48 protein-coding genes and 1 pseudogene (2 of these 49 running past the window's edge) are annotated in these 57,671 nt (G+C 67.6%); 29 read left to right on the forward strand and 20 right to left on the reverse strand.

The genetic code is table 11. The annotated features are described in order from the left end of the window. Positions 1-214 carry the final stretch of a dihydroxy-acid dehydratase gene (gene ilvD, locus WS61_RS12380; protein ID WP_059500736.1) on the forward strand. It extends 1,646 nt beyond the left edge of the window, so the window shows 214 of its 1,860 coding nt (coding positions 1,647-1,860); its start codon lies beyond the left edge, outside the window; its stop codon occupies positions 212-214. 121 nt (positions 215-335) lie between these two features. Here ilvD and WS61_RS12385 read toward each other — a convergent pair whose 3' ends face one another. Together WS61_RS12385 and WS61_RS12390 are read right to left on the reverse strand one after the other, a co-directional pair. After that, positions 336-1,301 carry an SH3 domain-containing protein gene (locus WS61_RS12385; RefSeq protein ID WP_059500737.1) on the reverse strand — a complete coding sequence of 322 codons (966 nt, stop codon included), beginning with the start codon at positions 1,299-1,301 and terminating at the stop codon, positions 336-338. A 33-nt stretch (positions 1,302-1,334) separates the two neighbouring features. Continuing rightward, entirely contained in the window at positions 1,335-1,763 is a 429-nt protein-coding gene (locus tag WS61_RS12390) for a hypothetical protein (protein ID WP_059500738.1), read from the reverse strand. 297 nt (positions 1,764-2,060) lie between these two features. On the opposite strand from WS61_RS12390, the gene WS61_RS12395 reads away from it, so the two are divergent. Together WS61_RS12395 and WS61_RS12400 are read left to right on the forward strand one after the other, a co-directional pair. Beyond that, a complete protein-coding gene (locus WS61_RS12395) occupies positions 2,061-3,596 on the forward strand; it encodes a sigma-70 family RNA polymerase sigma factor (RefSeq protein WP_059500739.1) in 1,536 nt (511 codons plus the stop codon). A 182-nt stretch (positions 3,597-3,778) separates the two neighbouring features. Next, complete coding sequence (locus WS61_RS12400; RefSeq protein ID WP_059500740.1) at positions 3,779-4,660, forward strand: helix-hairpin-helix domain-containing protein; 882 nt, start codon at positions 3,779-3,781, stop codon at positions 4,658-4,660. A gap of 140 nt (positions 4,661-4,800) precedes the next feature. Here the strand turns inward: WS61_RS12400 and WS61_RS12405 are convergent, their stop codons facing one another. The 3 genes from WS61_RS12405 to WS61_RS12415 form a co-directional block, all read right to left on the reverse strand. After that, a complete protein-coding gene (locus WS61_RS12405; RefSeq protein WP_059500741.1) occupies positions 4,801-5,226 on the reverse strand; it encodes a helix-turn-helix domain-containing protein in 426 nt (141 codons plus the stop codon). 68 nt (positions 5,227-5,294) lie between these two features. After that, positions 5,295-6,347 (reverse strand): tetratricopeptide repeat protein, encoded by a 1,053-nt coding sequence (locus tag WS61_RS35945; protein ID WP_306459554.1) that lies wholly within the window; start codon positions 6,345-6,347, stop codon positions 5,295-5,297. A gap of 73 nt (positions 6,348-6,420) precedes the next feature. Next, complete coding sequence (locus tag WS61_RS12415) at positions 6,421-6,861, reverse strand: MarR family winged helix-turn-helix transcriptional regulator (protein ID WP_027782799.1); 441 nt, start codon at positions 6,859-6,861, stop codon at positions 6,421-6,423. Positions 6,862-6,996: 135 nt separating this feature from the next. Here WS61_RS12415 and WS61_RS12420 point away from each other — a divergent pair, with 135 nt between their 5' ends. Beyond that, positions 6,997-8,526: a DHA2 family efflux MFS transporter permease subunit gene (locus tag WS61_RS12420; RefSeq protein ID WP_059500743.1), complete on the forward strand. Its 1,530-nt coding sequence runs from the start codon at positions 6,997-6,999 to the stop codon at positions 8,524-8,526. A 30-nt stretch (positions 8,527-8,556) separates the two neighbouring features. On the opposite strand, the gene WS61_RS12425 is transcribed toward WS61_RS12420, so the two are convergent. Further along, the gene (locus WS61_RS12425; RefSeq protein WP_059500744.1) at positions 8,557-10,071 is read right to left on the reverse strand and encodes an acetyl-CoA hydrolase/transferase family protein; all 1,515 of its coding nucleotides are present in this window, start codon (positions 10,069-10,071) and stop codon (positions 8,557-8,559) included. A 654-nt stretch (positions 10,072-10,725) separates the two neighbouring features. On the opposite strand from WS61_RS12425, the gene WS61_RS12430 reads away from it, so the two are divergent. From WS61_RS12430 to WS61_RS12470, 9 genes are all read left to right on the forward strand, one after another. Next, complete coding sequence (locus tag WS61_RS12430) at positions 10,726-11,421, forward strand: CDP-alcohol phosphatidyltransferase family protein (RefSeq protein ID WP_034205040.1); 696 nt, start codon at positions 10,726-10,728, stop codon at positions 11,419-11,421. Next, on the forward strand, positions 11,418-12,227 hold the full coding sequence (locus WS61_RS12435; protein ID WP_059500745.1) for a 2OG-Fe(II) oxygenase: 810 nt from the start codon (positions 11,418-11,420) through the stop codon (positions 12,225-12,227). Before WS61_RS12430 ends, WS61_RS12435 begins: the two co-directional genes overlap by 4 nt. Beyond that, a complete protein-coding gene (locus tag WS61_RS12440; RefSeq protein ID WP_059500746.1) occupies positions 12,224-13,225 on the forward strand; it encodes a TIGR00374 family protein in 1,002 nt (333 codons plus the stop codon). Before WS61_RS12435 ends, WS61_RS12440 begins: the two co-directional genes overlap by 4 nt. Positions 13,226-13,260: 35 nt before the next feature. Further along, a complete protein-coding gene (locus WS61_RS12445; protein WP_034205043.1) occupies positions 13,261-14,028 on the forward strand; it encodes an NTP transferase domain-containing protein in 768 nt (255 codons plus the stop codon). Further along, positions 14,025-15,713, forward strand: coding sequence for a phosphoenolpyruvate mutase (gene aepX / locus WS61_RS12450; RefSeq protein WP_034205044.1), 1,689 nt, complete (start codon positions 14,025-14,027; stop codon positions 15,711-15,713). Before WS61_RS12445 ends, aepX begins: the two co-directional genes overlap by 4 nt. After that, the gene (aepY, locus tag WS61_RS12455) at positions 15,710-16,891 is read left to right on the forward strand and encodes a phosphonopyruvate decarboxylase (RefSeq protein ID WP_059500747.1); all 1,182 of its coding nucleotides are present in this window, start codon (positions 15,710-15,712) and stop codon (positions 16,889-16,891) included. Before aepX ends, aepY begins: the two co-directional genes overlap by 4 nt. Then, positions 16,891-17,955 (forward strand): 2-aminoethylphosphonate aminotransferase, encoded by a 1,065-nt coding sequence (locus tag WS61_RS12460; protein WP_059500748.1) that lies wholly within the window; start codon positions 16,891-16,893, stop codon positions 17,953-17,955. The genes aepY and WS61_RS12460 overlap by 1 nt, the downstream gene beginning before the upstream one ends. A 180-nt stretch (positions 17,956-18,135) precedes the next feature. Further along, entirely contained in the window at positions 18,136-18,549 is a 414-nt protein-coding gene (locus tag WS61_RS34850; RefSeq protein ID WP_136471266.1) for a hypothetical protein, read from the forward strand. A 122-nt stretch (positions 18,550-18,671) separates the two neighbouring features. Then, positions 18,672-19,490 carry a hypothetical protein gene (locus WS61_RS12470; RefSeq protein ID WP_059500750.1) on the forward strand — a complete coding sequence of 273 codons (819 nt, stop codon included), beginning with the start codon at positions 18,672-18,674 and terminating at the stop codon, positions 19,488-19,490. A gap of 29 nt (positions 19,491-19,519) precedes the next feature. Here the strand turns inward: WS61_RS12470 and WS61_RS12475 are convergent. Continuing rightward, a pseudogene (locus tag WS61_RS12475) lies at positions 19,520-20,670 on the reverse strand (acyltransferase family protein). Positions 20,671-21,002: 332 nt separating this feature from the next. Between WS61_RS12475 and pip the strand changes: the two are divergent. Next, complete coding sequence (gene pip, locus WS61_RS12480; RefSeq protein ID WP_059500752.1) at positions 21,003-21,935, forward strand: prolyl aminopeptidase; 933 nt, start codon at positions 21,003-21,005, stop codon at positions 21,933-21,935. A gap of 10 nt (positions 21,936-21,945) precedes the next feature. Here pip and WS61_RS12485 read toward each other — a convergent pair whose 3' ends face one another. From WS61_RS12485 to WS61_RS12520, 8 genes are all read right to left on the reverse strand, one after another. After that, the gene (locus WS61_RS12485) at positions 21,946-22,842 is read right to left on the reverse strand and encodes a hypothetical protein (RefSeq protein WP_257127252.1); all 897 of its coding nucleotides are present in this window, start codon (positions 22,840-22,842) and stop codon (positions 21,946-21,948) included. A 74-nt stretch (positions 22,843-22,916) separates the two neighbouring features. Beyond that, a complete protein-coding gene (locus tag WS61_RS12490) occupies positions 22,917-23,189 on the reverse strand; it encodes a hypothetical protein (RefSeq protein WP_059500877.1) in 273 nt (90 codons plus the stop codon). 177 nt (positions 23,190-23,366) lie between these two features. After that, complete coding sequence (locus tag WS61_RS12495; protein ID WP_059500753.1) at positions 23,367-24,455, reverse strand: transglutaminase family protein; 1,089 nt, start codon at positions 24,453-24,455, stop codon at positions 23,367-23,369. Beyond that, on the reverse strand, positions 24,449-27,055 hold the full coding sequence (locus tag WS61_RS12500; RefSeq protein WP_059500754.1) for a circularly permuted type 2 ATP-grasp protein: 2,607 nt from the start codon (positions 27,053-27,055) through the stop codon (positions 24,449-24,451). The genes WS61_RS12495 and WS61_RS12500 overlap by 7 nt, the downstream gene beginning before the upstream one ends. 202 nt (positions 27,056-27,257) lie before the next feature. Then, complete coding sequence (locus WS61_RS12505) at positions 27,258-30,701, reverse strand: DUF2126 domain-containing protein (RefSeq protein WP_059500755.1); 3,444 nt, start codon at positions 30,699-30,701, stop codon at positions 27,258-27,260. A gap of 94 nt (positions 30,702-30,795) precedes the next feature. After that, positions 30,796-31,785, reverse strand: coding sequence for a transglutaminase family protein (locus WS61_RS12510; protein WP_059500756.1), 990 nt, complete (start codon positions 31,783-31,785; stop codon positions 30,796-30,798). A gap of 8 nt (positions 31,786-31,793) precedes the next feature. Further along, positions 31,794-32,735: an alpha-E domain-containing protein gene (locus tag WS61_RS12515; protein ID WP_059500757.1), complete on the reverse strand. Its 942-nt coding sequence runs from the start codon at positions 32,733-32,735 to the stop codon at positions 31,794-31,796. A gap of 64 nt (positions 32,736-32,799) precedes the next feature. Continuing rightward, complete coding sequence (locus WS61_RS12520) at positions 32,800-34,215, reverse strand: circularly permuted type 2 ATP-grasp protein (protein ID WP_059500758.1); 1,416 nt, start codon at positions 34,213-34,215, stop codon at positions 32,800-32,802. A gap of 580 nt (positions 34,216-34,795) precedes the next feature. Between WS61_RS12520 and WS61_RS12525 the strand changes: the two genes are divergently transcribed. The 10 genes from WS61_RS12525 (at position 34,796) to WS61_RS12570 (ending at position 48,589) form a co-directional block, all read left to right on the forward strand. Then, the gene (locus tag WS61_RS12525; protein WP_059500759.1) at positions 34,796-35,791 is read left to right on the forward strand and encodes a LysR substrate-binding domain-containing protein; all 996 of its coding nucleotides are present in this window, start codon (positions 34,796-34,798) and stop codon (positions 35,789-35,791) included. A gap of 633 nt (positions 35,792-36,424) precedes the next feature. After that, entirely contained in the window at positions 36,425-36,853 is a 429-nt protein-coding gene (locus WS61_RS12530) for a hypothetical protein (RefSeq protein WP_059500760.1), read from the forward strand. Positions 36,854-36,915: 62 nt separating this feature from the next. After that, positions 36,916-37,674, forward strand: coding sequence for a hypothetical protein (locus tag WS61_RS12535; RefSeq protein ID WP_059500761.1), 759 nt, complete (start codon positions 36,916-36,918; stop codon positions 37,672-37,674). Positions 37,675-37,778: 104 nt separating this feature from the next. After that, the gene (gene pgaA, locus WS61_RS12540; protein ID WP_059500762.1) at positions 37,779-40,421 is read left to right on the forward strand and encodes a poly-beta-1,6 N-acetyl-D-glucosamine export porin PgaA; all 2,643 of its coding nucleotides are present in this window, start codon (positions 37,779-37,781) and stop codon (positions 40,419-40,421) included. A gap of 15 nt (positions 40,422-40,436) precedes the next feature. Beyond that, positions 40,437-42,533, forward strand: coding sequence for a poly-beta-1,6-N-acetyl-D-glucosamine N-deacetylase PgaB (gene pgaB / locus WS61_RS12545; protein WP_059500763.1), 2,097 nt, complete (start codon positions 40,437-40,439; stop codon positions 42,531-42,533). Then, positions 42,530-43,801, forward strand: coding sequence for a poly-beta-1,6-N-acetyl-D-glucosamine synthase (pgaC, locus tag WS61_RS12550; RefSeq protein ID WP_059500764.1), 1,272 nt, complete (start codon positions 42,530-42,532; stop codon positions 43,799-43,801). Before pgaB ends, pgaC begins: the two co-directional genes overlap by 4 nt. Further along, the gene (locus WS61_RS12555) at positions 43,779-44,267 is read left to right on the forward strand and encodes a hypothetical protein (RefSeq protein WP_059500765.1); all 489 of its coding nucleotides are present in this window, start codon (positions 43,779-43,781) and stop codon (positions 44,265-44,267) included. The genes pgaC and WS61_RS12555 overlap by 23 nt, the downstream gene beginning before the upstream one ends. Before the next feature lie 119 nt (positions 44,268-44,386). After that, positions 44,387-46,210 (forward strand): glutamine--fructose-6-phosphate transaminase (isomerizing), encoded by a 1,824-nt coding sequence (glmS, locus tag WS61_RS12560; RefSeq protein WP_059500766.1) that lies wholly within the window; start codon positions 44,387-44,389, stop codon positions 46,208-46,210. Further along, the gene (locus WS61_RS12565; RefSeq protein ID WP_059500767.1) at positions 46,207-47,472 is read left to right on the forward strand and encodes a hypothetical protein; all 1,266 of its coding nucleotides are present in this window, start codon (positions 46,207-46,209) and stop codon (positions 47,470-47,472) included. The genes glmS and WS61_RS12565 overlap by 4 nt, the downstream gene beginning before the upstream one ends. A 280-nt stretch (positions 47,473-47,752) precedes the next feature. Beyond that, on the forward strand, positions 47,753-48,589 hold the full coding sequence (locus WS61_RS12570) for a cytochrome c (RefSeq protein WP_059500768.1): 837 nt from the start codon (positions 47,753-47,755) through the stop codon (positions 48,587-48,589). 29 nt (positions 48,590-48,618) lie between these two features. Here the strand turns inward: WS61_RS12570 and WS61_RS12575 are convergent, their stop codons facing one another. Genes WS61_RS12575 through WS61_RS12585 form a run of 3 tightly spaced genes read right to left on the reverse strand, consistent with a single transcriptional unit; the run spans position 48,619 to position 51,578 of the window. Then, positions 48,619-49,869, reverse strand: coding sequence for a Zn-dependent hydrolase (locus WS61_RS12575; protein WP_059500769.1), 1,251 nt, complete (start codon positions 49,867-49,869; stop codon positions 48,619-48,621). Next, on the reverse strand, positions 49,862-50,386 hold the full coding sequence (locus WS61_RS12580; protein ID WP_059500770.1) for an L-2-amino-thiazoline-4-carboxylic acid hydrolase: 525 nt from the start codon (positions 50,384-50,386) through the stop codon (positions 49,862-49,864). The genes WS61_RS12575 and WS61_RS12580 overlap by 8 nt, the downstream gene beginning before the upstream one ends. Before the next feature lie 25 nt (positions 50,387-50,411). Then, on the reverse strand, positions 50,412-51,578 hold the full coding sequence (locus WS61_RS12585) for a branched-chain amino acid ABC transporter substrate-binding protein (RefSeq protein ID WP_059500771.1): 1,167 nt from the start codon (positions 51,576-51,578) through the stop codon (positions 50,412-50,414). 178 nt (positions 51,579-51,756) lie between these two features. Between WS61_RS12585 and WS61_RS12590 the strand changes: the two genes are divergently transcribed. From WS61_RS12590 to ahpF, 5 genes are all read left to right on the forward strand, one after another. Further along, positions 51,757-52,653 carry a LysR substrate-binding domain-containing protein gene (locus WS61_RS12590; RefSeq protein ID WP_059500772.1) on the forward strand — a complete coding sequence of 299 codons (897 nt, stop codon included), beginning with the start codon at positions 51,757-51,759 and terminating at the stop codon, positions 52,651-52,653. An 85-nt stretch (positions 52,654-52,738) separates the two neighbouring features. After that, on the forward strand, positions 52,739-52,957 hold the full coding sequence (locus WS61_RS12595) for a ribbon-helix-helix protein, CopG family (protein ID WP_059500878.1): 219 nt from the start codon (positions 52,739-52,741) through the stop codon (positions 52,955-52,957). Beyond that, positions 52,951-53,316: a type II toxin-antitoxin system VapC family toxin gene (locus tag WS61_RS12600; RefSeq protein ID WP_059500773.1), complete on the forward strand. Its 366-nt coding sequence runs from the start codon at positions 52,951-52,953 to the stop codon at positions 53,314-53,316. Before WS61_RS12595 ends, WS61_RS12600 begins: the two co-directional genes overlap by 7 nt. A gap of 233 nt (positions 53,317-53,549) precedes the next feature. Continuing rightward, positions 53,550-54,113, forward strand: a complete 564-nt coding sequence (gene ahpC / locus WS61_RS12605; RefSeq protein ID WP_034179823.1) for an alkyl hydroperoxide reductase subunit C — start codon at positions 53,550-53,552, stop codon at positions 54,111-54,113. A 119-nt stretch (positions 54,114-54,232) separates the two neighbouring features. Beyond that, the gene (gene ahpF, locus WS61_RS12610; RefSeq protein ID WP_059500774.1) at positions 54,233-55,834 is read left to right on the forward strand and encodes an alkyl hydroperoxide reductase subunit F; all 1,602 of its coding nucleotides are present in this window, start codon (positions 54,233-54,235) and stop codon (positions 55,832-55,834) included. Between the two features lie 94 nt (positions 55,835-55,928). On the opposite strand, the gene WS61_RS12615 is transcribed toward ahpF, so the two are convergent. Both WS61_RS12615 and lpxO read right to left on the reverse strand, forming a co-directional pair. After that, positions 55,929-56,726: a hypothetical protein gene (locus WS61_RS12615; RefSeq protein WP_059500775.1), complete on the reverse strand. Its 798-nt coding sequence runs from the start codon at positions 56,724-56,726 to the stop codon at positions 55,929-55,931. Between the two features lie 168 nt (positions 56,727-56,894). After that, positions 56,895-57,671, reverse strand: partial view of a lipid A hydroxylase LpxO gene (lpxO, locus tag WS61_RS12620; protein WP_059500776.1) — the 3' portion only. 123 nt of this gene lie beyond the right edge of the window; the window shows 777 of its 900 coding nt (coding positions 124-900); its start codon lies off the right edge, out of view; the stop codon is at positions 56,895-56,897.

Below are 57,671 nucleotides of genomic sequence, written 5' to 3' on the forward strand. Positions count from 1 at the left end.
CGACCGGATCCGCATCGACATTCCGAATCGCACGATCGACGTGCTGGTGTCGGACGAGGAACTGGCGCGCCGCCGCGAAGAACAGAACGCGAAGGGCTGGAAGCCCGCGCAGCCGCGTCCGCGCAAGGTGTCCGCGGCGCTGAAGGCGTACGCGAAGCTGGTCATGTCGGCCGACAAGGGCGCCGTGCGCGATCTGTCGCTGCTCGACGACTGATGCCGCAGGCTACGGGCGACCGGTAGCGCCTTACCTCGCTCCGCTTGCCCGATCCAAAAGCCGCTCTCCGGAGCGGTTTTTTTTTCGTCCGGCGCCCGGAGCACCCGCGGCGCCGGCCCCGTCAGTGACGGAGTTCGTCGGGGCCGCCGCCCCCGCCGCCGTGGTTGCCGCCACCGTTTCCGCCGCCTTGCGGCCGTGCATAACCGCCGCCCCCGCCACCCTGGCGTACCGGCGGCGGCATCGCACGGCCCTCTCCGCCGGGCGCAGGCGGCGGGCGCAGCACCGCCGGCGGTGGGCCGGCCGGACGCGTATTACCCGCCCCACCGGGCATCGGCGTCGGCGCCGGCGGGCTGGCCGGGCGCGTATTACCCGCCCCGCCCGGCATCGGCGTCGGCGGGCTGGCAGGACGCGCATTACCCACCCCACCCGGCATCGGCGTCGGCGGGCTGGCCGGACGCGCGTTACCCATCCCGCCCGGCATCGGCGTCGGCGGCGTTTGCGGCGTCAGTGCCGGTGCCGCCGGCGCCGGCACGCGGTTCGCGCCGTTCCAGCCGCCGCGCGTCGCCGACGGCCGCGTGTCGTGCACGGGCGGCGGGCCGCCCGGCGCGACCTGCATCGGCACGCCCGGTTGCGGACGCCCTTGCGCCGGCGGCACGCCGCCGGGGCCGAGCCTCGGCTCCGGACGATGCGCCCAGCGATCGCGGTCGGGATACCACGGGCGGTGCCGGTAATAGCGATCCCAGTACGCGCCGATCGCGAACCCGGTCACCGGCACGCCGATGATCGCGCCATATTCGAGCAACGGCACGTAGCTCCCCTGGTACGGATAGTCGAGCAACTGCGCATCGATCCAGCCGCGCACGCCCGGCAATGCGACGTCGCACCACGTGTAATCGCTCAGGCAGCCGAATACGTCCAGCGCGGTGCCGGGCGGAATCTCCGCGACCACCGGATAATCGGGCGCAGGCCCGGCATACAGCTCGGCCGGCGAATTCGTGTAAGCGCTGCTCTGCGCATCGGCAACGCCCGGTGCGACCGCGAGGCCGGCCAGGACGACGCACAGACTTCGGACAATCGTGTTCCTCATGATGCTCTCCCGCGTCGCGCCGATGCGCGCCGGTCAGTGCCGATGGCCGCCGCCCCAGTGACCGCCACCCCAATGACCGCCGCCCCACGGACGATGCCAGTACCCGCCGCGCCCGCCCCAGTATCCGCCGCCCCAGCGGCCCCAGAAGCCGATCGTCACGGGCGGCCCGTACCAGCCCGAGTAGTACGCCGGGTAGTAATACGGATACGGATACGGCGGCGGCACGTAGGCCGGGGCGACATACACGGGAACCGCCGTGTCGGTGTCGACCTGCGCCTGCGGCACGGTCGACGGGGCCGGCGCCGATGCGGCCGTTGCGACCGGAATGTCGCGCTGCGTCACCGCGGCAGGCACCGGCGCGTAATAAGGTGCGTAACCGTACGGGCTCGTGTAGTAGCAGCCGCCAAGCGCCAGTGCGGCCAGCGCGACGGCGGCGGGCCTCGCGGCGAAAATGGGGTTCATCTCGTACTCCGGCAGAATTCGCGCGTCGCCGCCGGGCGCGCGCCTGACTCTAGCTTACGTCCCCTGCAGATTTCCGCGCGTATGATCGGTTACTTTTTGTTTCCTCTCCCGGACGGCGAAGCAGGCACGCCGCGTGCTGACCCGTCCGCGGCGCCAACGTTGAAGTTGGGCCAAATGCCCTCAACTTGAACGATGTCGGGCTGACCGGCGCGGACGGGCGTCCGCGATCCACCGGCACCCGCAAACCGGCGAGCTTCGGCCCGCCCAGACAGGAACGCGGCTCGCGCCGCCATCGACATGACTACGCCACGCCCCACTTCCCGGGCGGACACACCGCTCGACCCGATCATCCAGTTGCTGGCGCTTGCCGGCGAGCAAGGTTATCTGACGCACGCCGACCTCGTGGACGCGCTGCCGCCCGAAAGCGACAGCCCCGACGCGCTCGACGTCGTGCGCGCCGCGCTTGCCGACATCGGCATCGCGGTACTCGACGAGCCGGCCGTGCCTGCGCCGTTCGCCGGCGCGGCGCCGGTCGAGGTCGATCGCGACGCGCTCGACGAAGGCCGGGCCATGCTCGGCGACCTCGCGCGCGGCACGAGCGCGTCGACCGATCCGCTCGCGCTCTACATGCGGCGCATGCACGCGGTGCCGCTGCTCACGCGCGAAGGCGAAATCGTGCTCGCCCGCGAGATCGAAACGGGCCGCCATCAGGTGCTGCACGCGATCGCCGGCTATCCGCCCGCGGTCGACGCGCTGCTCGAGCGTCATCGCGCGACGGGCAGCGCCGGCTCGACCGGCTCGCCCGATGACGACGACGCCGGCGCTCCCGCGCCCGCCCGCTACGATGCGCTGCACGCAGCGGTGTCGGCGCTGCGCGGCGCATTGCATGCGCATGGCAGCCGTTCGGCCGAATACCGCGACGCGCGCAACCACGTGGCCGCCCTGCTCGGTTCGCTCCCGTGGGTCGCGCCGGCCGCCGACGACGCGGGCCGTACGATACGCGCACTCGCGGCCGCCGCCCACGATCCGTCGGCGGTCGACGCGGCGTGCTTCGACGCGGTCGCCCGGCGCGCGCTCGCAGCCGCACTGAGCGACGGCCAGCAGAAGGTGCGCGACGCGACGCGTGCGATGCTCGAGGCGAATCTGCGGCTCGTGCTGTCGATCGCGCGCAAGTACCTGAACCGCGGCGTCGACCTGTCCGACCTCGTGCAGGACGGCTGTCTCGGCCTGATGCGCGCGATCGAGAAATTCGAATACCGGCGCGGCTTCAAGTTCTCGACCTATGCGACCTGGTGGATTCGCCAGGCGATCGCGCGTGCGGTCGCGGATCGCGCGCGCACGATCCGCGTGCCGGTGCACGTCGGCGATCAGTACCAGCGCGTGCAGCGGCATGCGCTGCGCTTTCGCCAGCGCACGGGCCGGCGGGCCACGCCGGCCGAGCTCGCGGTCGAAACCGGCCTCGACGAAGACAAACTGCGCGCGGTGCTTGCGCTGCCCGCCGAGCCGGTCTCGCTCGACACGCCGCTGCCCGACGCGGACACCGGCCTCGTGGAATTGATCGAGGATCAGGCCTCGGCCAGCCCGTTCGAGCAACTGGCCGACACGCGCATGCGCGAATGCGTGCGGTCGCTGCTGCGGTCGGTCACGCCGACCGAGGCCGACGTGCTGCGCCGGCGGTTCGGCCTCGGCGGCGCCGAGCCCGACACCTACGACGCGATCGCGCAGGATGCGGGGATGTCGCGCGAGCGCGTGCGGCAGATCGAGAAACGGGCGCTCGCCGCGCTGCGTACGGCCGCCGAGGCCGAGAACGCGCAGTCGTTTCTCGACGCTTGACCGCCCCGAGCGCAACGCACGGTCATGCCGCGTTCCGGCACGACCGTGCGCTGCGCGCCTGTGCTACGTTTGTCATTGGCGCGCATCAAACTTTCTTCATCGCGCGTCGCGACGATGGTTGACAGCCGACCGGCGCGCCACTCGTCGCGCCCATTCCGTTTGTGCTTTCCGGGTCCCTCGCCATGCAGTCGACCGTCAGCCAGACGTACGAGGAAAACCGGCCCATCGCGGCGTGCCTGCGCGAGGCCGCGCAGTGGCTTGTCGACCAGGGCGCGAACCCGTACCGGGTCGCCGCGTACCGTGCGGCGGCCGATACGGTCGACGCGCTCGACCGCGACATCCGCGGCGTGTTCGAAACCGGCGGCGTCGAGGCGCTCGGCGCGCTGCCCGACATCGGCGCGGGCGTCGCGCAGGCGATCGCCGAGCTGCTGGTGACGGGGCGCTGGCGCCAGCTCGATCGCCTGCGCGGCGATGCCGAGCGCGCATCGGCCTTCGAAGCGGTGCCGGGCATCGGCCACGCGCTCGCGCTGCGCATTCATGACGCACTGCACATCGACACGCTGGAGGAGCTCGAACGCGCGGCCCGCAACGGCCAGCTCGAAACGATCGCGGGCGTCGGCCCGCGCCGCGCGGCCGGCATCCGCGCCGCACTCGACGACGTGCTGAGCCGCCGCCGGCGCTGGCAAGGCCGCATGCAAAACACCGATCCCGGCACGGAACCGCCCGTCGAACTGCTGCTTTACATCGATCGCCAGTACCGCAACAAGGCGGCCGCCGGCGTGCTGCCGAGGCTCACGCACCGGCGCCTGAACGCGGACGGTTACGTGCCGCCGCCCGTCATGCACATGACCAAGGGCGGCTGGCATTTCACGGTGCTGAGCCAGCATGCCGCGATGCGCACGCCGGAAGCCGGGCGCTCGACCGACTGGGTCTCGCTCTACTTCTACGACGCCGTGCAGTGCGAGCACCAGCGCACCGTCTTCACCGAAACGTACGGCGCGCTCGTCGGCAAGCGGATCGTACGCGGGCGCGAGATGGAATGCCGCGTGTATTACGCGGGGTGAGTCATGTGTCGACGGTGTTGCCGACGTCGAAGGCGGCATCAACGGCATCCCCTTTGGACGATCCGGCACGTCGAACTCGCCACGTCACCACCCTCCCGTCGAATCGCTGCCGCTACGCCCCCGTCGCGCAGGCTCGCCGCCTACGCGCTTTCCGCCTTCGCGCGGCGTGCCGGATGACGATGCGCGGCAATGCGCAGCAGCTTCCGGAACGACGGGCACTCGAGATGGTTCGCCGCCGGGCACACGGCCGCATGCCGCAGCGCATCGCGCACCGCGCCGAGACGGCGGATCGTGCGGTCGAGCTCGTCGGCCTTGCCATCGAGCTTCGCGCGATCGATCGCGGGCCGACCGTCGGTGCCAACCATCGCGAGAATGTCGTCGAGCGAGAAACCGGCCTCCCGGCCGAGCGCGATCAACGCCAGGCGCTCCAGCACCGACGCGTCGTATTGCCGCCGCAGCCCGTGCCGGCCGATCGGCACGATCAGCCCCTTTTCCTCGTAGTAGCGCAGCGTCGACGCGGGCAATCCCGTGCGCTGCGCCACGTCGGCGATGTCCAGTCGGCTCATGCTTGACCTCAAGTGAACTTGAAGTTGCAAGATAGTCGCTCGACTTCACGAAGACAAGCCCAGTGGAATCAGCCGCCGTCGCTGCGTTGCGCCGTTTCCTCGTAGCGATCGAGCGCGTCGAGCAGTTTGCCCGGCCGGCTCATCTCGGCCCGCAGCCTGGCGGCTTTCTCGATATCGGCCGGCGCGGTGAGCTTCGCGCCCTGATCGAGGTACTGCTGCGCGCGCGTCTCGCCTGCGGCGGCAGCCAGGCTCAACAACGCATTCGCGGCGATCGGATCGGATGCGACACCGCTGCCCGCGTAGTACTGCACGCCCAGCCGGAACAGCGATGTCGCGGCACCCTGGGCCGCAGCGAGCCGATACCATCTCGCCGCTTCGGCGTCGTCCTTGCGCACGCCCTGCCCGTTTTCGTACATCAGGCCGAGATTGTTCTGTGCGTTCGCGTCGCCCTGTTCCGCGGCGAGTCGGTACCACTTGAATGCCTCGGTGTCGCTCCGCGTCACGCCGCGCCCGCTGTCGTACAGGTAACCGAGGGCGTTCTGTGCTTGCGGCTCGCCCTGATCGGCCGCGCGCCGATACCATTTGGCGGCTTCCGCGACATCCTGCGGCACGCCGGTCCCGGCGTCGTACATCAGCCCCAGATACAGTTGCCCTCTCGGCAGGCCCTGTTCGGCCGCGCGCCGGTAGAGCCGCACCGCTTCCGCGCTGTCCTGCGGCGCGCCTTCGCCGTCCTCGTATGCGCGGCCGAGATTGCACAACGCATCCCCATTGCCCTGCGCGGCCGCGCGCCGATACCAGCTCACCGCCTCCGCGCGGCTTTGCTCGACGCCGATGCCGGTTTCGTACAGCGTGCCGAGATTGTTCTGCGAGGCCGCGTCGCCCTGATCGGCGGCCCGCCGGTACCATTTCGCGGCTTCGGCGGGATTCCGTTCGACGCCGTCGCCGTGCTCGTACATCAGCGCGACGCTGAATTCGCCGTCCAGATCGCCGCGCTTCGCCTTCGCCATCGCCGCGTCGAACGTCCCGGGCGCATCGTTGTGCCCGAGCCAGGCGGTGCCGCCCCCGACGATCAATACCAGCGCGAGCGCGATGAGAATCGCAATACGGGCTTTCCGGCCCATTCGTCGTGCCTCGGTCATCTCTCAGTGTTCTCTTTTTGTGGTTGCAACCGGTACGCCCGACCGCGCACCGACGTCACTCGCCGCCGCAGTCGATCAGGTTGCGGCGCACGCGCCCGAGCAGGCGCACCAGCGTATCGCGCTCGTCGGGCGTGAAGCCGCGCAGCCCGTCGTCGGCGACGGTATCGCCCACCTCCAGCATCTGCGGAAAGATCTCGCGCGACTTGTCGGTCAGCCGGATCACGAACGCGCGGCGGTCGTCGTCGTTCGCGACGCGCTCGATCCACCCATAGCTTTCCATCCGGTCGAGCAGCCGCGTGAGCGAGATCGGCGTGATCTCGAGCCATTCGGCGAGCCGCGCCTGGTTCATCTCGCCCTTCCACGTCAGGTACGCGAGCACGCGGCTTTGCGCCCGCGTCAGCCCGATGCGCTTAGCGCGCCGGTCGAACAGGCGCCCGTTCAGGCGGGCCACGTCGGCGATCAGGTAACCGATCCGGTTCTCGTAGGTCTTGTCCATGCGGCGATTATAGGGTCAAGCCGGAACCGACCCGACGCTGGCGACTCGGCAATAAGCGGCTATATAATGAGCATGCTTATAATTTGCGCCATATCGGATCGCCGCGCACGGCGACCGCCCCACGGAGACACCCGCTTGAACCCCGCCGCCGACGCCCCCGCCTCGTCCGCCCTGAACCGGCCGATGCTGACCCTGTCGATCATGCTCGCCACGCTGATCCAGACCCTCGACAGCACGATCGCGAACGTCGCGCTGCCCCACATGCAGGGCACGCTGTCCGCGTCGCAGGACGAAATCACGTGGGTGCTGACCTCCTACATCGTCGCCGCGGCAATCGCGACACCGCTCACCGGCTGGCTGTCCGACCGGCTGAGCGTGAAGCGGCTGCTGATCGTGTCGATCGCCGGCTTCACGGTTGCGTCGGCGCTGTGCGGGCTGTCGGAGACGCTCGTGCAGATCGTCGGCGCGCGGCTGCTGCAGGGTGTGTTCGGCGCCGCGCTGGTACCGCTGTCGCAATCGATCCTGCTCGACATCAACCCGCGCGAGAAACAGGGCCAGGCGATGGCGATCTGGGGGATGGGCGTGATGGTCGGCCCGATCCTCGGCCCGACGCTCGGCGGCTGGCTCACCGACAGCTACAACTGGCGCTGGGTGTTCTTCATCAACGTGCCGATCGGCGCATTCGCGCTCGCCGGCGTGATGACCTTCCTGCCGGCGCGCGCGCCGCGCCCGCACGTGAAATTCGACGCGTTCGGCTTCGCGACGCTCGCGCTCGCGATCGGCGCGTTCCAGGCGATGCTCGACCGCGGCGAACAGCTCGACTGGTTCGGTTCGTACGAGATCCGCATCGAGGCGCTCGTCGCGGCGCTCGGCTTCGCGTTCTTCCTCGCGCATACGGCGAGCGTCGGCAAGGCGTCGTTCTTCAAGTCGGAACTGCTGCGCGATCCGAATTTCGCGACGGGCACGCTGTTCATCTTCGTGGTCGGCGCGGTGCTGTATGCGACGCGCGCGCTGCTGCCGCCGATGCTGCAGAACCTGATGGGCTACCCGGTCGCGACGACGGGCCTCGTCACCGCACCGAGCGGCGCCGGCACGATGATCGCGATGCTGTTCGTCGGGCGGCTGCTGAAATACGTGGATGCGCGGATGCTGCTGCTCGCGGGGCTGTCGATTTCCGCGCTCGCGCTATGGCAGATGATGCAGTACCCGGTCGTGCTGTCCGAAGCGGACATCGTGTGGCCCGGCGTGATCCAGGGCTTCGGTCTCGGGCTCGTGTTCGTGCCGCTGAGCGCGCTGTCGTTCTCGACGTTGCCGCCCGACCTGCGCGCCGACGGCACGGCCACCTACAGCCTGATGCGCAACATCGGCAGCAGTATCGGCATCTCGATCGTGCAGACGCTGATGACGCGCAATACGCAGGTCGCGCATGCCGACCTCGCGGCCCACGTCACGCCGTTCGATCCGGCCGTGCAGGCGATCGCCGGCAGCCGCGTCGACATCGCACTGCTCGACCGCACGATCAACCAGCAGGCGACGATGATTGCGTACCTGAACGATTTCAAACTGATGTTCGTCGCGACGCTGCTGATGATCCCGCTGTTGCTGCTGATCCGTCCGCCGCAGAAGGCGGCGAGCGTCGACGTCGCGCATGCGGCGATGGATTGACGAGCGCGCATGCGCCCGTCCGAGGCCGCGTCAGGCCTTCATCGTCCCGGTTCGCACGTAGCGCTCGTGCCACGACAGCGCCTCGGCGAGCAGATGCGGCGTGTGCTTGCCGAAGCTGTCGCGCGACGCGCGCTCGAAGTAGTCCTCGAGCATCGGCCGGTAGTCCGGGTGCGCGCAGCTCGCGATGATCTTGCGCGCGCGCTGCTTCGGCGACAGGCCGCGCAGGTCGGCCAGCCCCTGCTCGGTGACGACGACCGCGACGTCGTGCTCGGTATGGTCGACGTGGCTCGCCATCGGCACGATCCGCGAGATCGCCCCGCCCTTCGCGGTGCTTGCCGACATGAAGCACGACAGGTAGCCGTTGCGCGCGAAGTCGCCCGAGCCGCCGATGCCGTTCTGGATCTTCGTGCCCATCACGTGCGTCGAATTCACGTTGCCGTAGATGTCGGCCTCGATCATCCCGTTCATCGCGATGCAGCCGAGCCGGCGCACGAGTTCCGGATGGTTGCTGATCTCCTGCGGGCGCAGCACGATCTTCTCGCGGAACGTCGCGATTTCGTCGGCGAAGCGCTGCACGGCGGCCGGGCTCAGCGACAGCGCGGTGGCCGATGCGAAACTCAGCGTGCCGTCGTCGAGCAGGTCGAGCATGCCGTCCTGGATCACTTCCGTGTACGCGGTCAGGTTCGAGAAGCCGGCCGAGCTCAGTTCCGCGAGCACCGCGTTCGTGATGTTGCCGACGCCCGACTGCAGCGGCAGCAGGTTTTCCGGCAGGCGGCCGCGCTTCACTTCGTGACGCAGGAAGTCGATCAGTTGCAGCGCGATCTGCTTGGAGGTCGCATCCGGCGCGGTGAACGCATTGCTGCGATCGGGCGCGTCGGTCTCGACGATCGCGACGATCTTGTCGGCCGGGCAGCGCAGGTACGGCTCGCCGATCCGGTCGTCGCTCTTCGTCAGCGGAATCGGCTTGCGGTGCGGCGGCAGCGCGGTGCCGTAGTAGATGTCGTGCATCCCGTCGAGGCCGAGCGGCTGGCGCGCATTCACTTCGAGGATCACGTGCTTCGCGCGTTCGAGCCACGTCTTGTTGTTGCCGATCGACGCGGACGGAATCAGCAGGCCGTCCTCGCGAATGCCCGCGACTTCGACGATCGCGACGTCGAGATCGCCGTACAGCCCGAACCACGCGTATTGCGCGACGTGGCTCAGGTGGACGTCCTGATAGTCGACTTCGCCGCCGTTGATCTTGTCGCGCAACGTCGGGTCGGACTGGTACGGCAGCCGCATCGAGATGCCGTCGGTGCGGGCGAGCGCGCCGTCGAGTTCCGGTGCGGTCGATGCGCCCGTCAGCACGTTGATCCGGAAGTCCTCGCCGCGCGCGTGCGCCGCGTCGATGTGGGCGGCGAGCGCGGCCGGCACGGCCTTCGGATAGCCCGACCCGGTGAAGCCGCTCATGGCGACGGTCATGCCGGGGCGGATCAGCGCGGCGGCTTCGTCGGCGGTGCGGACGAGCGAACGCAGGGCGGGAGCGAGGATGCGTGAAGAAGACATGGCTGGTTATCTGACGCTTTGGTCTGTCGTTGACGTCGCGGGGGGTGTCTCCTGAGCGACGCGAAGCCCTTGGGGCCGCGAGGGGCGGCCCGGCACCACGGGCACGGCCGGAGTATCGCAGAGGCCATCGCCGCGAAATGTCCGCTGGATGCAAAAGATCCTTGCCGAATTTGCCGGGTATCGAACGAGCGTTCTGTGACAGGCGATCCGCCCGCGCCGAATGCACGCGAAAGGCGTGCGAAAGCATCGGGGCGAATCGTTGGTTCGCGATCGCCGACCGTCGCGCATCAATCGACGAGATTTCACCGACATTGACGAGCTCCGGTTCGGCAATCGCCGATACCCGTCCGGCGCGGCCGATTGTCGCCCGATGCGGCTTTTCCGGGCCTGACGGAGATCAAGATCGCATGCGCTGCGCGACGTCGGCCAACCGGCGCGAAAAACCCGCGCGATCCGCCTGCGAGGCCCATCCGGCCTTGACAGCCGCACGCGGCAAACCACACTGGAAGACGAGGTCGGCCGCCCGAATGGCCGCCCCGTTCACACGTGCGTTTCTGGAGCGGCCGATGCCTTCAAGACGCGGTAACACTCCCGTATGTCAGGACATTGATCGAATAAAAAGCAACAAATTACAATTCCGTATATATTTCGCCGATGGACCAAAGAAAAACCGCCACACGCCCCGAGCCACCCCCGCCACGCACCTGGGATGCGCGGCTCGCGCGCTCGCTCGTCCGACCGCTCGTCGATACGCCGGTCACTCCGAATCACCTCACCACCGTTCGTCTGCTGATCGGCCTCGCCGGCGCCTGGTGCCTCGCGCACGGCGGCTTCGGCTGGAGCAACGCAGGCGCGTTCCTGATCGTGCTGTCGAACTTCGTCGACCACACCGACGGCGAACTCGCGCGCATCAGCGGCAAGTCCAGCAAGATCGGTCATTTTTACGACCTGGCGGCCGATGCGCTCGTCACGGTCGCGCTGTTCGTCAGCATGGGCGTCGGCATCGTCGCCCAGGGCGGCCAGATGGCCGCGTCGCCGGTGCTGCTCGGCGCGGTGGCCGGCGCGGCCGTCGCGCTGATCTTCTTCCTGCGCATGCGGATCGAATCGATCGCCGGCAAGGCCGGCACCAAGCAGGCATTCGCCGGCGGCTTCGAGACGGAAGACGTGCTGTACCTGCTGCCGATCGTGACGCTCGTCGACGGCGTCGAGCCGTTCCTGCTCGCGGCGTCGATCGGCGCCCCGCTGTTTGCCGCCTGGGTCGTGATCGACTGGTGGCGCATCGTGCGGCGCGGCAACCTCCCGCAGAACCCGGCCGCGCAGAACCCAACCGAAATCCAGGCTTCCAAATGACTCCTAGCACGCGCGACGATTCCGTGCTGAGCCCGGCACGCCCTGCGCCCGTGCGCGCGGCCGCGGCCGATCCCGATCGCACCGTGGCCGACTGCGTCGGCCGGCTCGATCTCGACCGCCTGCGCGGCGACTACACGCGCCAGGGCTCGTTCCTCTACCTCGACGCGTTTCTGCCGGCCGACGCGCACGCGAAGCTGGCGAACGCCGCCCGCGCGATGCAGGCCAGCCTGAACCGCAATTACCTGCCCGGCCACAAGCAGGGCGGCAGCGTGAGCCGCCATACGATCGACGAGCAAGCGCCATACATCGCCGAGCTGTATCGGTCGAAGGCGCTGATCGGCTTCCTCGAGAAAATCACGGGCGACAAGCTGATGCTGTCGCCGGACGACGATCCGCACGCGTACGCGCTGTATTACTACACGAAGCCCGGCGACCACATCGGCTGGCACTACGACACGTCTTACTACGACGGCCGCCGCTACACGCTGCTGATCGGCGTGATCGACGAATCGTCGTGCCGGCTCGACTACGAGCTGCATACGCGCAACCCGGACGTCGCCGACGAACCGGGCTCCGTGCAGATCGCCGACGGCGGCATCGTGCTGTTCGACGGCGACAAGCTACGCCACCGCATCACGCCGCTTGGCCAGAACGAGATGCGCGTGTCGCTCACGTTCGAATACGTGACGAACCCCGGCATGCGGCCGTGGAAGCGCTTCATCTCTAACATGAAGGACGCGATCGCGTATTTCGGTTTCCGCCAGGTGTTCAAGCAACTGGCGACGCGACGCACGAGCGGGTCATGACACGCGCGGGCCTCATCCTGCTGTCCCTCGGGACCGCACTCTTCATCGCACTCCTGGCCTGGCAGGGCATCGGCGCGGTAGCGTCCACGTTCCTCGCTGCCGGCTGGGGCCTCGCGCTCGTCGCGGCGTTCCACGTCGTGCCGCTCGCGATCGACGCGGTCGCGATCTCCGTGATGTTCCGCCGCGGGCAGCCGGGCGCCGAACTCGGCAACGCGCTGCGCGCGCGCTGGGTCGGCGAATCGGTGAACAGCCTGCTGCCCGCCGGGCAGATCGGCGGCCCGGTGCTGATGGTGCGCCACCTCGCGCAGCGCGGCACGCGGATGGCCGATGCGGCCGCCGCCGTGACCGTCAGCACGACGATGCAGGCGCTCGCGCAAATGGCCTTCGCGCTGATCGGCATCGCCGCGTTCAGCCTGTATGCGACGCACGAGTCGGTCGCGCACCTGCGTACGCCCGCGCTGATCGCCACCGGCGTGCTCGGCGTGCTCGCCGTCGCGTTCTACGCAGCACAGCGGCGCGGACTGTTCGGCCGCGGGCTGCGCATCGCGTCGAAGCTGCTCGGCCCGCGCGACTGGTCGTCGCTCGCCACGCGCGCCGACGCGATCGACGACGCGGTGGGGGCGCTGTACCGCGATCGCGCGAAAGTCGCGAAGACCTTCGCATTGAGTCTCGCCGGCTGGATCGTCGGCACCGCGGAAGTGTGGCTCGCGCTGCACTTCCTCGGGCACCCGGTGAGCTGGCTCGACGCGCTGCTGCTCGAAAGCGTCGGCCAGGCGATTCGCGGGGCGGCCTTCGCGATCCCGGGCTCGCTCGGCGCGCAGGAAGGCGGTTACCTGCTGCTCGCGCCGCTGGTTGGGTTGCCGCCCGACGCGGCGCTCGCGCTGTCGCTCGCGAAGCGCGCGCGCGAACTCGCGCTCGGCCTGCCCGGCCTGCTCTATCTGCATTTCAGTGAAAGAAACTGGCAGCGGCGTCATGCGCCGCAGCCGCTCGCCGACTGATCGTTCAGATCGCCGGCTTTTTGGTTGGAGAACCCATGCGAGCCATCATTCTTGCGGCAGGCCTCGGCTTGCGCCTGCAACAACCGCCCGAAGCGCAGTTCCCGAAGTGCCTGCTGCGCTTCGACGACGTTTCGCTGCTCGAGCGCCATCTGCGCGTGCTCGACGCCGCGGGCGTCGACGAGATCGTGCTCGGGCTCGGCTTTCAGCACGAGAAGGTCGAGCAGGAACTGAAGCGCCTCGGCCGTCAGGCCGAGATCGTGATCAACGACCGCTACGACCTCGGCAGCGTGCTGACCGTGCATACCGTCGCCGATGCGATGACGCGCGGCGGCGACGTGCTGCTGATGGACGCAGACGTGCTGTACGACGAGAACATCCTGCACGCGCTGGTGGCCGACGCCGACAAGCCGGTCGATCGCCTGCTGATCGATCGCGACTTCGAGGCCGGCGACGAGCCCGTCAAGCTGTGCCTGAAGAACGGCGTGCCGGTCGAGCTGCGCAAGCAGCTCGCGGTCGACCTCGACTACGACACGATCGGCGAATCGGTCGGCTTCTTCCGCTTCACCGAAGGCACCGCGCGCCGCCTCGCGACGATCGTCGCGGGCTACGTCGACAGCGGCCGCGCGAACATGCCGCACGAGGAAGCCGTGCGCGACCTGCTGCTCGAAGGCGGCCATTCGTTCGACGTCGCCGACGTCACCGGCTCGCCGTGGATCGAGATCGACTTCCCGAACGACGTCGCACGCGCGACGCAAGACATTCTTCCCCTGATTCAACGCACCACCGCCGGAGCCGCACGATGAACGCACGCGAACCCAACTTCACCGAATCGCGCAGCGCGCGCCTGCGCCGCATGCTCGTCAGCAGCGACCTTGAATTCCTGATGGAAGCGCACAACGGCCTGTCCGCGCGGATCGTCCGCGAGGCCGGCTTCAAGGGGATCTGGGCGTCGGGCCTCGCGATCTCCGCGCAATTCGGCGTACGCGACAACAACGAAGCGAGCTGGACCCAGGTGGTCGACGTGCTCGAATTCATGGCCGACGCGAGCGACCTGCCGATCCTGCTCGACGGCGACACCGGCTACGGCAACTTCAACAACGTGCGCCGTCTCGTGAAGAAGCTCGAACAGCGCGGCATCGCAGGCGTCTGCATCGAGGACAAGCAGTTCCCGAAGACGAACAGCTTCATCGACGGCGAGCGCCAGCCGCTCGCCGAGATCGACGAGTTCTGCGGCAAGATCAAGGCCGGCAAGGATTCGCAGACCGATCCCGATTTCTCGATCGTCGCGCGCGTCGAGGCGCTGATCGCGGGCTGGGGGATGGACGAGGCGCTGCGCCGCGCGAACGCGTATGCCGAAGCCGGCGCCGATGCGATCCTGATCCACAGCAAGCTGTCGCGTCCGGACGAAATCCTGCAGTTCGCGCGCGAATGGAGCGGCAAGGCGCCGCTCGTGATCGTGCCGACCAAGTACTACAGCACGCCGACCGACGTGTTCCGCCAGGCCGGCATCAGCACCGTGATCTGGGCGAATCATCTGATCCGCGCGTCCGCGTCGGCAATGCAGGCCGTCGCGCGCGAGATCCACGAGAACGAAACGCTGATCAACGTCGAGGACCGCGTCGCGTCGGTCAACGAGATCTTCCGCCTGCAGGACGCCGACGAGTACTCGGCGGCCGAGCGCATCTACCTGTCGTCGTCGTCGCGCGCGTCGAACGCGGCGGTCGTGCTCGCCGCGAGCCGCGGCAAGGGCCTCGAAGCCGTCACCGAAGACAAGCCCAAGGTCATGCTGCCGGTCGCCGGCAAGCCGCTGTTGCGCTGGCTCGTCGACGGCTTCAAGAAGCAAGGCGTGAACGACATCACCGTGGTCGGCGGCTACCGCGCCGATGCGATCGACACGTCGGGCATCAAGCTCGTCGTCAACGAACGCCATGCGCAGACGGGTGAGCTCGCGTCGCTCGCCTGCGCGGCCGAACGACTGACCGGCGACACCGTGATCTCGTACGGCGACCTGTTGTTCCGCAGCTACATCCTGCGCGACCTCGCGGAGAGCGAGGCCGAGTTCAGCGTGGTGGTCGATTCGTCGCTGACCGAGCCGTCGAACCAGAGCGTGCGCGACTTCGCCCTCTGCTCTGCGGCCGACGATCGCGGCCTGTTCGGCCAGAAGACCTACCTGCAACGCGTGTCGAGCGACGTCGCCGCGGGCACCCCGCACGGCCGCTGGATCGGCCTGCTGAACGTGCGCGGCGCCGGTGTCGACCGCCTGAAGGCGATGCTCGCGACGCTGCAGGCACGTCCCGATTTCGACACGCTCGACATTCCGTCGCTGCTGAACGAACTGATCGCCGCCGGCGAGAAGATCGAGGTGCAGTACGTGCACGGCCACTGGCGCGGCGTCAACGACCTGGAAGACTTCCGCCGCGCGGGCGACTTCGCGCACGGCCAGACGCCGCTGTCCGAACCCGGCGCCGGCAACGGGGGCGCGCAATGATCGAAGCGGCACAGTTCGTCGAGGCCGCGCGCGAACGCGGCTTCGACTGGTACGCGGGCGTGCCCTGCTCGTACCTGACGCCGTTCATCAATTACGTGCTGCAGGACCCGACGCTGCACTACGTGTCGGCCGCGAACGAAGGCGACGCGGTCGCGCTGATCGCAGGCGCGACGCTCGGCGGCAAGCGCGGGATCGCGATGATGCAGAACTCGGGGCTCGGCAACGCGGTGAGCCCGCTCACGTCGCTGACCTGGACGTTCCGGCTGCCGCAGTTGCTGATCGTCACGTGGCGCGGCCAGCCCGGCGTGGCCGACGAGCCGCAGCACGCGCTGATGGGGCCGATCACGCCCGCGATGCTCGACACGATGGAGATCCCGTGGGAGACGTTCCCGACCGACCCCGAACAGGTCGGCCCGGCGCTCGACCGCGCGATCGCGCACATGGACGCGACGGGCCGCCCGTATGCGCTCGTGATGCAGAAAGGCAGCGTCGCGCCGTATGAATTGAAGGCGAACCCGGCCGCGAAGCCGCGCGCGCACGTCGCCGCGCAATCGTCGTCGCGCACCGTGCCGGCCGATGCATGGCCGACCCGCCACGACGCGTTGCAGCGCGTGATCGCGCATACGCCGGTCGATTCGACCGTCGTGCTCGCGTCGACCGGTTTCTGCGGCCGCGAACTCTACGCGCTCGACGATCGCCCGAACCAGCTGTACATGGTCGGCTCGATGGGCTGCGTGACGCCGCTCGCGCTCGGCCTCGCGCTCGCGCGCCCCGACCTGCGCGTGGTGGCCGTCGACGGTGACGGCGCCGCGCTGATGCGCATGGGCGTGTTCGCGACGCTCGGCGCCTATGGTCCGTCGAACCTCACGCACGTGCTGCTCGACAACGGCGCGCACGAATCGACCGGCGGCCAGGCGACCGTGTCGCAACATGTGTCGTTCGCGGGCGTTGCCGCCGCGTGCGGATATGCGTCGGCGGTCGAAGGCGATACGCTCGACGTGCTCGATGCGACGCTGGCCGCAACGGGCAATGGTGCGCAATTCGTTCGCGTGGCGATCCGCACGGGCGTGCCCGACGGCCTGCCCCGCCCGACCGTCACGCCGGTCGAGGTCAAGACCCGTCTGATGCGGCACATCGGCGCCGCGCAGACCGCCGCCCACGTTGAAGGAGCTCATTGATGCTGCTGCTGAACCCCGGCCCGGTCACGCTCACCGAACGCGTGCGCCGCAGCCTGCTGCAACCCGATCTGTGCCATCGCGAAGGCGAATTCTTCGACCTGCAGGACGAAGCGCGTGCGCGCCTCGTCGCCGCGTACGAACTCGATCCGGCCGAATGGGCCGCCGTGCTGATGACGGGTTCGGGCACCGCCGCCGTCGAGAGCATGATCGCGGCGCTCGTGCCGCAGGACGGCAAGCTGCTCGTGATCGAGAACGGCGTGTACGGCGAGCGGATCACGCAGATCGCCACGCAGTATGGGATCTCGCACGACGTGTTGAAGCATGAGTGGATGCAGGCGCCCGATCTCGCGCAGATCGGTGCGAAGCTCGACGCGGGCGGGTACTCGCATGTCGCCGTGATTCATCATGAAACGACGACGGGCCGGCTGAACGATCTCGGCGCGATTGCGGAAGTGTGTCGGGCGCGCGGTGTGAAGATGCTCGTGGATGGCGTCAGCAGCTTCGGCGCGGAAGCGATCGATTTTGAGGGCGGCGACATCGACGCGGTTGCCGCGACCGCGAACAAGTGCCTGCACGGCGTGCCGGGTGCGGCGTTCGTGATCGTGCGCCGCAGCGCGCTCGCGAAGGCTGCGAGCCGGACTTACTATCTCGATCTCGGTCGGCTTGCAAAACTGCAGGATCAGCGGAATACGCCGTTTACGCCGTCCGTGCACGCGTATTACGCGCTCGTCGAGGCGCTGCGCGAATTTGACGAGGCTGGCGGCTGGCGTGCGCGGCATGCGCATTACAAGGCGCTTGCGGATCAGGCGCAGGCGGGACTTGCTGCGCGCGGGATGCCGCTGGTGTTGCCGGAAGGTGCGTCGTCGGTCGTGCTGCGTGCGTATCGGTTGCCGCAGGGCGTCACGTACGAGACGCTGCATGACGGACTGAAGGCGCGTGGTTTCGTGATTTATGCGGGGCAAGGCGGGCTGTCGAAGGAGCTGTTCCGCATCTCGACGATGGGCGCAATTCAGGCGGCCGATGTCGAGCGGTTGCTGGATGGGTTTACGGCGTTGACGCGGTAAACGTCGTCCGCAACTTCGTCTACAAAAAGGCCCGCAAGGGCCTTTTTTGTTGTCATTTGCAAATTCCTGGGGCGTGGAACACGTTGTCGGCATTCGGCCACATTGAGACGTTCGACAGAGCGGCTTGAATCGCTGACAATTGACGCGTTGAAGCCGGAAGCCGCGATGCTAGGACGTAATATGCCAAACGATCTGAACCAGGCAGCCTATTGGGTTTCGTTTATCCTTGAGCACTGCCCGTTTCCAAATCGAGACGCGCTTGCGGCACAGTTCGCGAATGCAGAGATACTCAGAATCTGTAAATGTGGATGCAACAGTTTTGGCCTGTCGCTAGCCACGCCCGATAAAGTTCCTCCCATAGCCGTCGCTTCGAGTGGACAGCCTTATCGCATGGTGTTTGAAGCGGATTTCCGGGATCGGAGGGAACCGGAAGGTTGGGGGTCGATTGAGATTCTGCTCTTTGCCGACGAGTCAGGTCATCTAGCCGATGTCGAAATCGACTATTGCGGAAACGGCATACCCATCCCTGAAAGTCTGAATCTGGAAATCACGCCTTATAACGTCTTCGTCAGCGAATCGCTCATTGAGAATTAAGCGGGAATTGCGCATGCCGGTCGGGACGGTGAATGACCGCTATTGAGCAGATCGAGTGCCTGCAATGGGTCGGTAAGCGACTCCCACGCATATCAATGAAAACAACATCTCCTATCACGACAATGAGAATCCTGCTCTTTGCCCCGCTGCTGGCGCTCGCCGCCGCCCCCATCGCCCACGCCGCCGACAGCCAGGCTTGCAGCGACGAAACCGTGACGGCCATCGCCCGCTGGGCCGGCATCGCGAGCGCACGCATCGCCACGCGCGATGCGGACCGGCTCGTCGTCGCGTCGGCGTGCAAAGCCATGCCGAACGCACCGGAAACGACGATCGCGGCCGTCGCGTTCGATTCGCTGCCGAAAAGCAAGAATCCCGACGAAAGCAAAAAGCTGCAGGTGATCGCACTCGTCGAGGGCAGCAAGGTCGTGGCGGCCGATCGGTCGGTGGTCGAGGAGGATGCGGCGACCGAGATCGGCGAGAACAGCTATCGCATCGACACGGCGCCCTACCGCTTGTCGCCCGACGTGCGCGCGTTCGGCGTGGTGTTTACCAGCAGTGCACGCGGGCCGAGCTGCCCGGATGCCAACGCCAGTGAAGAGTTGACGCTGTGGGTGCGCGAAGGCAGCCGTATCCGCCCGGTGTTCGGCACCAACCTCTACGGCTGGGTCAGCGTCGAAGGCGACGCCTGCGGCCCGGGTGCAGGCGATGCGCGCAGCGAAGAGGCCCGCATGACGATCGCCATCGAGAAAACGTCGAGCCACGGCTTCGCCGACCTGTCGATCACGGCCCACATCACGCAGACGCAACGCAAGAACGGCGATTACTCGGATACGGGCAAGCGCACCGCACGCATGATCGTCCACTACGGCGGCAAGTCGTACGGCATCGACATGTTCCGGAACTTCTGGTATTCGCCGGCCGCGATGAAACGCTTCAAGTAACGCCGTGGGCGCGACACTGCCCCGCCCACCTACTCCATCACCTTCGGCCCATCGCGTCGGTCGGTGCCGGCATCCGCAATGCGTCGTCCCGCACGCGTCGCGCCTCGCGCGCCGAATAGCGATCCTTGAGCCGCAGGAACGGCTTCTCGACGAGAAAATAGCTGGCGGTCGCGGCAATCAGCGCCCACACGATGCCGAGCGGAAACGCATGCGCGACCGGCAGATTCGGATTCGCAAACGGCTGCTGCCACAGATAGAGACTGAACGAAATCGTGCCGACGAACACCACCGGCCCGGCGCGCAACCAGCGCGCGCACCAGAACTCGCTGCGAAAATTCAGCACGACGATCACGATCGCGATCAACGCGGCTTCGAGCGTCACGCCGTACGTCGCATTCCAGAAGCCGCCGAGCCGGTGTTCGGCGAGCGGCATGCCGAGCAGCACGACGAACACGAGCGCCGTCACGATGCGTGCCTCGCCGCGCCACGAGCCGACCCACGCTTCGAGCCGCTCGCGGTTGAGCGACGCATAGCAGCCGATCAGGATCGGATCGATACCCGTATGCAGCATCATCCCGAGTTGTCCGCGCAGCGCGGGCGCGAGGAAATACGTGGCGGCACGCACCAGCGGCACGATCAGGATCAGCGCGGCCAGCCAGCGCGTGCCGGCACGGCGCATGCCGAACACGAACAGCAGCGGCCAGAACCAGTAGAACTGCTCCTCGAGCGCGAGCGACCAGAAATGGCCGAGGTACCACGCACCGTCCGGATGCAACGCGTTGTCGCCGGTCAGCCCGAACCACGCCGAGTAATTCCACAGGTGCAGCGCCGCATAGAGCCATTGCCGGCGATCGACGTCGAACCAGCCGGTGAAGGCCGCGATCGCAACGGCCGCGAGATACACGTAGCAGGCCGGCCAGATCCGCAACGCGCGGCGCACGTAGAACGACGTCAGCGCGACACCGCCGGTGCGCGCGAACTCGGCGCGCAGCACGTTGGTGATCAGGAAACCGCTCAGCACGAAGAAGATCAGCACGCCGAGCCTGCCGTCGGCGATCAGCCGCAACGGCGCGTACCAGCCCGTATAGCCGCCGGGCAGCACATGCTCGGCATGACCGACGACGACCATCGCGACCGCGACGGCGCGCAACCCGGTCAACTGCGTGACGCGATGGTTCATCGGCTGGTGTCCGTTGGCACGGTAAAGGAACGGGAATCGGCCGGCGCCCGATTGGCCCGCCGACCCGCCGCCGGGATTTTGTATGAAAAATATCGGAATGAAATTGCTTCAAAAATCCGGAGCGCAAATACGGCCAGCGGAGGACGCCCCGCCACAAGGTGCCAACGTCCGACGCGGTGAATGGGCATAATGACAAGCCTTGTCCGGCGGCGGCCGGTCCGATGCCCACGCAACGAATTTTGCGGCGCAGCAAAATCCGCAGCACCGTACCCTGCCCGCACATCGGCCCGCGCTTCGTCCGCTCGCTGTCGCCCCTTACCCGGAGCCTACCTGTGTATCCACCGATCGAACCCTACGCCCACGGCCACCTCGACACCGGCGACGGCCATCGCATCTACTGGGAGCGCTGCGGCAACCCGGCCGGCAAGCCCGCCGTGTTCCTGCACGGCGGCCCCGGCGCCGGCTGCGGCCCCGATCATCGCCGCCTGTTCGATCCCGAGCGCTACGACATCCTGCTGTTCGACCAGCGCGGCTGCGGACGCTCGACGCCGCATGCGAGCCTCGATAACAACACGACGTGGGATCTGGTCGCCGATATCGAACGCCTGCGAGAGATGGTCGGCGCCGAGCAATGGCTGGTGTTCGGCGGCTCGTGGGGCAGCGCGCTGGCGCTCGCGTACGCGGAAACCCACCCCGAACGCGTGAGCGCGCTGATCGTGCGCGGCATCTTCACGATGCGTCGCGCCGAACTGCTGTGGTATTACCAGGAAGGTGCGTCGTGGCTGTTCCCCGACCACTGGGAAGACTTCCTCGCTCCGATTCCGGAGGCCGAGCGCGGCGATCTGATGGCCGCCTACCATCGCCGCCTCACGGGCGACGACGAAGCCGCGAAGCTCGAAGCCGCACGCGCGTGGAGCGTCTGGGAAGGCCGCACGATCACGCTGCTGCCCGATCCCGCGCTCGCCGCACACTTCGCGGACGGCCACTATGCACTCGCGTTCGCGCGGATCGAAAATCACTACTTCGTGAACAAGGGCTTCGTCGAGGAAGGCCAGTTGCTGCGCGACGCGCATCGGCTCGCCGGCATTCCGGGCGTGATCGTGCAGGGCCGCTACGACGTCGCGACGCCTGCACGTACCGCATGGGAGTTGGCGAAGGCGTGGCCGGATGCGACGTTCGAGATCGTGCCCGGCGCCGGGCATGCATACAACGAACCGGGGATTCTGGAAGCGCTGGTCGCGGCGACGGACCGGTTCGCGAGCTAACGGTTCGGTATCAGCGAGTCGTTTCCCGGCGCGTCGAATCCGCAGGCGCGTCGGGATTGAGGCCCTGTTCCCAGTCACTACGTTTCGGGGGCTTCGTCACGCGAATCAACACCAGCGCAACGCAGAACGTGAGAACCGCGTACCGCGTGATCAGACTCCACGGAATCGTCACACGTGAATATTCGTGCGGCATGTAGCGAATCAGCGACGTCGCCACCGGCACGTAGCTCAGCAGCATGAACAGCATCGCGACGGCGGACGTCATCAACGACATGCCGCAATACCATGCGCGCTGCCCGCGCGGCGCAACGGCGGTGCCGAGGAGCAGCGTTGCCGCGGCCGCAATCAGCAAATTCATCGGCGGCGTATTCGGCAACACGTAGCCAAACGTGCCGGTGCGCATCGTCGCGTACGCGATCGCCCAGTAATGCAGCATGGACGACGCAGCCAGCAGGCCGACGGACGCGAAACGCCGAGCCGTCGGCGTTGTCGTGGCGTGCGGCAGGCTCAGAAAGTCATTGCTCGTCCGGTTGTACATCAGCACGAACGTCGCAAGACCCAGCGGCAGCGCAATGACCACCATGATCCACGACGACAGCATCAGTATCGCGACACTCAACGCGATCCAGACCGCCACGTTCAGCGTTCGCCCCCAACGGCGACGCAACGCAAGCGCGACGTGACCCACGACGCTTGCAAGCATCGCTGCGAACGACACGCCCTGCACAGCCCAAAGCTGCCAGGACCAGGACGAAAGCGCGGCCAGCGACTGGTCGCGCAGGACCACCCTGGCGAATGGGACGAAGGCCAACAGCGCGGTGATGTTTTGCAGGATGCCGTGATACGCGATCACGCGAATCGTCGTATAGCGGCGGTAATCGGGATTGGCGGCATGGGTCGTGGACATCGAACATGCAAGAATGAGCGAATCGGACCCGCAGCATACTCCTCGATTCGACGCTCGCGCAGCCGCCTATTGCATTACAACGCGGCTTCGACGATCGTCCGGCCGCTGATCGCCCGCTCGACGAGCTGTTCGTCGCCGACCTTGCGGATCGCGTCGTCGAGCAGCCCTTCCGGTTCCTCGGTCGCCACCTTCAACAGGCCCGACAGCCCGCGCGCATCGAGCACCACCAGCGTCTCCATCGAATCCGCGCGGCTCACGAGCACGCGGCGGAACGCCGGGCCCGCGCCGAAGCTCGCACAAAGCTCGATGGTCTCGCTACCGAGCGTGTAGTCGAAGTGCTTGATCATGATCTGCCGCCGTTGCATGGAAATGGCGCCGCGCGACGGCGCGGCGCCGTGACGTCGACGCACCCGCGCGTGCCGCCGGCGCGCCGGACCGGAGTCCAAGCCGTTCGCCGGCATCACCATGCTAGGCGTGCAGTATTAACGAAGACTTAAAGCGCGCGAGCCACGCCCGGCGGCCCTTCAAGCCGCATCGAGCGGCTCGACCGTCACGCCGACCCTCAGCTCCTGATCCGCCCCGCCGCCGCGGATCACGCCGCGCAGCGGCGTCACGTCCGCGTAGTCGCGGCCGACCGACAGCATCACGTAGTCGTCGCCCGGCGCACGATCGTTGGTCGGATCGAGTTGCAACCAGCCGCCGTCCTCGGGCCACGCCGGGTCGTACACGTCGACCCACGCATGCGACGCGTCGGCGCCGATCAGCCGCGGCTGGCCGGGCGGCGGCTGCGTCAGCAGGTAGCCGCTGATGTACCGCGCGGCCAGCCCGAGCGAGCGCAGTGCGCCGATCATCACGTGCGCGAAATCCTGGCAGACACCCTTGCGCAACCGCAGCGCGTCGAGCGCCGACGTCGTGATGTCGGTGCTGTTCGGCGTATATGCGAAATCGGCATGCACGCGCCGCATCAGGTCCCACGCAGCCTGCACGAGCGGCCGTTGCGGCGTGAAGCTCGCGGCCGCGTACGCGGCGAGTTCGGGGTCGCACGCGACGTGCGGCGACGCGAACACGAACTCGCTCGCCGGGTCGTACGGTTGCCCCGCGCGGAACCGCAAGCGGTCGCGCACGGCTTCCCACGCCGTTGCGTGTTCGGCCTCGGGGTTCGCGATCGCGGGCGGCGGTGCGCCGCGCGCGCCCCGCGACCACACGGGCGCGCTCACCCGCACCGTGCTGCGGCTGCGCACGAGCAGCGCGTCGTGCGGCTGGTTCAGCGCGAACGACGCGCGTGCGTTGCCGAACGCATCGATCTCGGTGCAGATCGTTTCCGGTGAAGGTTCGATGTCGAACGCGAACGACAGCACCTGCTGTCGCGGCGTCGCGAGCGGCTGCAGGCGCGCCTGGTGCTGCGCGGATTCGACGCGTGCCGCGTAGCGGTATTCGGTGTCGTGCGTGACGCGCAGCAGTCGGCCCGGTGCGGCGGCAGCCGGCGTGATCGGCGCGCTCGACGAACCCGGCTTGGTCGATCTGGCCGGCGCCGGCGGCGTGACCGCTGCCTGCTGCGCGACCTCGGAACCGGGCGTGGGCGGCGTCTTCGCCGCGTGTTTCGTCGTCACCATAGCGTCCTGCCCGCCTCGCGCACGTGACTGAAATAGCGCTCGCCGATCCGGTTCGACAGCTCCCACACGGCCTTCGCGGTCGTGTCGAGCGCGGCGAGCAGCTTGCCGTGCCGGCCATCTTCATCGGTTTCGCACAGCTCGTGCAGCGACCACGCGGGAACGTCCGGAATCGCCTCGGCCAGCTCGGACAGCGCGTAGCCCTCGCTGCGCTCGACCTTCGTCAGCCGGCCGCGCAGCGCCTGCACGACCCAGCCGAGCGAGCGCGGGTTGTCGGTATCGAGCACGACGAGCGACAGCAGCGGCGCGACGTCGAAGCCGCGCTGAAAGCGCGAGCGGAACGTGATCGTGCTGTCGAACAGTTCGAGCACGAGTTCGAAGCCGTCCTGCCGGTGCACCGCGCCCTCGTCGAACGCCAACTTCAGCACGCTGCACAGAAAGTCCAGCCGGTCGATCTGCCGACCGATCGACAGCAACCGCCAGCCGTCGTCGCGCGTCATGTTGTCGGTCTGCGCGCCGGTGATCGCGCCGAGCAGCAACCCGAGCCGCTCGAGCAGCTGCAGCGCTTCGTTGCCGAGCTGCTCCTCGGCTTCCGGATGGTCGGCGCTGTCGGCAAACAGCTGCGTCGCGTCGTCGATCAGCCGCCACTGGTCGCTCGACAGCCGCTCGCGGATCGCCGCGGCCGCGCCGCGCATCCCGAACAGGCACGACGCGATGCCCGACGTGCGGTCGGCGCCGCGCGTGAGCGACGTCGCGAGCGCGTACTGGAACGCGCGCGGTGCATCGACGGCATTCGGCGCATCGGCGGCGATCAGTCCCGTATCGCGGCACAACGTATCGATCAGCTCCAGATGCGCGGGACTGTCGACGTCGTCTTCGCCGCGCAGCCGTTCGAGCGCGGCGCGCGCCAGGCGCATCAGATTGGTCGCGCGCTCGGTGTAGCGGCCGAGCCAGAACAGGTTCTCGGCCGCACGGCTCGCGATCGCGCGCGGCCGCTCGACGAGATCGTCGGGGCCGAGGTGCGTCTGCAGCAGCGTCGTCGAATCGACGATGCCCTCGGTCATCACCCACGTATCGACGGTGCTGCCGCCGCGCGGCATCGGCGCGTTGAACAGCGTGTCGCGCGTGCCGACCCGCGACAGCCCGCCCGGCAGCAGCCGCCAGCGCTGCGCACCGTCGGCGAGTGCGAAGACGCGCAGCAGCAGCGGCTTCGGCACGATGCGCGCGCTGCCGTTGCCGTCGGGCGCATCGGGTCGCGGCCAGGTCGGCGCCTGCGACAGCGGCAGATCCGCCTGCACCGTGTAATGGTCGGGCCGCGCGAGAATCCGCGCGCGCCATTCCGCCAGTTGCGCCTGCGTAAGCCGCGCGCCGATCACCGGTTCGAATGCGCCGCCTTCCTGCACGTCGGGTGGATAGGAGGCCTTGACGATGCCGCGCGCGAGCTGCGGCAGCGCGTCGTCGCACGCCGCCGCCTCGCCGCACCACCACGAATGCACGGCCGGCAGCGTCAGCGTTTCGCCGAGCAAGCCTTCGGCGAGACGCGGCATGAAGCCGAGCATCGCCGGCGATTCGAGGAAGCCCGAGCCCGGCGCGTTCGCGAGCAGCACGTTGCCCGCGCGCACGGCCTGCAACAGCCCCGGCACGCCGAGCATCGAGTCGGGCCGCAATTCGAGCGGATCGAGCCACGCGTCGTCGACGCGCCGCAGGATGCCGTGCACGGGTTCGAGGCCGCTCAGCGTCTTCAGGAACACGCGGTTGTCGCGCGCGGTCAGGTCGCCGCCTTCGACGAGCGTGAGGCCGAGATAGCGCGCGAGATACGCGTGCTCGAAATAGGTCGCGCTGTGCGGCCCCGGCGTCAGCAGCACGATCCGCGAATTCTTCGCGGCGGGGCTGAGCGACTGCATGCTCTGCAGCAGCGCACGGTACGCGGATGCAAGCCGCTGCACGCGCAGCCCGCGAAACCCGCGCGGAAAGAGCCGCGACACGATCAGCCGGTTCTCGAGCAGGTAGCCGAGCCCGGCCGCCCCCTGCGTATGTTGCGCGACGATCCGCCACTGGCCGTCCGGGCCGCGCGCGAGATCGAACGCGACGACGTGCAACCAGGTATCGCCCGGCACGCGCGCACCGCGCATCGCACGCAGGTAGCCGGGGTGGCCGGTGACGAGCGCGGGCGGCAACAGCCCGCGCTGCAGGATCGTCTGCGGCCCGTACAGGTCGGCCAGCGTCGCGTTGAGCAGCCGCACGCGCTGCAGCACGCCGCGCTCGATCGCGACCCAGTCCTCGGGCGTGACGATCAGCGGCAGCAGGTCGAGCGACCACGGGCCGACCGCGCCGTCGCCGGCGCGCTGCTCGTGCAACTGGTAGAACAGGCCGTTCTCGCGCATGCGCCGGTGCAGCGCGTCGGCGCGGCGGTCGAGGTCGGCCACGCCGTCGCTGCCGATCGACGTGAAGAAATTGCGCCACGCTGGTGCCAGCGCGGGCGCGTTCAGGCCGGCCGCGCTGCCGCGCAGTTCGTCGTAACGGCCGGCGGCCGCCGGCGCCGCGAGCGCGGCGGCCAGTTCGGCGGCGTCCGGCTGGGCGCCGGAATCGAAAAGCGTGGGCATCGCGTCGAGAGCGGCGAGATGATCAAGGTCAATGGGCGGCACGATGTCGTTCCGTCGTCAGGGTGCAACCGCACATGCGCGCCGCCGCACCGGCGGCGCGCTACCGCGGCGCACGGCCGCAATCTGCCCGCATCCTAGCATTCCGGCGCGGCCGCCGGGAGGTCGCGAACCCCGCATCGTCGTCCGCCCTGTCATCGATCGATCACGGCCGCCGCAAGTCGAGCGTGAACGGGAATTCGCGGCTCGGCGCGGCGGCCGCGACATCCATCCGCCCCGGCGTGTGCCCGATCTCGACGAAGCGCGCGAGCCGGCGGCTCTCGGCTTCGTACGCATTGACCGGGAACGTCGCGTAATTGCGGCCGCCCGGATGCGCGACGTGATACCGGCAGCCGCCGAGCGAGCGTTGCAGCCACGTATCGACGATGTCGAACGTGAGCGGCGCATGCACGTCGATGGTCGGATGCAGCGCCGACGGCGGCGACCACGCCTTGTAGCGCACGCCCGCGACGTACTCGCCGACGGTGCCGGTCGGCTGCAGCGGCAGCGCGCGGCCGTTGACGGTCACGACGTGCCGGTTGTCGTTCAACCCCGTCACGCGCACTTCGAGCCGTTCGACCGACGAATCGACGTAGCGCACCGTGCCGCCGATCGCGCCCTCCTCGCCCATCACGTGCCACGGCTCCAGCGCACCGCGCAGCGACAGCTGCATCCCGTTCACCGCGATCTGCCCGAACAACGGAAAACGGAACTCGAAGTGCGGCGCGAACCACGCCGGATCGAACGAGAAACCGGCGTCGCGCAACTCCGCCAGCACGTCGCCGAAATCCATCTGAAGAAATGCCGGCAGCATGAACCGGTCGTGCAGCGCGGTGCCCCAGCGCGTGAGCGGCGTCGTGTACGGTGCGGCCCAGAAGCGGGCGACCAGCGCGCGCAGCAGCAGTTGCTGGACGATGCTCATCCGCGCATGCGGCGGCATCTCGAACGCGCGCAGTTCGAGCAGGCCGAGCCGGCCGGTGGACGAGTCGGGCGAATACAGCTTGTCGATGCAGAACTCGCTGCGGTGCGTGTTGCCCGTCACATCGATCAGCAGGTTGCGCAGCACGCGGTCGACGAGCCACGGCGGCATGTCCTGCCCGAACAGCAGCTTGTTGCGCTGGATCTCCGCGAACGCGATGTCGAGCTCGTAGAGCTGGTCGTTGCGCGCCTCGTCGACACGCGGCGCCTGGCTCGTCGGCCCGATGAACAGCCCCGAGAACAGGTACGACAGCGACGGATGGTTGTGCCAGTATGCGATCAGGCTCGCGAGCAGGTCCGGGCGGCGCAGGAACGGGCTGTCGGCCGGCGTCGCGCCGCCGAGGACGAAGTGGTTGCCGCCGCCGGTGCCGACGTGCCGCCCGTCGACCATGAATTTCTCGCTGCACAGCCGGGATTGCCACGCGGCGTCGTACAGGAATTCGGTCTGGTCGACGAGTTCGTCGAAGCTCGCGGCCGGATGGATGTTCACCTCGATCACGCCGGGATCGGGCGTCACCTGCAGCAGCTTCAGTCGCGCGTCGCGCGGCGGCGGATAGCCTTCGAGCACGAGCTTCACGCCGAGTGCATGCGCGGTCGACTCGATCGCGCCGAGCAAGTCGAGATAATCCTCGAGCGCGGCGAGCGGCGGCATGAACAGGTACAGGATGCCGTTGCGCACTTCGACGCACAGCGCGGTGCGCGTGATCCAGGCGGCCGATTCGAAGCGCTCGGGCCGGCGATGCGGGTCGACGGCGCCCGGCCGCCCGCTCGTGGCCGCGCCGTCGGCACGCCACTGCATCACGGTCGGCGCGGACGCTTCGCGATGCACGCCGGCCAGATAGCGCGGCGCGTCGGCCGTGCCCGCGTAGCGGGCACGGATCGCGGCGGCGTCCGGCAGCGCATCGCGCGGCGCGAACGGATCGCGTTCGACCAGGTACGGATAGTCGGCGCGGGCCGTCCACGGCAGCGAATCGAGCGGCAGCCGATAGCCCATCGGCGAATCGCCGGGCACCAGATACATCCGCTCGTCACGGAAAAACCACGGGCCCGCCTGCCAGCGCGGCCCGTCGAGGCCGGGCCTGTCGCGGCCCGACCGATCGCGGCCCGGCTCATCCTCCATGCGCTTGATCGGCAGCACGTAACCGACCACGCTGTCGAGCTGCTGCTCGAACACCTTGCGCAGCCGCGCGCGTTCGAGCTCGTCGTCGAGGCGCGCGTCGAACGGATCGACGTTGACGGGCAACCGACGCTCGCGCCACAGGTAGTACCAGACGTCCTCGTAGCCGGGCCGGATGAATTCGCCGGTCAGGTTCAGCCGCGCGGCGAGCGCATCGATGAAGCGCTTCGCGTCGTCGGTGGTATACGCGGACGGCTCGCGCTCGTCGGCGAACAGCGACGGATCGTGCCACACGGGCTGGCCGTCCGCGCGCCAGAAGATCGACAGCGCCCAGCGCGGCAGTTGCTCGCCCGGGTACCACTTGCCCTGCCCGAAATGCAGAAAGCCGCCGTCGCCGTATTCGGCGCGCAGCCGCTGCACGAGCTCCGTCGCGTAGCCGCGCTTGGTCGGGCCGAGCGCATCGGTGTTCCACTCGGCGCCGTCGCGATCGTCGATCGACACGAAGGTCGGCTCGCCGCCCTGCGTGAGTCGCACGTCGCCGGCGGCCAGCGCGCCGTCGACCTGCGTGCCGAGCGCCAGCACGGCATCCCACTGCGACTCCGTATACGGCTTCGTCACGCGCGGCGACTCGTACACGCGCGTCACGCTCATCTCGTGCTCGAACGACACTTCGCACTCGTCGATCAGCCCTTCCACCGGCGCGGCGCTCGTCGGCTGCGGCGTGCACGCGAGCGGAATATGCCCTTCGCCGGCGAGCAGGCCCGACGTCGGATCGAAGCCGATCCAGCCGGCGCCCGGCAGGTAGACCTCGCACCACGCGTGCAGGTCGGTGAAATCGACCGACGTGCCGCTCGGGCCGTCGAGCGATTTCACGTCGGGGGTGAGCTGAATCAGGTAACCCGACACGAAGCGCGCGGCGATGCCGAGATGGCGGCACAGCTGCACGAGCAGCCAGGCGCTGTCGCGGCACGAGCCGGACGCGAGTTCGAGCGTCTGCGCGGGCGTCTGCACGCCGGGCTCCATCCGCACGAGATAGCCGATGTCGCGCTGAAGCCGCTGGTTCAGCGCGACGAGGAAGTTCACGGTGCCGGCCGGCGTGCGGTCCACGCCGTCGAGATACGCGCGAAACAGCGGCGCGGCGCTCGTCTGCGGATCGCATGCGAGATACGGCGCGAGCTCGGTCTTCAGCGCGTCGTCATAGCTGAACGGGTATTGCTCCGCGCTCGCTTCGAGGAAGAAGTCGAACGGGTTGTACACCGACATCTCGGCGACGAGATCGATCGTGATCTCGAAGTGCTCGGTGCGCTCCGGAAACACGAGCCGCGCGAGATAGTTCGAAAACGGATCCTGCTGCCAGTTGATGAAGTGCTGCGCGGGCTCGACCGTCATCGAATACGCGAGGATCGGCGTCCGGCAATGCGGCGCGGGCCGCAGCCGCACGACCTGCGGGCCGAGGTTGACGAGCCGGTCGTAGCGATAGCGGGTGGTGTGATGCAGCGCGACGTGGATGGACATGGGAGCTCGAGTCGGGTTGGGCCGGCCGGGGCCGCCGCGTCGCTTTCGACGCGGCGGCCCCGGCATGGCGGATTCGGCGAAGGCGCGCGCCGGGTCAGACGAGTTCCGGCGTCTGCACGACGCTGATCTCGACGCCGACGGCCGTCGCGCCGAGCCCCGTCACCGGCTGCGCGTCGCGATGGTCGAGGCCGACCGCGATGCGCACGTAGCGTTCGTCCGGGCAACGGTTCATGAACGGGTCGAAGCCGACCCAGCCGAGCCCATCGACATAGGCCTCGGCCCACGCATGGCCGGCCGGCTGCTGCATCAGCGCGGCGGCGTGCGGCTGCGTGCCGAGCGCCGCCTGCGACTGCCCTTGCGATTGCGATTGCGACTGCACGGCACGCGACGCGCCGAGTGCCTGTTGCATGCCGTCGGCGCTCTGCAGCGCGAGCGCTTCCTCGTCCTCGACGTCGCCCGCCTGCTGTTTCGCATCGGCGATGCGCTGCATCGCGCCGTCGGCCAGCACGTAACCCGAGATGTAGCGTGCGGGAATCTTCAGCACGCGTGCGGCCGCGATGAACGCGTGTGCATGGTCGCGGCTCGTGCCCTCGCCGCTTTGCAGCGCGGTTTCCGCATCGACGGCGGCGTCGCCGGCCAGGTTCGGCGCGTACGCGATGCGGCCGTGCACTTCCGTCATCAGCCAGTGCAATGCGTCGAGGCCTCGCGGCTCGATCGGCAGCGCGTCGGTCAGCGCGCGCACGGTGTCGCCCGCTTTCGTGAGCGCGGTCTCGCGCTCGAAGATCCACGGCGGCGCATAGCCTTCTGGATTCCCGAGTATGCCCGCGCGGTCCTGCGTCTCGACGACGCCGGCCGCCACGACGACGATCTCGGCCTTCGCGCCGCGATCGTGGCGCACGAGGTCGATCCGGTTGCCGAGCCCGTCGGCGTAAGACAGCGTCGGCTCGACGCCGTCGATCGTGACCTGCCATGCGCGCACCGTTTGCCCGGGCCCCGACTGCGGGCGCAGCCGCAACCGTTGCAGTGCATGGGTGGCCTGATCGTCGAACTGGTAACGCGAAATGTGTCGGATGGCGAGTCGCATGGCAAGCCTCAGTCGAAGTTGTAAGCCTGAGCGATTTCGAGCCCGAGGCTGTTGTTGCGGCCGATGAAGTCGGTCAGGAACTCGTGCAGGCCGCTCTTGAAGATCCGCTCGACCGAGGTATCGGACAGCATTTGCAGAATCTTCGTGGCCGTGTCGTGACACGGGTGTGTCACGCCGTAATCCTTCGCGAGCAGGTTCAGGCTCGACACGACGCGCCCGTAGCAATAGCGCAGCGAACGCGGCATGCGGCCGTTCAGGATCAGGTAGTCGGCGATGTTGAGCGGCTTGTACTGCACGTCGTACACCCAGCGATACGAACGGTGTGCAGCCACGCAGCGCAGGATCGTCTCCCATTGGTAGTTGTCGAGAATCGTGCCGACGTGCGATACCGATGGCAGCAGCAGGTGGTATTTCACGTCGATGATCCGCGCGGTGTTGTCCGCGCGTTCGACGAATGCGCCGATCTGCGCGAAATCGAAGATCTCGTTGCGCAGCATCGTGCTGTAGAAGCTGCCTAGGATCAGCGCGGTTTCGCGCTTCACCTGGTCGAGCACGGCCGGCAACTCGCTTTCCGGCACCGGCTGCGCCAGCGCGCGGCGCAGCGCGAGCCACGCGCCGTTCACGCTCTCCCACGCCTCGCGCGTCAGCGCCGTGCGCACCATCCGCGCGTTCGAGCGCGCCGCCTCGATGCACGACAGCACGCTCGACGGATTGTCGCGGTCGCGCAGCAGATAGTCGGTCACGGTATCGGCCGCATACGCGTCGTATTTCTGCCGATAGCCGTCGTCCGCGCCCGAGCTGACGAGCACCGACGACCATTCGGCCGGCGCGTCGGCCGTGCGCGTGAGCGCCATGCGCAGCCCGGCATCGACGATGCGCGCGATGTTCTCCGCGCGCTCGATATAGCGGTACATCCAGTAGAGACCGCTTGCAGTACGTCCCAGAAGCATCTCGTGTCCACTCCGTCTTCGTTCGGTTCGCGCGCCGGCTCCGGCGCGCGCGGTCGTGCCCGGCTCAGTCGGCCAGCACCCAGGTGTCCTTGGTGCCGCCGCCCTGGCTCGAGTTGACGACGAGCGATCCTTCCTTCAGCGCGACGCGCGTGAGGCCGCCCGGCGTGATGCGGATGCGGTCCGACACCAGCACGAACGGACGCAGGTCGACGTGGCGCGGCGCGAGGCCGGCGTCGGTCAGGATCGGCGTCGTGGACAGCGCGAGCGTCGGTTGCGCGATGTAGTTCGCGGGACGGGCGCGCAGCTTCGCGGAAAATGCCTCGAGTTCGGCCTTCGATGCGCACGGCCCGACGAGCATCCCGTAGCCGCCCGAGCCGTGCACTTCCTTCACGACCAGTTCGTCGAGATGCTCGAGCACGTACTTCAGGCTGTCGGCCTCGCCGCAGCGCCAGGTCGGCACGTTCTCCAGCAACGCCTTGCGGCCCGTGTAGAACTCGACGATCTCCGGCATGTACGAGTAGATCGCCTTGTCGTCGGCGATGCCGGTGCCGGGCGCATTCGCGATCGTGATGTTGCCCGCGCGGTACACGTCCATGATGCCTGCCACGCCGAGCACCGAGTCCGGGCGGAACGTGAGCGGATCGAGGAACGCGTCGTCGACGCGGCGGTACAGCACGTCGATCGGCCGGAAGCCTTCGGTCGTGCGCATCGCGACACGGCCGTCGATCACCTGCAGGTCGCTGCCCTCGACGAGGTGCACGCCCATCTGGTCGGCGAGGAACGAATGTTCGTAGTACGCGGAATTGTGGATGCCTGGCGTGAGCACCGCGACGGTCGGATTGTCGGCGTTGCCGCCCGGCGGGCACACGGCCGCGAGCGACTGGCGCAGCATCTGCGGATAGGTTTCGACCGGGCGCACCTTCACCTGCTGGAACAGCTCGGGGAAGAGCTGCATCATCGTCTCGCGGTTTTCCAGCATGTACGACACGCCGGACGGCGTGCGCGCGTTGTCTTCCAGCACGTAGAACTCGTTCTCGCCGGTGCGCACGATGTCGACGCCGATGATGTGCGTGTAAACGTTGCCGGGCGGCCGGAAGTCGATCATCTCGGGGATGAACGCCTCGTTGTGCGCGATCAGGTGTTTCGGCACGATGCCCGCGCGCACGATTTCCTGGCGGTGGTAGATGTCGTCGAGGAACGCGTTCAGCGCCATCACGCGCTGCTCGATGCCGAGCGACAGCCGGCTCCATTCCGCTCCCGAGATGATGCGCGGGACGATGTCGAACGGAATCAGCCGCTCGGCGGCCTCCGCGTCGCCGTAGACGGCGAACGTGATGCCCGTCTTGCGGAACACGCCTTCCGCATCGTGGGCTTTCTGGGCGAGGCTCGCGGGATTCTGCGTGTCGAGCCATTGCTTCAGGCGCGCGTAAGGCGCCCTTACCATGTCGCCGGATTGCAGCATTTCATCGAATGGCTTCATCGACCTTTTCTCCATCGATCGTTTTCCCCGGCATTGCGCATGCCGGACCGGCGTACTGAATGCTTTGCAAGGAACGTGCCTTGCTCGATTCCTTCGATATCCCCCTGTTTTGCGCCGCCCAGGCACGCCTGTGCGGCATTGCGCACCACAACGGTGCAACGCCCGACGCGACGGGCGCCGGCGGTGCGCCGCAAGCGCGCACGGCCGATGCGGCGCCGCGCCCGACGAACATAGTTCTCCCGCGTGTCACGGATGTGCAATCTGCACTGCACCAAAAGCGGCGAGCCGGGCCCCGCAACGGCCATGAATGGGCGGGCCGGCACGCACACGGCGCAGCCGGCCCTGGGGAAGTGCCGCCCGGGCGGCCGGGACAGTCCGACGCGGTGAACTGTCCGGTTAACCGGTCCGGCCCCTCAACGCTATGCAGCCGTAATCCCGCCGACAATGCCCATGCATATTTCGACTGACACCCATCGAAAAAAAACATCGGCCCGACCGGCGCGAGGCGCGGTACGCTAGAACGTTGGTCAGCAGACGGCGCCGCCTTTCAGGCGCCCGACTATAAAAAGCGAAGATCGAAATGGAAGCAAAGTGGCTGGAAGATTTCCTGAGCCTCGCGGATACCAAGAGCTTTTCACGGGCCGCGCGTCACCGGCACCTGACGCAGTCGGCGTTCAGCAGACGGATCGCCGCTCTCGAAACCTGGATGGACGCGAAGCTGGTGGACCGGAGCATCAATCCGATCGCGCTGACGCCCGCCGGCCAGATGTTCCGCGGGCTCGCCGCGGACATCCTGCGCAGCATGTATGCGGCGCGCAATCTCGTGAACGGCTATGACCAGTTCGCGGCGAGCGACCAGGTCGTGCGCTTCGCCGTCGCGCATACGCTCGTGTTCACGCTGTTTCCCGAATGGCTCAAGCGGCTCAACGGCGAGGTCGGCCACGTGACCGCGCGCGTCAATGCGGTGAACGTGCCGGAAGGCGTGCAGCAGCTGGTCGAAGGCGAATGCGACCTGCTGCTCGGCTATCACCATCCGCAGTTGCCGATCGTGCTCGACCCGAACCACTTCCCGTTCGTCAGCCTCGGCGTCGAGCGGATCCTGCCCGTGTCGTCGCCCGACGCGCACGGCAAGCCGGTGTTCCAGCTGCCCGGCACGCCCGATGCGCCGCTGCCGATGCTCGCGTATTCGTCGGGCGCCTTTCTCGGCAACATCGTCGAGATGCTGCTGCTGAATGCGACCGAGCCGTATGTCCTGCACCGGTGCTTCGAGACGCACATGTCCGAAGCGCTGAAAGGCATGGTCGTGGCCGGACACGGCATCGGCTGGCTGCCCGAAAGCTGCGTCGCGAAGGAGCTCGCGGACGGCACGCTCGTGTGTGCGGGCACGGGCGACTGGATCACCGAACTCGAAATCCGCCTGTATCGATCGGCGCGCAAGCGCGGGCTCGCGGCCGAGCAGCTGTGGGCCTACATCATGAACCGGCCGCGCACGGCGATCGACGCGCAGATCGGCGCCGAAGAGGCGGTCGCGCCGGCGATGCGCAGCGCGCGGCGAAGCGCAAGCGGCAGTCGCTGACGAAGGGTTAGCGCCGTGGATATCCACGGCGCGCATGCGCGCTTCTTCAACGGCAATCGATAATCCCATCCGACTCCGTAAAACCCGTCCTCGACTGTAATCGATCTCGATAAAACGCAAACGTTTGCGAATTCATATCGTACTTTTTACTGCTTTCCGTATTAAGTAAGAATATTCAGGCCGATTTTCAGGACAGAAATACCTTGTTACACAAGTTTCGATTTACCTGCAAGTATCGGAATGACCAAAAATGTCGCACCCTTATTTCATGATGTGCGATCCGAAGCCCCGTTTTCATTGATTCTGGTCGATTGCGGGCGCAATAGTTTCTTTTATCAGTCGTTATTTTTCGGCACGAACTTCGATACCTCAGACGCAATTCAAAGCGTGCTCGATCATCGCTACCGACGAGCAATTTTCATGTTCGGCAATATCGACTTTATTCAGCAATAAGCGATCCTCACCAATCCCTCCTTATCTTATTTAGATAGGACCTTTTACCCTCGTCCCATTCGGGCCACACGCGGTTGTTGGTTCAAAAACCATCGTGTATCAATAGCGTGTCGCAAAAAGAACGTTGGCAAATTCGACTCGGGGTCGGTGCATGTCATCGACTCCGGACGGGAGATTGCAATGTCACCCTCGCTTCGACAGCATGCTCGCCCTTTCCTGAGCGCCGTGCTCTCCACGCTCTGCATGAACGCCATGGCCCAGACACCGGCGACCTCGTCGCCGCCGGCGTCCGGTCCGGGGGCAAACCGGTACGTGATTTCGTATATCTGCGGCGATGCGCGGATCGACGGTACCGCGCCGCTTCCACCCGACGGCCGCCCGTACAACCTGGGCGTGTCTTTCGTGTCCGGAAACACCGGGCAGCCGCTCTCCAACGTGCAGGTGCGCCTGCGCCGGCATGGGCGCGTGCTCGTCGAATTCAATGCGTCGGGATCGCGCTGCCTGTTCAGCGTGCCGGATGCGAGCTATCGGGTCGAAGGGACCTATCAGGGAGCAACCCAGTTCGCGATCGTCGAGACGGGCACGCTCACGACGCAGTTGCGATGGTGAGTGTCGCGTCGCCCCGCTTCGATCACGTCATTCGTGGAACGCATCGAATCAAGGAGTCTTGAATGCCCCGTGCAGAACGACCGGACAACTCGCCTGCCCGTCAGCCGAAGCCCTCGTGGGGTCCGGGAAAGAATGCGGCGCTCAGCATCGCCGCGTTTGCCGCGATCTTCGGTGCTTTCGCGTATGTCGAGCGAGACGCGAGGGTCGGCCATGCGAGCGTGACGCACGATATCGCCGGCGTGATCGGAACCGCCGTCGGCAAGTACCGCAACCTCATCGTCGCCGCGACCGGCGGTGCGTCCGGCCCAGCGGCGCCCGCCGGCTCGACGTCGACGGTCGCGCAGGCCGGGCCGGTTCCGCCGTCAGCATCGGCTGCGCCTGCCATGTCGGCGGCAGTCGAACCTGCCGCACCACCGGCCACGACGGCCCGTTCCGATACAAAACCCCCGCGCCGCGCGCATCTGCCGGCGACGAAGCTCGCGGCCGACCCGCACGCGGCGTCGACCGGCAGTCGTACGGCGCGCCCCGGCGACGCGCATCGGACGTCACGTTCGCAGACGCTGGCGCGCACGAGAAAACACCCGGACCCCGTACCGAAACAGCAACCGCAGTCGTATATCGCGGACACGTCGCACATGGAGGCCACCAGCGTCACACACGACGAGCTGGAAGGCGCCCGCGCTCTGGCCAAGGCGCGCTGGTGCGCACAGATCGACGAATGGAGTTGTGTAGAACAAAACGCGAGCCGTGCACTCGCCATCGACCCGAAGAACAGCGAATCGCGCGCGCTGCTTGGACAAGCGATCCGCAACCGCCTGTGAACCGGTCGGTTGGCGCCGGGCTTCGCTGCCCGGCGATGCGACGGCCGGCGACGAGCGTCGTCGGGCGTGCAACCGATGTGATCGTTTCAAAGTGAGGACACACCGTGGCCAACAATCGTCAACAACAATGCACCACCGTCGTTCCGCCGAATCGGCGGATCCTCCTGCATGCGCCGCTGCTGTGCCTGCTCGTCGCGTCCGGCTCGTGCCTTGCCGCCGAAGGCGACGCGGAGCCGCGCAGGGGGAGCGAAATCGCCGGATCCCGCGGCACGCCGGATGCGCTGCCGCCCGACCTGCAGCCGACGGGCGCGGCGACGCAGGCCGCGCAGGGTTCGGGCACGCAGCCGCCTTACGCGTCGACGCCGATCGCTCGGGCCTCGGATGCGTCGATGCAGATCGCGCAGGGATCGAACCCGGCGATGCCGACCACGGTCGTGGTCGATCCGGATCCTGCGCAGCCGAGCGCCGCGGTACAGGCGCCGACCTCGTCGAACGCACCTGCAGCGCCCGAGCCTGCGTCGAGCACGCCGATGCTGCTTGCCCAGGCATTCGACACTTCGCCGCCCGATACGTCTGCGCCGCGCGAGCGAAAGCCGGATGCCCCGCAGCAGCTCGCGCAAACCGCGACCGCTGCACCGCCGGCTACGCCCACTACGCCGACGCTCACCGCTCAGGCATCCGGCACGCCGATGCCGAATGCGCCCGCGCCCGTGACCCAGCCGCCCGGCGCCGAACCGCCGTCGTCCCCGCAACCGACTTCACAGTCGCCCGGTGCGCAGCTCCCCGGCGAGCCGACCCAACGATCGCAGGGGCCCGACGTCGAAACACCGAACGCGCAGGCGCCGAATCTGCGCACGGCCGATGTCGCGACGGTGCGCAACGACGTGTTCGGCCTCGCGGCGAGCGGCGGCGCGGTCAAGGCGCTCGACGAAGCGAAGGCTCGCCCCGACGCCTTCTCCGCCGTCGACATCGCGCAACTGGAAGAACTGTCGATTCGCCAGCAGGTGCGCGGCGGACGCGACAAGTCGCGCTCGATGACGAGTTCGGACCGCTTCGATGGAATCGACAGCGCGCTGCGCGCGGCCGACGACCTCGACAAACGGATACCGGCCACACCGGAGTACACGCCGGTGCGCACCGCGCTCGCGGGCGACCGGGTAGTCGCCCTCGCGGCACGCGGCGACATGAAGACGGCCGTCGCGACGTTCGAGACGATTCCGTCCAACGCGGAAATCTCGATCGACGCGCTCGCGGCCGTGGGCGACGCATACCTGTATCTGAGCGAGCCGGCCAAGGCGAACGCCGTGTATGCGCGCGCGCTGAAGCAGGCCACCGCGTCGCCGACGGATCGCGCGACGCGCGGCTTCCAGTACGGCTCGCGTACGCGTCCGATCGAGTTGCAGGAAGGGCTGTTCTGGTCGTACGTCGACCAGGGCCGCGCAGCGCAAGCGAAGCAGGTGCTCGACGACATGGAGAAGTCGCTGCCGCCGGCCAAGCAAGTGACCAACGTCGGCCCGGGAGAAAGCGACTACCTGCGCTACTACCGGCTGCGTGCGCAATACCTGATCTTCACGGGTCACGCCGACGAAGGGATCGCCGCGCTCGAACAGCTCGAGAAACAGGTACCGTTCAACGCGGAGATCCGTGCCGCGCACGCCGATGCGGTGTCCGGCCAGGCCCATCCGCGCCAGGCGATCTCGATGTATCGCGCGTCGCTGACCGATCACCCGGACAGCGTCGAGATGCTCGCGGGCCTCGGCCGCGCATCGCTCACGGCGGACGACTACGCGACCGCGAAGACCGTCGACCAGACCCTGGGCAACACGTTCCCCGATAGCGGCGCCGTGCGCGGCTTCAAACGCGACTACAAGGCATACCGCAGCCCGGTGTTCACGACCGACCTCAGTTTCGAGCACGGCAACAGCGCGCTGGCCGACAACAGCTTCACGTCGGACAGCTATGTGTATTCGCAACCGTTCGGCGACAACTGGCGCGTGTTTTCGCACACGTTCTACGGTTTCGCGCAGACCGACGGCGGCAGAATTAGCCGCACGCGCACGGGCATCGGCGGCGACTACCGGCACGGCCCGCTCACCGTGCTGGGTGAAGTCACGCGCTCGATGGGCTCGGACGGCCGAACCGGCGGCCGCGGGACGATCGCGTATGCACTGAACGACTACTGGACGGTCGGCGCCGGACTCGACACCAACGACAACTCGCTGCCGTGGAAGGCGTATGCCGCGCACATCTGGGGCCGCTCCGCGAACGTCGAGGTCGTGTATCGCCAGAACGACCGGCGCGAAGTCAAGCTGAGCTACGGCGTGAGCCGCTATAGCGATTCGAACCTGCACCAGGAGATCGCGGCGACCGCCACGCAGCGCGTGTACACGTCCGCGAACCAGCTCGTCAACGTCTCGCTGAATCTCGGTACCGACAGCAACACGCGCCGGGACGCGCCCTACTTCAGCCCCGGTCGCGATTACGCGGCCGCGGCGACCGTCATGCATCAACTGACGCTGTGGAAGAAGGGCGACACTGGGCTGCAACAGCGCCTGTCGGTATCGGGCGGCGCGTACAACGAGCGCGGCTTCGGCACCAGCCCGCTGTGGAGCGCGCGCCTCGAGCACGCGTGGACGTTCAAGCACGACATCACGCTGAGCTACGGCGTCGAGGTCAGCAGCCACGCGTACGACGGCCAGCGCGAGCGCTCCGAAACCGGCTTCCTGTCGCTCAACCTGCCGTTCTAGCAAGGAGATCGGGCAATGCTTCAATCCAGACGGACCTTCATGTGCGGATGCCTCGGTACGTTTGCCGCCTGTTCGCTATTCCCGGGCGTGACCAATGCCAGGATGATCGACCTGCTGCCGCCGTCCGATCCGGCCGACGGCAAGACGTTTCGCGTGATCTGCATGCACGACGTGCGCGACAACCTGATGGCGTCGTTTTCGTCGCCGAACGCGATCATCGATCCGTTCGCGGTCGATACCGGCACGCTGACCGCGATCTTCTCGTGGCTGCAGACCAACAACTACCACACGATCACGGTCAAGCAGATCGAGGAGTCGCGGCGCGGCGGCAAGCCGCTGCCGCCGCGCTCGGTGCTGCTCACGTTCGACGACGGCTTCCGCAGCCACTACACGAAGGTGCTGCCGCTGCTCGAGCGCTTCAAGTATCCGGCCGTGATGGGCCTCGTCACCGCGTGGATCGACACACCGCCGGATACGCCGATCCGCATCAGCGACAAGGTTCAGGTGCCGCGCGACTACTTCCTGTCGTGGGACGAGGTGAAGAAGCTCGGGCAATCGGAATTCGTCGAGCTCGGCTGCCACACCCACAATCTCCATCACGGCGCGGTCGCGAACCCGCAAGGCAACGAATTGCCGGCGACCACGTCGCATCTCTACCTGCAAGACCAGAAACGCTATGAAACCGACGCCGAATTCCACGCACGCGTGCACGACGACCTGCAGACCTGCGTGCGGCAGATCCGCGAACGCACCGGTCTCGTCGCACGCTCGATGGTGTGGCCATACGGCGCGGAAAACCAGCCCGTGCGCCAGATATCGACGTCGCTCGGCATGGACATCCAGTTCAGCCTCGATGCCGGCCCGAATACGCCGGACGTGCCGCTCGACCGGCTGAGACGGATCCTGATGATGTACGACGTCGATATCGGCGGGTTCGAGCGCTCGATGCGCGAGCCGGCGTCCAATCGCGGCGACGTCGACGTGCCCGAGCGCACCGTGCAAGTCGATCTCGACCAGGTCTACGATCCCGATCCCGCGCGGCAGGAAGCGAATCTCGGCAAGCTGATCGAGCGCATCTACCGGATGCAGCCGAAATCGGTGTACCTGCAGGCGTATGCGGACCCGAACGGTACGGGCGTGGCCGAAGCGGTGTATTTCCCGAACCGGCACCTGCCGATGCGCTCCGACCTGTTCTCGCGCGCCGCGTGGCAGCTCAACACGCGCTCCAACGTGCAGGTGTACGCGTGGATGCCGGTGCTCGCGTTCCGGCCGCCGGCCGACAAGCAGCGCAAGCTCGAGGCCGTCAGCGCATACGGCGGCGCGCCGGCCCGCGAGAACGGCACGCGGGTGTTCCGGCTGAGCCCGTTCGATCCCGATGCGCGGCTGATGATCCAGCAGATCTACGAGGATCTGAGCAAGCACGCGTCGTTCAGCGGCATCCTGTTCAGCGACGACGCCGTGCTCGACGACTACGAGGATGCCAGCCGGCATGCGCTGCGCACCTATGCGCAATGGGGGCTGCCGGGCGACGTCGGCAAGATCCGCGAGAACCCCGACCTGATGAAGCGCTGGACACGGCAGAAGACGCGCCATCTGATCGACATGACCCGGCAGCTCGAGCAGATCGTGCTGGCCCATCAGAACGTCGGCGATGTGCTGACCGCGCGCAACATCTTCGCGATGCCGGTGCTCAAGCCCGAATCGGAAGCGTGGTATGCGCAGAACTACGACGATTTCCTCGCCGCCTACGACTACGTCGCGCTGATGGCGATGCCGTACATGGAGCAGGCGAAGGACCCGGAGGGCTGGCTGGACCAGCTCGTGAAGGTGGTGCGCACGAAGCAGCGCGGGCTGCAGCGCACCGTGTTCGAACTGCAGTCGTACGACTGGCACGCGCGCAAGGACGTGCCGGCCAGCACGCTGCTTACGCAGATGCGGCGGCTGCGCAGCGAGGGCGCCGTGAATTTCGGCTACTACCCCGACAACTTCCTGAACGGCCATCCGGAGCTCGATGCGATGCGCGACGTGATGTCGCTGAAGTCGCGCCTCGACCCCACCTCGATCAACGCGCTGATGCAGATGCAGCAATCGCCGGGAACCAAGACGCCATGAACACCCACAGCCTCATCCAGCGCCTGCAGGATTTCGTCTTCTACTATCCGTTCTTCATGTCGTATCTGTGGATGATCGGCGGTGTCGTGCACTACTTCCTGCTCGAGGAGGGCCGCGAGCTGTCGACGCGCACGATCGCGTCGAGCGGCATCCCGAAGGTCTCGATCGTCGTACCCTGCTTCAACGAAGCCGCGAACGCACGCAGCGTGATCTCCCATCTGAACGGGATGCAGTATCCGAACTACGACATCATCGCGGTCAACGACGGCAGCAAGGATCGCACCGGCGACATCCTCAACGAGCTGGCCGTCGAGATCCCGCGGCTGCTCGTGATCCACCATGCACGCAACGAAGGCAAGGCGGTTGGGCTCACGACCGCGGCCGCGGTATCCAACGCGGACTACCTGCTGTGCATCGACGGCGATGCACTGCTCGCGCACGATGCGATCGGCTGGATGCTCGAGCACTTCCTGACCGACCCGGGCGTGGGCGCGGTGACCGGCAACCCTCGCATCCGCACGCGCACGTCGCTGCTCGGCCGCATGCAGGTCGGCGAATTCTCGTCGATCGTGGGGCTGATCAAGCGCACGCAGCAGGTGTACGGCCGCATCTTCACGGTGTCGGGCGTAATCACGATGTTCCGCAAGACCGCGCTCGCCGACGTCGGCTACTGGAGCTCGGACATGCTGACCGAGGACATCGACATCAGCTGGAAGCTGCAGTGCCGCGACTGGCGCGTCGTGTACGAGCCGCACGCGCTCAGCTGGATCCTGATGCCCGAGACGGTGAAGGGCCTCTACCGGCAGCGGCTGCGCTGGTCCAAGGGCGGCATCCAGGTGCTGCTCAAGTACGCGGGCACGCTGATGCGGCCCACGCAGATGATGATGTGGCCGCTGTTCGCCGAATACCTGATAGGCATCGCGTGGGCGTACTCGATGTCGTTCATCCTGCTGCTCGCGCTGATCGACGTCGTCTACCCGCTTCCGCCGAACTGGCATGTGTCCGTGGTGCCGCACTGGCACGGGATGCTGCTGGTCGCGACCTGCATCCTGCAACTGATCATCGGCAGCATGATCGATCGTCAATACGACGAAAAACTCCTGATGTACTTCCTTGACACCATCTGGTACCCCGTCGCGTTCTGGCTGATCAGCATGATCACCACCGTCGTCGCCCTGCCCGCCGTCGTACTGCGGGGCCGCGGCAAACGCGCCGTTTGGGTCAGTCCCGACCGAGGCATTCAACATGAAGAACGCGCCGATTATTGACCTTTCCCTGCGCGCACCGCGCGACATGATCGCCGAACGCGGCGGCATCGTCGGGCCCGTGCTCGTCGCGTGGTTCCGTCTCGTGCGGCCCGCGCTGGTCGGAGGTGTATGGGCATCGATCTGCATCTACACGTACCGCTACCTGTTGCCGTTCAACGAGGCCGAGATGCCGATCGAGCAGATCGTGTTCTATGTGACGAGCATCGCGCTGATCGCCGGCACGATCGTCATGTGGCTGATCGCGGGACGCGTCGTGCATCCGCTCGCGTACCGGTTGCGCGTGTCGAAGATGCTGCGGCGCTCGGCCAGCGTCAAGGTGCGCTCGGTGCCGCCGACCGCGTTCGCGAGCGCACGCCGGCGCGGCGCGCGGCGCACGACGCGCATTCTCGTCGCGTCGCACGATGCGAACGGGTCGATTTCGGGCATCGAATGGGTCGCGCACGCCGGCCCGCAGCCCCACGAATGAATCGCCGAAGACGTGCCGCGCCGGTCGCGACGCCTGGCCGCGCGACGTGGCACCGCTTCCGGCATCGTGCTGGCGCGCGTCGCGCGCCAGCCGGAAACTTCCTGGAGACGAGGTGAATCATGTGCGGAATCGTCGGAGCAAGCGGCCTGAACAATCAAGTGCCGCAACTGGTCAATGCGCTGAGCCGGCTCGAATATCGCGGCTACGATTCGTGCGGCATCGCCGTGCAGGGCGACGGCCGCCTGCACAGCGAACGCACGCTGCGACGCGTGACGGACCTGCAGGATCGCGTGCTGACGCTCGGCCTCGAAGCGCAGACCTGCATCGCGCATACGCGCTGGGCGACGCACGGCGCGCCGTCGGAAATGAACGCGCACCCGATCATGTCGGGCGACACGATCGCCGTCGTGCACAACGGGATCATCGAGAACCACGACACGCTGCGCGCCGAGCTGCGTGAACGCGGCTATACGTTTCGCGGGCAGACCGACACCGAGGTCATCGCGCACCTGATCCACAGTCTCTATCGCGACGACCTGTTCGACGCGGTGGTGCGCGCCGTCAAACGGCTGCACGGCGCGTACGCGATCGCGGTGCTCGGCGCGCGCGAGCCGCAGCGCCTCGTCGCCGCGCGCGCCGGTTCGCCGCTCGTGATCGGCATCGGCGCCAAGCAGAATTACCTCGCGTCCGACTGCGCGGCGCTCAGCGACCTGACCGACCGCTTCGTATACCTGGAGGACGGCGACGTCGCGCTGATCACGCCGGAGCGCATCGCCGTGGTCGATGCGAGCGGACAGGAAGCGCGGCGCCCGTTGTGCGAAGTGAAGGCGCGCGCGGACGATGCCGCGCTCGGCCCGTACCAGCACTTCATGCAGAAGGAAATCTTCGAGCAGCCGAAGGCGATCGACAGCACGCTCGACGGTATCGACACGATCTCGCCGGCGCTGTTCGACGCGACGGAAGGCACGGGCGCACTGCTGTCGCGGGTGAGAAGCGTGCTGCTGCTCGGCTGCGGCACCAGTTACTACGCAGGCCTGACCGCGAAGTACTGGCTCGAAAGCATCGCGGGCGTGCCCGCCCAGGTCGAGATCGCCAGCGAATTCCGCTACCGCGACACGGTGGCCGATCCGCGCACGCTCGTCGTCGGCATCTCGCAGTCGGGCGAAACGGCCGACACCATCGGCGCGATCGAGCAGGCGCGCGCGATGGGCCAGGACCTGTCGATGGCGATCTGCAACGTCGCGACCAGCACGATCGCGCGCAACGCGCCACTGCGGTTCCTGACGCGGGCCGGCACCGAGCTCGGCGTCGCGTCGACCAAGGCGTTCACCACGCAACTCGTCGCGCTGTTCGTGCTGACGCTGACGCTCGCGCAACTGCGCGGCCGGCTCGACGCCGCGCAAGTCGCGACGCACCTGAAGCAGTTGCGCGCGCTGCCCGACCGCATCGGCCATGCGCTCGCGCTGGAAACGCAGATCATGGGCTGGGCCGCGAAGTTCGCCCGCACCGAGAACGCGCTGTTCCTCGGGCGCGGCATCCATTTCCCGATCGCGATGGAAGGCGCGCTGAAGCTCAAGGAAGTGTCGTACATCCACGCGGAAGGCTATGCGGCCGGCGAGCTGAAGCACGGGCCGCTCGCACTCGTCACGAGCGCGATGCCGGTGGTCACGATCGCGCCGGACGATCGCCTGTTCCAGAAATTGAAATCCAACATGGCCGAGGTGCGTGCGCGCGGCGGCCGGCTCTACGTGCTGGCCGGCAGCCAGCTCGAAATCGACGCCGACCGCGACACGCACGTGATCCGCGTGCGCGAATCCGGCGACCTGCTGTCGCCGATCGTCAACGTGATTCCGCTGCAACTGCTCGCGTATCACGTCGGCTGCGCGCGCGGCGCCGACGTCGACAAGCCGCGCAACCTCGCGAAATCGGTGACCGTCGAATGATGCGGCGAACGCGCCCGGTACAGGCGGTCGTGCGGCTGGCCGCGGCCGTGCTCTGCGGCGCGGGCGGCATCGGCGCGGCGCCGCCGGCCCTCGCCGGCGCGCCGGCCGTGCATACGGTCACCGTGTCGAGCGCGCCGTCGCCGCAGGACACCGGCGACCCGCGGCGCTTCATGCACGGCATCGGCGTGGCCGACGCCGGCGACGGCAAACGCTGGGTGTTCTTCAGCAGTTCAGGCATCGTGCCGCGCGGTGCGCTGCGCAGCGGCAACTGGCCGCACGACGTGTACGTCGGCGAATGGAAGCCCGACAAGCCGCGCGTGCTGCACGTCCGCACGTTCATCAGCCGCCCCGAGGCGCAGGAACCCGTATCGATCGCGCAGAACGCGCACGGCGACATCTTCGTCACGTTCGAGGACGGCTGGAACACGCCGCAGGAAGTCAGCCAGCGCTACGGCGTCTACCGCCGCGACCTGAAGCCGATCAAGCCCTACCCGAACGACGTCGAATCGGGCGGCCATTCGGGGCATGTCGCGACGGTCGCCGACCGTTTCGTCGTGTTCTATTCGGCCGACTGGGTCAACGGCGGTGGGGTCGACAACCTCGGCAGCGGCAACGGCGTCTACCTGAAAACCTACGACGCGGCCGGGCGCGTGCTGAACCATGTCGCGGTCGCGCCGCGCCGCCGCGAGTGGTGGCCCGTGATCGCTGGCTCGCCGCGCAACGCGCTGCTCGTGTGGCAGAAGTTCATCGAAGGCAGCACGGACGCGACGCTCGAATACGCGATGTTCGATCCGGTCACCGCGAAGCTGGAAAAACTCGGATCGCTGAACGACGCAATCCAGTACTACGTGTATTCGGCCGCCTACGTGCCGGAGATCGACCGTTTCCTCGTCGTCACGACGACAGCCGACGATCGCGGCGTCGCGATGCTGATCGCCCCGGACGGCCGTCGCACGGCGACGCTCGATTGCCTGCCCGCGTCGGTGCGCGAGTCTGACATCGGCGTCGCCGGCACGCACGCGTACGTGCCGACCCGCGACGGGCGGCTGCTGACGCTCGCGCTGGCGCCGGCGGATATTGCGGTGAGCGGCGTGCAGCGCTCGCCGATTCCGTGGGGATCGACCGGCGTCGCCGGTTTCCCGGCGCGAGGCACGGCGATGCATTTCGTATCGCTGACGCCGTCGGGGATGCGCGAAGCCGATTTCGAGCCGGAGCAACGCACGCCGATGCCGAAGAACGAAGTGTCGTGTTCGAGCCACTGACGGCTGGCCGGTAACGCGATGCCGCGAACGCGGGCAGACCGCGTGCGCCACCGTACCCGTCGTTTTCCTTCATCCGGACCGCGTTACGCCGACACGTCGCTCCTTCAGCCCTCAAGTCGCCGGGTGCGCTGTCGCGGCCCTGTTCGAGCACGACCGCCGCGCCTTCGCGCACCGAATTCGCCAGCACCGTCCGTACCGGATAGACTGTCGCCCGAATCCTTCCATCGGCCGCGGCGTTCCGCCTCCTGCCGCCGCCGGAACGCCCCTTCCCGGAGAACGAATGCTGAAGCGCCAGTGGTTTTCGCTTGTGCTGCTGACGGTTTGCCTGCTCGGGCAACGCGCGTCGGCCCAGTCCACGCTCGAACTCGACACCGACGGCACGGCCCGCGCCCTCACCCGACAGACATTGCTCGCTCGTCCGGACGCGACCGACATCCACGTGCCGCGCGACATCGCGTACGGCCGGCCGATGACGTTCCGCGCGGTGCCGTTCGCCGCGCTGCTCGGCGACACCCCGCTGCCGGCCGCCGGCGTGCTCGAAACGCGCGCGGCCGACGGTTTCGCCGCGCAACTGCCGCTCGATCTCGTGCGCCGCCGCGCGCCGGCCGGCGCGATTCCGTGGCTCGCGATCGAGGATCCGGCCCGTCCGTGGCCGAAGCTGCCCGGCAAGCAGGTCAGCGCGGGGCCGTTCTATCTCGTCTGGCTCGGGCCGGACGCGTCGTCGGTGCGCGGCGAGCAGTGGCCATACCAGATCGTTCGCATCACGATCGAATCGTCGCCGCTCGCGCGCTGGCCGTCGCTCGCCGTCGATGCGGCGTTGCCCGCGAACGACCCGGCGCGCGCGGGCCAGCATCTGTTCGTCACGCAATGTCTCGCGTGTCACCGCATCGACGGTGCGGGCAGCAGCCACGCCGGCCCGGACCTGAACGCGCCGATGAACCCGGTCGACTACTTCCAGCCCGCCGCGCTGCGCCGCTACATCCGCGACCCGGCATCGGTGCGCGACTGGCCGGGCCGCAGCATGCCGGCGTTTCCGCCCGATCAACTGAGCGACCGGGAGCTCGACGAGATCGTCGCGTATCTGGGGTATATGGCGCGCCGCAAGGCCGGCAAGTAAGCCGCGCGCCGGTTACCCACCCGCCGCGCTTACGCTTCCTGCGCGCTCTGCAGCACCGCGCGCAACAGCACGTCGGCGCCGGCCGTCGCCCATTCCGGCGTAATCGCTTCGGCCTCGTTGTGGCTCAGCCCGTCGACGCACGGCACGAAGATCATGCCGGTCGGCGCGACACGCGCGACATAGCACGCGTCATGGCCCGCGCCGGACACGATGTCCATGTGCGACAGCCCGAGCGCACGGGCCGCGTCGCGCACCGTGTCGACGCAGCGCGGCGCGAACGGTATCGGCGCGTACGTGAAAATCTGCTCGATCTGCGCGCCGAGGCCGGCTTCGTCGGCCACGCGCGCGAGTTCCGCGCGCAGTGCCGCGTCCAGTGCGTCGAGCACCGCATCGTCGGGGTGACGGAATTCGACCGTGAAGAAGCAGCCGCCCGGCACCGTGTTGCGCGAATTCGGCCGCGCGTCGATCATCCCGACCGTTGCGCGCGCATCCGGTGCGTAGCGGCGCCCGAGCACTTCGACGAACGAGATCATCCGCGCCGCGCCGACCAGCGCGTCGCGACGGAACGCCATCGGCGTCGTACCCGCGTGCGCGTCGACACCCGTGAGCGTCACCTCGTACCAGCGCTGCCCCTGCCCCCCGGTCACGACGCCGATCGTCTTGCCGGCCCGCTCGAGAATCGCGCCCTGCTCGATATGCAGTTCGTACGCCGCGTGCACCGGATAGCCGCCGACCGGCTCCGTGCCCGCGTAGCCGATCCGTTCGAGCTCTTCTCCGATCGTCCGGCCAGCGCCGTCGGTGCGCGACAGCCCATATTCGAGCGTATAGACGCCCGAGAACACGCCGGCCGACACCATCGCCGGCGCGAAGCGCGAGCCTTCCTCGTTGGTCCAGATCACGACGTCGACCGGGCGCTCGGTCTCGATCCCCGCGTCGTTCAGCGCGCGCACGACTTCGAGGCCGCCGAGCACGCCGTAGATCCCGTCGTAGCGGCCGCCGGTCGGCTGCGAATCGGCGTGCGAGCCCGTCATCACCGGTGCGGCGTCGGGATTGCGGCCCGCGCGGCGCGCGAACACGTTGCCCATCCGGTCGACACGCACCGTGCAGCCGGCGTCGCGCGCCCACTGCACGAACAGGTCGCGCGACTCGCGGTCGAGATCGGTCAGCGCGAGGCGGCAGACGCCGCCCTTCGGCGTCGCGCCGATCTGCGCCATCCGTTCGAGCGATGCCCACAGACGGTCGCCGTCGACGCGCGGCATGGTCACGGTGGCGTCACGCATCGCCGTTCTCCGGCGCGCTTTGCAGCGCATAGCGGAAGTCGCAGCGCCGGCCGCCCTGCATGATCGTGCTCGTGCGCGTGAGCGCGATGTCCGGCGCATAGCCCTGGATGAAATAGCTGTCGCGCGTACAGCTCAGCAGGTGCCCGATCTCGCCGAGCCCCATCGCGTGATACATCTCCGCGTAGCTGCAGCGATGCACGTCGTAGTCGTAGTGCGCGTCGTCCGCCCGCCGTACCTCGACGTCGAGCGCATCGTCCTTCTCCCACAGCACCTGCAGCGCGATGAACGACTTCACGCTCGTGCCGTGCGGCTCCTGCGCGGCGAACGTACGGCCCGCGTCGACGGCCGCGCCGCGTACGGCTTCCGCGATCACGGCCTGCGCGCGCTCGGCGCCGAACTCGCGCTTCATGATCTCGTAGATCGGCTTGATGATTTCCGCTTCGATGCGGCGCCGCGCGAGGATCCCGAGGCGCGGGTCCTCGGGTGCGGCGGCGGATGTCGGGTTCGCTTCGGTCATGGGGATCGTCTCGGTCGTTTTGCGGTTACTTGGCTGCGGTGCGCGAGCCGCCGAGCACGTCGACGACGGCCCACTTGCCGCCGCGCACCTGGTAGATCGTGAAGGCCGGATCCTTCAGGTTGCCTTCGGCGTCGAACGCGATGCGCCCCGTCACGCCGGGCCGCTCGATCGCGCGCACGGCCGCGACCAGCTTCGCCGGCTCGGTCGTGCCGGCCTTCTGCGCGGCCGCGATCAGCGTGGCGGCGGCGTCGTACGCGAACGGCGCATGCAGTTCGATCGGCGCGTGAAAGCGGGCCTGGTATTGCGTGTCGAACGCCTTGCCGCCCGGCATCCGGTCGAGCGGCAGGCCCGGCTCGAGCGCCGTCACGGCGTCGCCGTCCTTGCCGGCGAGCGACAGGAAGGTCTGGCTCACGAAGCCGCCCGCGCCGAGCAGCGGCGCGTTCACGCCGAGCTGGCGCATCCGGCGCGCGATCGGCGCGGCCTGCGCGTCGAGGCCGCCGAAGAACACGAGATCCGCGCGCTTGCCCTTGATCGCGGTCAGCACGCCGCTGAAGTCGGTCGTCTTGTCGTTCACGTACTGGCGATCGACGATCGTGCCGCCGTTCGCCTGCACGCCCTTGATGAACTGGTCGGCCAGCCCCGCGCCGAACGACGTGCGATCGTCGATCACCGCGATGCGCTTCGCCTTCAGCGTCTTCGCCGCATACGCGCCGGTGAAGTTGCCGCCTGCATCGTCGTGCCCCATGATGCGGAACGCCGTCGCGTAGCCCTGCTGCGTGTATTGATGGCCGGTGGAGGCCGGCGCGATCTGCGGGATGCCGGCGTCGCGGTACACGCGCGACGCGGGCACGCTGCAGCCCGTGTTCCAGTGACCGACGACGCCGATCACGTGCTGGTCGACGAGTTGCTGCGCGACCGCGACGGCCGTGCGTGGGTCGGACTGGTCGTCGGCCGCGACGAGCTTGTAGACGACCGGCTTGCCGCCGATGGTCGGATGCTTCGCGTTCGCGTCGTCGATCGCGAGTTGCGCGCCGTTCTGCAGATCCTTGCCGATCCGCGCGGACGGGCCGGTGAGCGGCGCGGCGAGACCGATCAGGACCGTCCGTGGGGCGGACTGGGCGAACGCGGGAACGGAGGCGACCAGCGCGGCCGCCGAGAAGGCGAGGCTGGCGGAGAGGAAAGCGATTTTCATGTGCGGGGGACGATCAGTCGAATCAAAAACATGAAACATATTAAATATTCAGCACCCAAACCTCAAATATCCAATTGTTGGATGCTTATACCGTTCCCGACACATTAGCGTACATCGCTGTAAATGCAGGATATTTTTGTGTTGTCGCTTACCCTTATTTTTCGATAAAATTCGATACATGAAAAATATCGAACAATTGCCGCACGATCCGCCGCTGCGCGCGGTGCGTGCGTTCGAAGCATTTGCGCGTCTCGGCTCGGTCACCGCGGCGGCGGGCGAACTCGACATCACGCCGTCGGCGGTCAGCCATCAGCTGCAACTGCTCGAAGCGTTCATCCAGACGCCGCTGACGGTGCGCGAAGGCCGGCTGCTCGTGCTGACCGACGAGGGGCGGGACTACTACCGGTCGATCAGCGCGGCGTTCTCGGTGCTGCGCAGCGCGACGCGCTTCGTGCGCGACCGTTCGTCGCTGCGCCAGATCACCGTCAGCCTGATTCCGTTGCTCGGCATCGGCTGGTTCATTCCGCGGCTGCACGCGTTCCTGGCCGACAACACCGATGTGGACGTCACGGTGCTGTACGCGCATCACCGCAACTACCGAAGCGATGCGTCGGACCTGTCGATCCGCTTCGGTACCGGCGACTGGCCCGGCTACCGCTGCGAGCGGCTGCTGCCGGGCGCGATGGTGCCGATGTGCAGCCCGTCGTTCCTGAAGCGTCATGGACCGTTCCGCACGCCGGCCGATCTCGCGCGCGCACCGCTCGTGCACGACGAGGATCGCAGCACGTGGGTCAACTGGCTGCAGGGTGCCGGCGTGCGGCACGTATCGCACGCGGTGGGACCGATGTTCGAGGATGGCCAGCTCACGCTGAGCGCCGCCCGCGCGGATCTCGGCGCCGCGTTGCTGCGCGCGCCGCTGGTCCAGCGCGAACTGGCGAACGGCGAACTCGTGCAACTGTTCGATCACGCGCTCGACGACGGGCGCGACTACTACCTGTGCACCCGCGAGGATGCGGACCTGCCGGACGGAGCGCGACGGCTGGCGGCGTGGTTGCGGAAGATGGCGGGGATTTGACGGGCCCTTGCCGTCGTCGTGCCGGGGCCTTGCATGCTTTCAAGTCGGCATATATGATATGCATATCATATATCGGAGGTTTGCCATGAGCCGGATTCTGGTCGATCTGTCGGATGGCCAACTAGACGCGCTGGCCGTCATCGTCGAGACTCAACACCGTCCCCGCGCCGCCATCATTCGCGACGCGATCGATGCCTACATTGCCCTGAACAAGCACCGGCTTGCCGACGACGTCTTCGGCCTCTGGAAAGATCGCGCGATCGATGGGCTCGCCTATCAAGAGGAATTGCGCTCGGAATGGTAAAAGCCCTTTTCGACACCAACATCCTGATCGATTATCTGGGCGGCGTGGAATCCGCCCGCGCGGAGCTAGGGCGCTACGACTATCGCGCAATCAGCATGATCTCGTGGATGGAAGTCCTCGTCGGGGCATCCGCAAGTGACGAGGCCCCCATCCGTGCATGGCTCTCGTCGTTCGATGTCATCGCACTCGACAGCACGGTTGCGAATCGCGCCGTGACGATTCGCAAGGACCGCCGGATACGCCTGCCCGACGCGATTGTGTGGGCGTCGGCGCAAGTGAACGGGCTGTTGCTCGTATCGCGCAACACGAAGGACTTTCCCGCCTCCGAACCCGGCGTCCGCGTGCCGTATCAGATTTAAGCAGGCGTACGCGAGCGCGTACGCCTGCACAGCACATCCCCCGAGCCGCGCTCATGCCGAGCGGGCGCTACCCGCGTCAACGTCGTCCGCCCTTCCCACCTCCCGCCAATCAAGGGCCGGAAGCAGATAGAAAATCCCGATGTCCCGGATTGAAACAAGCAATTTCACAACTTCAGGGTGAACCCGGATACTGGCAACACTCCACTCACCCCTGACGAAAAGGAATTGTCCAGATGCCGATCATCAACACCCAAATCAAGCCGTTCAAGGCAACCGCTTACCACAACGGCGAATTCGTGCCCGTTTCGGAAGAGAACTTCAAGGGCAAGTGGTCCGTCGTCGTGTTCTACCCGGCCGACTTCACGTTCGTCTGCCCGACCGAGCTGGGCGACCTCGCCGACCGCTACGCGGAATTCCAGAAGCTGGGTGTCGAAATCTACGGCGTGTCGACCGACACGCACTTCACGCACAAGGCATGGCACGACACGTCGGACACGATCGGCAAGATCAAGTACCCGATGATCGGCGACCCGACGCTCACGCTGTCGCGCAACTTCGACGTGCTGATCGAGGAAGAAGGGATGGCGCTGCGCGGCACGTTCGTGATCAACCCGGAAGGCGAGATCAAGCTGTGCGAAATCCACGACAACGGTATCGGCCGCGATGCAGGCGAACTGCTGCGCAAGGTGCAGGCGGCGCAATACATCGCGGCGCACCCGGGTGAAGTGTGCCCGGCCAAGTGGACGCCGGGTGCGGAAACGCTGACCCCGTCGCTCGACCTGATCGGCAAGATCTGACGATCGCGCCGCGCGCCTCGCACGAGGCGCGCGACGGCGGGCCGCCGCATCGCGCGGCCCGCGCCCTCCTCCGGCACGACGTGCCCGACCAGCATCATCAATACGGAATCCGAAACGCCATGCTCGACGCCAATCTCAAGAACCAACTCAAAGCGTACCTCGAAAAAATCACGCGCCCGATCGAACTCGTCGCCTCGCTCGACGACAGCGCGAAATCGCAGGAACTGCTGGCGCTGCTGACCGAGATTGCGTCGCTGACGGATCGCGTGACCGTGGCCGAACGCCGCGACGACGCCGAGCGCAAGCCGTCGTTCTCGATCGGCGAGCCCGGCAAGCCGGCCGGCATCCGTTTCGCCGGCATTCCGATGGGCCATGAATTCACGTCGCTCGTGCTCGCGCTGCTGCAGACGGGCGGCCATCCGATCAAGCTCGACGACGACGTGATCGAACAGATTCGCGCGCTCGACGGCGACTACGCATTCGAAACGTATTTCTCGCTGTCGTGCCAGAACTGCCCGGAAGTCGTGCAGGCGCTGAACGTGATGTCGCTGATCAACCCGCGCATCCGCCACGTCGCGATCGACGGTGCGCTGTTCCAGGATGAAGTCGAGTCGCGCCAGATCATGGCCGTGCCGACGATGTTCCTGAACGGCGCGTCGTTCGGCCAGGGCCGCAGCAGCGTGAAGGAAATCCTCGCGAAGCTCGATACGGGCGCCGGCGAACGCGCGGCGAAGTCGCTCGAAAACAAGCCGGTGTTCGACACGCTGATCGTCGGCGGCGGCCCGGCAGGCGCGGCCGCGGCGATCTACTCGGCACGCAAGGGCATCGCGACGGGCGTGGTCGCCGAACGTTTCGGCGGCCAGGTGCTGGACACGATGGCGATCGAGAATTTCGTGTCGGTACAGGAAACCGAAGGGCCGAAGTTCGCGACCGCACTCGAACAGCACGTGAAGCAGTACGACGTCGACATCATGGACGTGCAGCGCGCCGACGCGCTGATTCCGGGCGACGTGCACCAGATCCGCCTCGCGAACGGCGCGGTGCTGAAGGCGAAGACGATCGTCCTCGCGACCGGCGCACGCTGGCGCGAAATCAACGTGCCGGGCGAGCGCGAGTACCGCAACCGCGGCGTCGCGTACTGCCCGCACTGCGACGGCCCGCTGTTCAAGGGCAAGCGCGTCGCGGTGGTTGGCGGCGGCAACTCGGGCGTCGAGGCCGCGATCGACCTCGCGGGCATCGTGAAGGAAGTCACGCTGATCGAATACGGTGCGCAACTGCGCGCGGACGAAGTGCTGCAACGCAAGCTGCGCAGCCTGCCGAACGTGACGATCGTCACGCAGGCGCAGACGACCGAACTGACCGGCGACGGCAGCAAGCTGAACGGGCTCGTCTACAAGGATCTGCGCTCGGGTGAAACGAAGCGTGTCGAGCTCGAAGGCGTGTTCGTGCAGATCGGCCTCGTGCCGAACACCGAATGGCTGAAGGGCACGGTCGAACTGTCGAAGCACGGCGAGATCGTCGTCGATGCGCGCGGTGCGACGTCGGTGCCCGGCGTGTTCGCGGCCGGCGACGTGACGACGGTGCCGTTCAAGCAGATCGTGATCGCGGTCGGCGAAGGTGCGAAGGCGTCGCTCGGCGCGTTCGATCACCTGATCCGGCAGGACGTGGCGGCGCCGGCGGCGAGCGCGCAACCGCAGGCCGAAGAAGCGGTCGCCGCCTGACGCAGGCCGGCCCCACACATCGAAGTTTGTCTCTCTTGGCCCCGCATGCCTTGGTCGGCGTGCGGGGCCCTTTTTATGCCGAAGGCGTGCGCGGTTACTTGGTCGCGGTCGGGCCACCGTCCGCCGGCGCAGGCGCCGTCGACTTGAAACTGCTCGACTGCCTGACCAGTTGCTCGGTCATCGCGGCCGCCACCGGATTCGCGCCGGACGACGAACCGCCCTGCCGGTACGAACCGGTGCTCGCCGGCATCGAGGATACCGGCGACATCGACGGCGGCGGCAACGACGGGTCGAGCTTCGCCGATTCCCTGACGAGCGCGGCCGTCTCTGGCGTTTCGGATTTCGTCGCGGCCGGCGGCGCGGCGGCGGCGTGGCGTTCGAGGCCGTCGCGCTTGCGCGGCGCGCGTTGCGTGACCTGCGCGGGCGCAGCCGACTGAGCGCGTTTGGCGGCCGGGGCCGGGGCGGGGGCCGGAGGCGAAGCCGGGGCCTGCGCCGATGGGGTCGAATCCTGCTCGTCGACCGTCACGACGTTGACCTTCGGCGGGGGTGCGACCGGCTTCGTTACCGGTTGCGGCTTGTCGCTGACGACCGGAACCGCCGGCGCAGCACCGACGCGCGCGGGGGCGGCCGGCGCGGGTGTGGGCGCGGAGGGAGGCGGCGCGGCCGCCGCCAGTTTCGGTGCAGTCGCTGCGGCCGGTGCCGGCGGCGCGATCGTGCCCTGTACCGCGTGATCGTTGCCCGCGGGCGCCGCGGCAACCGGCGCGGCCGAATCGCCGATGCCGGCGTCTTCGATCGCACGGTGGTCCGCGCGCAGGAGCATCACGTACGCGGTGCCGGCCGCGGCGACCAGAAGCCCGCCGGCGATCATCATGGTTTTACGGGTACTCGTCATGCTTGCTCACCGATCATATCGACGTGAACAAGTCATCATACGCGGCCGACGTCCGTTGATCCCGTACGAATACAATTGGTTGCATTGATCACGGCGCCGGGCCATCGGCCCCGCGCGATGCCGCGCCGCACTATCGTCGGACAAGAAAAAAACGCCGCCCTTCGACCGTCAGATGCAGAAGATCGCGACCGCGATCCCGCCGAACAGCAGCCACTTGACGACGTAGTACACGGTGCGATTCCACGCCTTCAATCGCTTGCCGGCGCGCCGAATCGCATACAGGTACCTGAACGCACGATTGAGCCCGCCCGTGCGATCGCCGGTTTCGTTCGGCGACGCGGCCGCGCGCATCAGCAGTTGCCCGAATGCATCGTTGACGCGCTGCGCCCAGCGATATTTCATCGGACGATCGATGTCGCAGAACAGGATCACGCGATCGTGTTCGGTGCGGTTTTCGGCCCAGTGCAGGTACGTTTCGTCGAACATCACGGCCTCGCCGTCGCGCCATGCATACGACTCGCCGTCGACGACGATCCGGCACGCGTCGTCGTTCGGCGTATCGAGCCCGAGGTGGTAGCGCAGCGAGCCCGCATACGGATCGCGATGCAGCCCGAGCTTGCCGCCCGGCGGCAACTGCGCGAACATCGCCGCCTTGATCGACGGAATCCGCGACAGGATCTCGACCGAGCGCGGGCACAATGCCTGCGCGGACGGATGCGGCGCGTCGTACCACTTCAGGTAGAAACGCTTCCAGCCGTGGCGAAAGAACGAATTGAAGCCGATGTCGTTGTACTCGCCCGACGCCTTGATTCGGCTCGCGTCGCGCAACGCGAGCGCTTCGCGGCGAAACGTGCGCCATTCGCGCTGCAGCACCGCCAGCTCCGGAAAGCGATCCGTGTCGACGAACGGCGTGGTCGGCACCGACGAGAACGCGTACGAAAAGCA

This window comes from Burkholderia sp. ABCPW 11 (assembly GCF_001523445.1).
In the GTDB taxonomy this organism is placed as follows: Bacteria; Pseudomonadota; Gammaproteobacteria; order Burkholderiales; family Burkholderiaceae; genus Burkholderia.

Excerpts from the sequence above, each read along its gene's own strand:
- WS61_RS12385 (WP_059500737.1), bottom strand. The coding sequence starts at position 1,301 with ATGAGGAACACGATTGTCCGAAGTCTGTGCGTCGTCCTGGCCGGCCTC.
- WS61_RS12390 (WP_059500738.1), bottom strand. The coding sequence starts at position 1,763 with ATGAACCCCATTTTCGCCGCGAGGCCCGCCGCCGTCGCGCTGGCCGCA.
- WS61_RS12395 (WP_059500739.1), top strand. The coding sequence starts at position 2,061 with ATGACTACGCCACGCCCCACTTCCCGGGCGGACACACCGCTCGACCCG.
- WS61_RS12400 (WP_059500740.1), top strand. The coding sequence starts at position 3,779 with ATGCAGTCGACCGTCAGCCAGACGTACGAGGAAAACCGGCCCATCGCG.
- WS61_RS12405 (WP_059500741.1), bottom strand. The coding sequence starts at position 5,226 with ATGAGCCGACTGGACATCGCCGACGTGGCGCAGCGCACGGGATTGCCC.
- WS61_RS35945 (WP_306459554.1), bottom strand. The coding sequence starts at position 6,347 with ATGGGCCGGAAAGCCCGTATTGCGATTCTCATCGCGCTCGCGCTGGTA.
- WS61_RS12415 (WP_027782799.1), bottom strand. The coding sequence starts at position 6,861 with ATGGACAAGACCTACGAGAACCGGATCGGTTACCTGATCGCCGACGTG.
- WS61_RS12425 (WP_059500744.1), bottom strand. The coding sequence starts at position 10,071 with ATGTCTTCTTCACGCATCCTCGCTCCCGCCCTGCGTTCGCTCGTCCGC.
- WS61_RS12430 (WP_034205040.1), top strand. The coding sequence starts at position 10,726 with ATGGACCAAAGAAAAACCGCCACACGCCCCGAGCCACCCCCGCCACGC.
- WS61_RS12435 (WP_059500745.1), top strand. The coding sequence starts at position 11,418 with ATGACTCCTAGCACGCGCGACGATTCCGTGCTGAGCCCGGCACGCCCT.
- WS61_RS12440 (WP_059500746.1), top strand. The coding sequence starts at position 12,224 with ATGACACGCGCGGGCCTCATCCTGCTGTCCCTCGGGACCGCACTCTTC.
- WS61_RS12445 (WP_034205043.1), top strand. The coding sequence starts at position 13,261 with ATGCGAGCCATCATTCTTGCGGCAGGCCTCGGCTTGCGCCTGCAACAA.
- aepX (WP_034205044.1), top strand. The coding sequence starts at position 14,025 with ATGAACGCACGCGAACCCAACTTCACCGAATCGCGCAGCGCGCGCCTG.
- aepY (WP_059500747.1), top strand. The coding sequence starts at position 15,710 with ATGATCGAAGCGGCACAGTTCGTCGAGGCCGCGCGCGAACGCGGCTTC.
- WS61_RS12460 (WP_059500748.1), top strand. The coding sequence starts at position 16,891 with ATGCTGCTGCTGAACCCCGGCCCGGTCACGCTCACCGAACGCGTGCGC.
- WS61_RS34850 (WP_136471266.1), top strand. The coding sequence starts at position 18,136 with ATGCCAAACGATCTGAACCAGGCAGCCTATTGGGTTTCGTTTATCCTT.
- WS61_RS12470 (WP_059500750.1), top strand. The coding sequence starts at position 18,672 with ATGAGAATCCTGCTCTTTGCCCCGCTGCTGGCGCTCGCCGCCGCCCCC.
- WS61_RS12485 (WP_257127252.1), bottom strand. The coding sequence starts at position 22,842 with ATGTCCACGACCCATGCCGCCAATCCCGATTACCGCCGCTATACGACG.
- WS61_RS12490 (WP_059500877.1), bottom strand. The coding sequence starts at position 23,189 with ATGATCAAGCACTTCGACTACACGCTCGGTAGCGAGACCATCGAGCTT.
- WS61_RS12495 (WP_059500753.1), bottom strand. The coding sequence starts at position 24,455 with ATGGTGACGACGAAACACGCGGCGAAGACGCCGCCCACGCCCGGTTCC.
- WS61_RS12500 (WP_059500754.1), bottom strand. The coding sequence starts at position 27,055 with ATGCCCACGCTTTTCGATTCCGGCGCCCAGCCGGACGCCGCCGAACTG.
- WS61_RS12505 (WP_059500755.1), bottom strand. The coding sequence starts at position 30,701 with ATGTCCATCCACGTCGCGCTGCATCACACCACCCGCTATCGCTACGAC.
- WS61_RS12510 (WP_059500756.1), bottom strand. The coding sequence starts at position 31,785 with ATGCGACTCGCCATCCGACACATTTCGCGTTACCAGTTCGACGATCAG.
- WS61_RS12515 (WP_059500757.1), bottom strand. The coding sequence starts at position 32,735 with ATGCTTCTGGGACGTACTGCAAGCGGTCTCTACTGGATGTACCGCTAT.
- WS61_RS12520 (WP_059500758.1), bottom strand. The coding sequence starts at position 34,215 with ATGAAGCCATTCGATGAAATGCTGCAATCCGGCGACATGGTAAGGGCG.
- WS61_RS12525 (WP_059500759.1), top strand. The coding sequence starts at position 34,796 with ATGGAAGCAAAGTGGCTGGAAGATTTCCTGAGCCTCGCGGATACCAAG.
- WS61_RS12530 (WP_059500760.1), top strand. The coding sequence starts at position 36,425 with ATGTCACCCTCGCTTCGACAGCATGCTCGCCCTTTCCTGAGCGCCGTG.
- WS61_RS12535 (WP_059500761.1), top strand. The coding sequence starts at position 36,916 with ATGCCCCGTGCAGAACGACCGGACAACTCGCCTGCCCGTCAGCCGAAG.
- pgaB (WP_059500763.1), top strand. The coding sequence starts at position 40,437 with ATGCTTCAATCCAGACGGACCTTCATGTGCGGATGCCTCGGTACGTTT.
- pgaC (WP_059500764.1), top strand. The coding sequence starts at position 42,530 with ATGAACACCCACAGCCTCATCCAGCGCCTGCAGGATTTCGTCTTCTAC.
- WS61_RS12555 (WP_059500765.1), top strand. The coding sequence starts at position 43,779 with ATGAAGAACGCGCCGATTATTGACCTTTCCCTGCGCGCACCGCGCGAC.
- glmS (WP_059500766.1), top strand. The coding sequence starts at position 44,387 with ATGTGCGGAATCGTCGGAGCAAGCGGCCTGAACAATCAAGTGCCGCAA.
- WS61_RS12565 (WP_059500767.1), top strand. The coding sequence starts at position 46,207 with ATGATGCGGCGAACGCGCCCGGTACAGGCGGTCGTGCGGCTGGCCGCG.
- WS61_RS12570 (WP_059500768.1), top strand. The coding sequence starts at position 47,753 with ATGCTGAAGCGCCAGTGGTTTTCGCTTGTGCTGCTGACGGTTTGCCTG.
- WS61_RS12575 (WP_059500769.1), bottom strand. The coding sequence starts at position 49,869 with ATGCGTGACGCCACCGTGACCATGCCGCGCGTCGACGGCGACCGTCTG.
- WS61_RS12580 (WP_059500770.1), bottom strand. The coding sequence starts at position 50,386 with ATGACCGAAGCGAACCCGACATCCGCCGCCGCACCCGAGGACCCGCGC.
- WS61_RS12585 (WP_059500771.1), bottom strand. The coding sequence starts at position 51,578 with ATGAAAATCGCTTTCCTCTCCGCCAGCCTCGCCTTCTCGGCGGCCGCG.
- WS61_RS12590 (WP_059500772.1), top strand. The coding sequence starts at position 51,757 with ATGAAAAATATCGAACAATTGCCGCACGATCCGCCGCTGCGCGCGGTG.
- WS61_RS12595 (WP_059500878.1), top strand. The coding sequence starts at position 52,739 with ATGAGCCGGATTCTGGTCGATCTGTCGGATGGCCAACTAGACGCGCTG.
- WS61_RS12600 (WP_059500773.1), top strand. The coding sequence starts at position 52,951 with ATGGTAAAAGCCCTTTTCGACACCAACATCCTGATCGATTATCTGGGC.
- ahpC (WP_034179823.1), top strand. The coding sequence starts at position 53,550 with ATGCCGATCATCAACACCCAAATCAAGCCGTTCAAGGCAACCGCTTAC.
- ahpF (WP_059500774.1), top strand. The coding sequence starts at position 54,233 with ATGCTCGACGCCAATCTCAAGAACCAACTCAAAGCGTACCTCGAAAAA.
- WS61_RS12615 (WP_059500775.1), bottom strand. The coding sequence starts at position 56,726 with ATGACGAGTACCCGTAAAACCATGATGATCGCCGGCGGGCTTCTGGTC.